The 41462-nt window shown below is 39.8% G+C and carries 30 protein-coding genes and 1 other RNA gene; 17 read left to right on the top strand and 14 right to left on the bottom strand.

The window, feature by feature from the left end:
- Positions 1-230: GIY-YIG nuclease family protein (locus LV83_RS21550; protein WP_111613041.1), on the top strand; the 230-nt coding region annotated here is incomplete at its 5' end.
- Positions 231-566: 336 nt separating this feature from the next.
- Here LV83_RS21550 and LV83_RS18440 read toward each other — a convergent pair.
- The 5 genes from LV83_RS18440 to LV83_RS18420 all read right to left on the bottom strand — a co-directional run bounded on the left by LV83_RS18440 (position 567) and on the right by LV83_RS18420 (position 9390).
- Positions 567-950, bottom strand: a complete 384-nt coding sequence (locus tag LV83_RS18440; RefSeq protein ID WP_111613040.1) for a response regulator — start codon at positions 948-950, stop codon at positions 567-569.
- Positions 943-1593: a response regulator gene (locus LV83_RS18435; protein WP_111613039.1), complete on the bottom strand. Its 651-nt coding sequence runs from the start codon at positions 1591-1593 to the stop codon at positions 943-945. Before LV83_RS18435 ends, LV83_RS18440 begins: the two co-directional genes overlap by 8 nt.
- Before the next feature lie 3 nt (positions 1594-1596).
- Positions 1597-2022: a response regulator gene (locus LV83_RS18430; protein ID WP_111613038.1), complete on the bottom strand. Its 426-nt coding sequence runs from the start codon at positions 2020-2022 to the stop codon at positions 1597-1599.
- Entirely contained in the window at positions 2019-8051 is a 6033-nt protein-coding gene (locus LV83_RS18425) for a PAS domain S-box protein (RefSeq protein ID WP_111613037.1), read from the bottom strand. The genes LV83_RS18430 and LV83_RS18425 overlap by 4 nt, the downstream gene beginning before the upstream one ends.
- Positions 8052-8652: 601 nt before the next feature.
- Complete coding sequence (locus LV83_RS18420) at positions 8653-9390, bottom strand: cupin domain-containing protein (protein ID WP_158530625.1); 738 nt, start codon at positions 9388-9390, stop codon at positions 8653-8655.
- 268 nt (positions 9391-9658) lie between these two features.
- Here LV83_RS18420 and LV83_RS18415 point away from each other — a divergent pair, with 268 nt between their 5' ends.
- Complete coding sequence (locus LV83_RS18415) at positions 9659-10237, top strand: YceI family protein (protein ID WP_111613035.1); 579 nt, start codon at positions 9659-9661, stop codon at positions 10235-10237.
- A gap of 99 nt (positions 10238-10336) precedes the next feature.
- Here the strand turns inward: LV83_RS18415 and LV83_RS18410 are convergent, their stop codons facing one another.
- On the bottom strand, positions 10337-13018 hold the full coding sequence (locus LV83_RS18410; RefSeq protein WP_111613034.1) for a TonB-dependent receptor: 2682 nt from the start codon (positions 13016-13018) through the stop codon (positions 10337-10339).
- 20 nt (positions 13019-13038) lie between these two features.
- Positions 13039-13869 carry a GLPGLI family protein gene (locus tag LV83_RS18405; RefSeq protein WP_111613033.1) on the bottom strand — a complete coding sequence of 277 codons (831 nt, stop codon included), beginning with the start codon at positions 13867-13869 and terminating at the stop codon, positions 13039-13041.
- A 114-nt stretch (positions 13870-13983) separates the two neighbouring features.
- On the opposite strand from LV83_RS18405, the gene LV83_RS18400 reads away from it, so the two are divergent.
- From LV83_RS18400 to LV83_RS18375, 6 genes are all read left to right on the top strand, one after another.
- Positions 13984-15504 (top strand): sensor histidine kinase, encoded by a 1521-nt coding sequence (locus LV83_RS18400; RefSeq protein WP_111613032.1) that lies wholly within the window; start codon positions 13984-13986, stop codon positions 15502-15504.
- The gene (locus LV83_RS18395) at positions 15501-16181 is read left to right on the top strand and encodes a response regulator transcription factor (RefSeq protein ID WP_111613031.1); all 681 of its coding nucleotides are present in this window, start codon (positions 15501-15503) and stop codon (positions 16179-16181) included. Before LV83_RS18400 ends, LV83_RS18395 begins: the two co-directional genes overlap by 4 nt.
- A 370-nt stretch (positions 16182-16551) precedes the next feature.
- On the top strand, positions 16552-18342 hold the full coding sequence (locus LV83_RS18390; RefSeq protein WP_111613030.1) for a serine hydrolase: 1791 nt from the start codon (positions 16552-16554) through the stop codon (positions 18340-18342).
- Positions 18343-18348: 6 nt separating this feature from the next.
- On the top strand, positions 18349-19293 hold the full coding sequence (locus LV83_RS18385) for an FAD-dependent oxidoreductase (RefSeq protein WP_111613029.1): 945 nt from the start codon (positions 18349-18351) through the stop codon (positions 19291-19293).
- 125 nt (positions 19294-19418) lie between these two features.
- Positions 19419-20948: a prolyl oligopeptidase family serine peptidase gene (locus LV83_RS18380; RefSeq protein WP_111613028.1), complete on the top strand. Its 1530-nt coding sequence runs from the start codon at positions 19419-19421 to the stop codon at positions 20946-20948.
- Between the two features lie 514 nt (positions 20949-21462).
- Positions 21463-22761 carry a M28 family peptidase gene (locus tag LV83_RS18375; RefSeq protein WP_111613027.1) on the top strand — a complete coding sequence of 433 codons (1299 nt, stop codon included), beginning with the start codon at positions 21463-21465 and terminating at the stop codon, positions 22759-22761.
- Positions 22762-22862: 101 nt separating this feature from the next.
- Here LV83_RS18375 and LV83_RS18370 read toward each other — a convergent pair whose 3' ends face one another.
- Complete coding sequence (locus LV83_RS18370; protein WP_111613026.1) at positions 22863-24206, bottom strand: Gfo/Idh/MocA family protein; 1344 nt, start codon at positions 24204-24206, stop codon at positions 22863-22865.
- Between the two features lie 332 nt (positions 24207-24538).
- Between LV83_RS18370 and LV83_RS21675 the strand changes: the two genes are divergently transcribed.
- The 4 genes from LV83_RS21675 to LV83_RS18350 all read left to right on the top strand — a co-directional run bounded on the left by LV83_RS21675 (position 24539) and on the right by LV83_RS18350 (position 29078).
- Positions 24539-24796, top strand: coding sequence for a hypothetical protein (locus tag LV83_RS21675; protein WP_245947096.1), 258 nt, complete (start codon positions 24539-24541; stop codon positions 24794-24796).
- A 106-nt stretch (positions 24797-24902) separates the two neighbouring features.
- Positions 24903-26075: a PQQ-dependent sugar dehydrogenase gene (locus LV83_RS18360; protein WP_111613025.1), complete on the top strand. Its 1173-nt coding sequence runs from the start codon at positions 24903-24905 to the stop codon at positions 26073-26075.
- 167 nt (positions 26076-26242) lie between these two features.
- The gene (locus LV83_RS18355) at positions 26243-27037 is read left to right on the top strand and encodes a transglutaminase domain-containing protein (RefSeq protein WP_111613045.1); all 795 of its coding nucleotides are present in this window, start codon (positions 26243-26245) and stop codon (positions 27035-27037) included.
- A gap of 505 nt (positions 27038-27542) precedes the next feature.
- On the top strand, positions 27543-29078 hold the full coding sequence (locus LV83_RS18350; RefSeq protein WP_111613024.1) for a TlpA family protein disulfide reductase: 1536 nt from the start codon (positions 27543-27545) through the stop codon (positions 29076-29078).
- Between the two features lie 346 nt (positions 29079-29424).
- On the opposite strand, the gene LV83_RS18340 is transcribed toward LV83_RS18350, so the two are convergent.
- Both LV83_RS18340 and LV83_RS18335 read right to left on the bottom strand, forming a co-directional pair.
- Positions 29425-29988 carry a DUF3109 family protein gene (locus tag LV83_RS18340; RefSeq protein ID WP_111613022.1) on the bottom strand — a complete coding sequence of 188 codons (564 nt, stop codon included), beginning with the start codon at positions 29986-29988 and terminating at the stop codon, positions 29425-29427.
- 45 nt (positions 29989-30033) lie between these two features.
- On the bottom strand, positions 30034-30507 hold the full coding sequence (locus LV83_RS18335; protein WP_111613021.1) for a DUF4442 domain-containing protein: 474 nt from the start codon (positions 30505-30507) through the stop codon (positions 30034-30036).
- Between the two features lie 719 nt (positions 30508-31226).
- On the opposite strand from LV83_RS18335, the gene rnpB reads away from it, so the two are divergent.
- Both rnpB and LV83_RS18325 read left to right on the top strand, forming a co-directional pair.
- Positions 31227-31625: RNase P RNA component class A (gene rnpB / locus LV83_RS18330), an RNA gene on the top strand.
- A 17-nt stretch (positions 31626-31642) separates the two neighbouring features.
- Entirely contained in the window at positions 31643-32800 is a 1158-nt protein-coding gene (locus LV83_RS18325) for a sigma-54-dependent transcriptional regulator (protein ID WP_111613020.1), read from the top strand.
- Between the two features lie 190 nt (positions 32801-32990).
- Here LV83_RS18325 and LV83_RS18320 read toward each other — a convergent pair whose 3' ends face one another.
- Entirely contained in the window at positions 32991-33986 is a 996-nt protein-coding gene (locus LV83_RS18320; RefSeq protein ID WP_111613019.1) for an acyl-CoA synthetase family protein, read from the bottom strand.
- Positions 33987-34053: 67 nt separating this feature from the next.
- Between LV83_RS18320 and LV83_RS18315 the strand changes: the two genes are divergently transcribed.
- Positions 34054-34725 (top strand): hypothetical protein, encoded by a 672-nt coding sequence (locus tag LV83_RS18315; RefSeq protein ID WP_111613018.1) that lies wholly within the window; start codon positions 34054-34056, stop codon positions 34723-34725.
- A 46-nt stretch (positions 34726-34771) separates the two neighbouring features.
- On the opposite strand, the gene LV83_RS18310 is transcribed toward LV83_RS18315, so the two are convergent.
- Positions 34772-37186, bottom strand: a complete 2415-nt coding sequence (locus tag LV83_RS18310; protein ID WP_111613017.1) for an alpha-ketoacid dehydrogenase subunit alpha/beta — start codon at positions 37184-37186, stop codon at positions 34772-34774.
- Between the two features lie 434 nt (positions 37187-37620).
- Between LV83_RS18310 and ald the strand changes: the two genes are divergently transcribed.
- Positions 37621-38739, top strand: a complete 1119-nt coding sequence (gene ald / locus LV83_RS18300; RefSeq protein WP_111613015.1) for an alanine dehydrogenase — start codon at positions 37621-37623, stop codon at positions 38737-38739.
- 778 nt (positions 38740-39517) lie between these two features.
- Here the strand turns inward: ald and LV83_RS18295 are convergent.
- Positions 39518-40141 carry a DUF6992 family protein gene (locus LV83_RS18295; protein WP_146613757.1) on the bottom strand — a complete coding sequence of 208 codons (624 nt, stop codon included), beginning with the start codon at positions 40139-40141 and terminating at the stop codon, positions 39518-39520.
- 332 nt (positions 40142-40473) lie between these two features.
- On the opposite strand from LV83_RS18295, the gene LV83_RS21325 reads away from it, so the two are divergent.
- Positions 40474-40794 carry a hypothetical protein gene (locus LV83_RS21325; RefSeq protein WP_146613756.1) on the top strand — a complete coding sequence of 107 codons (321 nt, stop codon included), beginning with the start codon at positions 40474-40476 and terminating at the stop codon, positions 40792-40794.
- Positions 40795-41227: 433 nt separating this feature from the next.
- Here the strand turns inward: LV83_RS21325 and LV83_RS21545 are convergent.
- Positions 41228-41462: hypothetical protein (locus LV83_RS21545; protein ID WP_211320503.1), on the bottom strand; the 235-nt coding region annotated here is incomplete at its 5' end.

The raw sequence follows: 41462 nt of genomic DNA, 5'->3' as shown, positions 1-41462 counted from the left end.
AAGATACTCTCGAATCCCGGATTCTTAAGCATAATCAACACTTACATGGAAACCATCGTTTTACTGCAAAAGCTTCTGACTGGGAACTATTTCTTCAACTAGGTGCTGAATCATTTGCTCATGCCCGCAGAATGGAATTGACAATTAAAAAAATGAAAAGCTCAAAGTATATTAAAGAACTTAAAGAAAACATTCGCGCTCGCGAAGTATTGCTCGATCAAACCAAATAAGCAACTGACTCTCCCGATTCATCGGGACAGTAGGTGCCTCCAGGTGGGCCCACAAGCCATTCGTTAATTCGGATGGCATTTGTTGTATTATTCACCTAAAATTTACCTTTGGGTCTCCAGACAAATTCTCACATAATAAAAACCTCACACCTATTTCCGCTTAAAAGTAGAGTAAGTTGACGACTCCGAACTGAGGTAACAAAGTGTGAAATGGTTGGGACACAAAAAAATCTTATCATCTGACTTTGTACTATTTAACCAATTCTTATACTTATCTCACTATACTTAAGATGTTCTACATTAACCAAATGAAGAATAGGAAGACTCCTTCAATTATTAATCCTGAAAAATAATGGATTGAATCACTTCTATACTCAATGGCTTATGGAAAAAATTCTTGATAAAGTCATAAGACTTTGATCTTATAATATCCTCTTCATCGGTTGATGAAGAAACCAAAAAAACTGACACGTTCTTATCAATAATATTATTACTCTTTAATTCTTCTAGCATACCCCATCCATCTAAAACAGGCATATTAATATCCAATAATATAATAATTTCATTTTCTATATCAACCAAAGATTTTATACATTCAATCCCTTTTAAACCATTTTCACAGTGATGTATATTAATAGCAGGATAAACTATATATGCCATTTTCTCAATAATAAACCTGTAAATAGGATCATCGTCTATAAGTATCAAATGCTTATTCATTATCTTTCTTATTTAGTATTTGAGTATCCTTTACTATAGATTTTATAATTTCATCGAGTTCATTTGCTGATGTCCTCATGTGTTTTAGCCATTCAGACAATTCATTCTTGTCTAATGTCTCACTCTCAATTAAATTCATAATACCAAGCATTCTTGAAAGTGGAGCTCTGACACCATGTGATTGCATCCAAGCAATATTCCTCAATTTTTGATTTTGGATTTCTATTTGTCTGACATGACTACTCCTACTAATTGCAAATTCAATACTCTTTTGCAAAAGGTTCGGGTCCAATTCATCCTTTATTAAGAAGTCATAAATCCCTAATTCCAAGCTTTTTCTTGCAAGAGCTATATCACCATAGCCAGTTAATATAATTATAGGAGTGATAAAAATAACTCCTAATATTTTATCGATCAATTCCAATCCACTTAGATCAGGTAAATGGAGATCTAAAAATATTAAATCAATTTGATGATTATTTTCTGCAAGGAATGCTATCGTAGAAGCAGCATCTTCGCAGTGATAAAGTTTAATATTTTTAAATCTATCTAAAAGATAGTCTTCGATCAAAATAAAATCACCCGGATTATCCTCTATTACAAGTATAGAAATATTATTTATGTTTCTCTCTGGTCTAAACATAACCTAGTTAGATAGCGTGCATAATTGCAACCAAAATTCCTCTATTTTCAAAATTGCCTTCAAAAAATCATCCATATTAATAGGCTTTTTAACATAACTGTTCGTATGATTTTCGTATGCTTTTGCAATATCCTTTTCATTAGAGGAAGTGGTCAAAATAATTATAGGTATCTTTTTTAGTACTGGATCAGATTTTACCGTTTGCAGTACTTCATGCCCGTTAAATATTGGGATATTAATATCCAACAATATTAAATCCGGTTTTTTAGCGTCCTTAAAATCTCCTTTCTTAAAGAGATAATCAAGTGCTTCTTGCCCATTCTTGGCTACATTAATTACTGTTTTTATCTTACTTTCTTCGAAAGCTTCCCGGGTGAGGAGAATGTCTCCTTCATTATCTTCAACTAAAAGGATGTTTGCCAACTTCATATTTCTATAGATTTTTTATTCTTGTTTTTAGCTATTGTAAAAAAGAAAGTTGTGCCTTGGCCAACTGTCGAATTAAGCCATATTTGTCCACCTAAAAACTCAACACTTCTTTTCACTACTGAAAGTCCAATTCCTGTTCCATCATGCTTATCTCGATTATGTAATCTCTGGAAAATAATAAAAATTTTATCAAAAAACTGCTCATCTATCCCAATGCCGTTATCAGAAACTGAAAACTCCCATTCATTTTCATTTTCCTTGACCTTAATTTCAATGACAGGAGCAATGCCTTCTCTTGAGTATTTAATGGCATTATCGAGCAGACCATGGAAGATTTGAACTAGTACAGCATTATACGAAAAAATTGATGGCATATCTTCAGCTAGTATAACTGCTGAACTTTCTTCAATCACTTTTCTCCTCAATTGTTTATAGCTAGCTATGACTTCATTCAAATTTACTTCTTCAAGATCTTCCGTAGGCTTACTAGCCCTAGAATATTCAAGCAGATCCAAAATGATGTTTTTCATGCGCCTAGCACCATCATTCGCAAAATAAATATATTGCAATGCTTTTTCATCCAGTTCATTTTCATACTTCCTTTTGAGCTGATCCATAAAACTGGATATCATCCGTAATGGCTCCTGTAAATCATGTGAAGTTACAAAAGCAAATTGCTCCAATTCTTCATTAGAGCGCTCCAGCTCTTTCGTATACTGCTTTAGTAACTCCTTGTTTTTAACCTCTTGTGTTATGTCTGATGAGATACCGATAATACCTTGTAGTTCATTATTTTCATTGTAAATAGGAGAATTGGTAATCAAGACTGGGAACTGGGTTCCATCCTTTTTCCGAACTTCAAATTCTCCCGTCCATGTTTGCCCTTTTTTCAGCATTTCCATGATTTGCTGGGCTTGTTCTCTATTCGTATCCGGAGTGGTTAGCTCCATGATATTCTTTCCTACTGCTTCTTCTGTTTTCCAACCATACATGGTTTCCGCCCCTTTATTCCAGTAAGTAACTTTCCCTTCAAGGTCGGTTGCAATAGTTCCCTGCTGAACCATACTCAATAAATTAGCCTTAAATCTATCCTCTTCTTCTGCCTTCCTGCGCTCGGTAATATCCATTATTACGGCTAAATACCTTTGGCTTTCTTCAACCGCTATGAGTTGAAGATGAACTTCTACTGGGTAAAGGCTTCCATCTTTTCTTCTGTGCGAAGTGAAAAATATTATTTTTTCTTTCTCTTTGTTTACTAATGGAAAAACAAGTTTCTCAAAAGTGACCTTTGTGTACTCAGGCTTTACATCGATAGGTGTTAATTCTTTTATTTCATCTTCTGTATAACCTAAATTATCCAGTGCTCCTTTATTGACATAAATAAATTTCTTCGTTTCTGAATCAAAAACATAAATCTCATTTAGGCTATTTTCCAGAGTTAACTGTAGACTATTTCGTTCTTTTTCCGCTTCTTTTCTTTCAGTTATATCCTGAAAGTATAAAGAAAGTCCACTTGGAGTTGGATAAATATTTTCCTGAAACCACTTATTTGACAGTTTATGGTAATACTCAAATCTTATAGATTCTTTAGTTTCTTTTACTTTCTTTAAATTTTCTTCCAATTCTGTACCCAATAATTCAGGAAACTTTTCAAAAATATTCTCACCTATAATTTCTAAGGAATCAACTTGTAATAGTTCCTCACTACTGGCATTCATATAACTGAAGCGAAAATCTTCATCTAAAGCATAAAAATTATCTGATATACTCCCCAAAATGGTGTTTTTTTCAATCAACGCAGAATAAGCAGATTCTTCGGCCTCTTTTCTGGAAGTAATATCAAAGCGAATTGCTAAATATTGAAAAGGCTTGTTTTTTGCATCCAAAAACGGTACGATGGTGGTATCCACCCAATAGTAAGATCCATCTTTAGCTTTATTTTTTATTTCTCCACGCCAGATATTACCTGATGCGATCGTTTTCCATAGGTTTTTGAAGAATTCTGCAGAATGATAGTTTGAATTAATAAGCCTATGAGTTTGACCTATGATCTCTTCACGCTTATATTTTGAGATTGTACAGAAATTTTCGTTTACATAAGTAATCACCCCCTTTTTATCCGTCACGGCGACTATGGAAGATTGATCCAAAGCAGACTTATAATCTTCCAGAGCTTTTAAACTAGTATCTAATTGTATTGCTGCAAGTTTTTGCTCAGTAATATCCTCACAAATAGCAACGGTTCTAATGGGCTTACCCTTCTCGTCTCTTATGAATGCAAGGTGAATTTTAACCCAAACAATACTTCCGTCTTTTTTTATGTATCGCTTTTCATTCTTATATTCTTCTTCACTCCGGGCGGCTTTACTGAATAATTCCCAATCTTTTTCGCGGTCCTCAGGATGGGTAAGCTCTAAAAAGTTCATTTGTAGCATTTCTTCCCTAGAGTACCCTGTTATGATTTCATAGTAGGAATTAACCAATATTACACGCCCATTGGATGGGTCAACTTGAGCAATTCCCAATGTAGCAATCTCAAAAATGGTTCTGAATTTGGCTTCACTTTGCTTTAACCCTATTTCAGCTTGCTTACGCTCGTTTATATCCTGAAAACTACCATAAACCCTCACACATGAACCATCAACAAATTCAGCTTTTGCAGTAGTGCGCACCCACAGCTCTTTATTATCGGAATTGACAATTATCGCTTCAACTTCATAGGACTTCCCAGTAGTAATACATTCCTCAAAGTTTGATAGTGCTAATTGGCGAAAATCCTCCCTGTAAAAATTAATAGCATCATCTACTGATGGAACAAAACTATCAGGGTCTGTTCCATATAACGCGTGAATTTCCTTTGACCAAAAGAGATTTTTGGTAACTAGATTCATCTCCCAGCTCCCTATTTTCGCAAGTGAACCAACTTCTCGATTTAATTCTCTTAGTTTCTTTTCTTCTGTAATGTTTTTGGCGGTGGTATAGATTAGCCCCTCCTCAAGATTGGTGTTACAAAACCAACTTAACCAAATGATTGCACCAGATTTGGTTATAAACCGTACTTCAAAATTAAAGGTGGTTTGACCCAATGTTAAGCGACCAAGTTCCTTGAAGGCAATTTCTATATCGGCTGGATGGATAAATTTCTCAAAAGTCTGATAGAGAATCTCTTCTTCAGTATACCCCAATAGCTCACAACCTGCTTTATTTATCGTTAAAAACCTTCCTTGAAAATCACCAATAGTTACAATATCTGGAATGGCATCAAACAAATGAGTCAAGTCATTTTCCAACATTTTCCGCTTCAGTTCTGCCCCTATATAGCCCTCTAAGCGCTCGAAGACACGAGTATAGCTTGTTAAGTGCTTGGAGATTTTCTTGACCCCAACAGTTAGCACACCTATCACTTCATTATTGGATATTAATGGAATCCCCATGACAGATACTAACCCGATTTTCCGTGCAGCTTTTCTTCTTAAAAAGTCGTCCTGATGATCTATGTCATTCCACAGAATTTGCGATTGATCAGACCATACTTTACCTACCAAGCTTTCTGACCTTTGAAATGCCGTAGTTTCTGATCCAACAGAATAGAAAGTTTCATCCTCTTTAGCCGACACATAGTGATTAATCAATCTCATGTGACTTTTCTCAAGATTCAGGGTCCATAATTCTACCCAATCGAACTTTCCAAATGTGCTAATCGTCTTGCAGAGCTTATGGGTTGACTTTAAGTAGTCATTCTCCGGGTTAAAATTCAGACTTACTTCTGTTAAAAAATCCTTTTCAAGTTCCTTGTTTCTTTGTTCGGTGACATCTCTTTGGACCGAAATAAAGTGGGTAATCTTTCCAGTTTGATCCACTAATGGACTTACGCCGAAATTTACCCAAAATTCATTTCCATCTTTTGTGTAGTTAACTACGGTAATTTCTGCAGCTTCACCCTGCTTTAGCTTTTCACCAAGTAGTTTTAATTTCTTCTTATCGGAATTAGGACCTTGAAGAAATCTTGGGTTTTTTCCCAACACCTCTTTTTCCGTATACCCCGTATTTCTACAAAAAGCGTCATTTACAAAGATTATTTTGGGACCCGGTTCTTCTAAAGGCTCCGCTTCAGTAATTAAAATAGACTCTGAAGTATTATAGATGACCTTTTCAAATAATTTAAGTTTATGCTCTTCCTCTTTCAGCTTGGTCACATCTCTTGAAACAGAAATTATTTGTTGTACCTGTTCGCTGTCTTTGTATACCGGTGACACGATCACATCCCACCATTTAGGCGTGCCTTTTACAGTAGGACTGTAGGCCGTAAACTGTGCTCTTTCACCCGCCAAAGCTTTTTCTATCGAGGATTTTACAAGTGTTTGGTTTTCACTTCCCCAGAGTGACATCCAATTTTTGTCCTTATAAGCTGAAAAATCATCTATTTCCATCTGGCAAAGCCCGTTGTAATTCATATACTGAAGTCGGCCTTCTGTGTCCATTAATTTTAAGCAATCAGGACTGCTTTCTATAAGAACACGGTTAAAAGCTTCACTTTCTTCGAGCCTCTTTCGATTGTTTACTTCTTTCGTGATGTCTCTAAAATTATCAACAATCCCTCCTACCGCTGTGTCATGAAGCAAATTTGTTATGACCGGTTCTACCCAGCGCCAAGAACCGTTTTTATGCCTTATGCGGGAAACATGTCCCTTCATAGGGACTCCAGGGTGTTCTAGAGAAAGTGCCAATGCATTTTCTGCTCCTGCTAAATCTTCAGGATGAATCAATTCTCTAAAATCAACCTCCATTGCTTCGGTTGGAGTATAGCCTAGTATATTTTTTACCGAACCCGACACATAGGTAGTCTTACCTTCTGCGGAGATAATGATGGTGCAATCCATGCTATTATCAACTAAGGACTTGAACCTTCTTTGACTTTGCTCAAATTTCTCCTTCTGTTCAATTTTATCTGTTACATCTCTTGAATTAATAACAATGCCATTAATTGCTGAGTTGTCTAGCATATTTATTAAAACTGATTCTACCCATCTCCATTCATTTTTATGGTTTTTAGCGCGATAGGGTTTCATTATTACTCTATCCTCTTTTATTGATTTTCTCAGTTCGGATTGAGTTTGTTTAAGGTCATCGGGATGAACAAAGTCAAATGCATTTTTACCAATAAATTCTTCAGGAGGAATACCAGCAATAGCAGTAATTGAAGGGCTCATGAACAAATAACGTCCTTCAGTATCTAGCACTGCCACCAAGTCAAATGCCCCAGTAACTAGTGCTTTGAAACGTTGTTCACTTTTAAGTAACTTTTTCTCTTGTTCCAGTTTCTCTTTGCCGTCCCTTGCTACGGAGTAAAAGAGTTTTGTACCCTCATCCCATCTGGATGACCAGATATTATATGCAATCCCGCCGTCTTTTTTTCTATACCTATTAGAGAATGACTTTATTTCTTCTCCGCTCTTTATGCTCGCATCCACAGAATCTGTAACATCTACATCTTCCTCAATTACCAACGATCTATAGTTTGTACCTAGTAATTCCTCAGGTGTGTAGCCCCAGTGCCTTGTTGCTGCTTCATTAACATAAATAAACTGCCCTTGCTCATTGAAAGTACAGAAAACATCCAAAGAAGAATTCAACATTTGTTCGGCTTCCAATCGCTTTTTTACTAAGCGTTTAATGTCTTTAGATTGGCAAGCGACGGAAACAATTTCACTATTTTCGCCGGTGATTGGCTTAAAGGTTATATGGGTATATTCGATTTTTTCTAGTTCAGGATTGAAAAAATGCTCTTCAACTTCAAAGTTTTCTCCATTAATCGCCCTTTTATAATAAGTCTTCCATTTCTGAATGGTTTCTTCATCTAAGCCTGGTATAAAGATGGATTCATTGAGTTTTTGCTCCGAACCGGTAACTTCTTTCACCTGATCAAAAAATGCTTGGTTGGCATAAATCAACTCATAATCTGGATTTATCATCCAAATTAGATCATTGGATTGCTGAAAGAAGAGTTCAAGTAAATGATTGTGATCCATTTTGTAAAAGTATCGTAATTGTATTGGAGAAACCCACCTTGAATCTATTCAAACATATTTCTAAAATATAGATTTTCTTCGTTTTCAATTCCAATTCCTGAGTTTTATTGCTTTAATGACTTCAATTCCAGAAATACAAACAGAAAGCTTTCTATTAACTGTACATCATCTGGTTTTGAAATAGTTTTTCAAGCTAAGAAAATAGTGAAAGATTGAATTTTGATTCGTAATTCCTTTGGACTAAAAGAGGAAAACTTCTTCAAAATACCTAATCTATCATCATGGGCTTCCTAGAATTTAATAGAAAAACATCAAAAAAAGCATGATATACAAATAGGCCTAATTTCACGAAAAAGATTAAAAACCTCATTCTATGCTGATTATTGCAAGAAATAGAACTTGCATATTTTCAGTCAGCGAATTAGAATCTATTTTTAAAACAAGAAATAATATGAACTGGAAAATGGTATGCACTTTTTACCAGCTTTTGAAAGTGAGTTTTATCCTTCCAAAGTGGATTCATAATTGATCCTCATTAAGGGAAAACCGACAATTTCATTTTTCTAAAATGCTAATCATGAAAGAGCGAACCATAAAATCTTCACTTCCACTTAAAAGCAAAGTAAGTTGTTGGTTCATCGTTGATATTTCGGATTCCATGAACCGATTGGGATTCCATAAAATAAAAATCTCCAGCTTTGGCGGTGTATTCCTGGCCATCTATCATTTGGGCCGTTTCACCTGAGATCATTAGGATAATTTCAGTTTCATCATGAGCGTGTGGTTCATGACTAGCTACTTTTCTGTCCAAAGTAGTCACGTGCATCTCCAATCGTTCGCACATAGCAGTTTCCCTATCGAAATAGGAACGAACCCCTCCTACGCTTGTGGACCTATAAGGCAAAGAATCAGCGTTGACCATCAGCGAATTACCTGAGGCAACTCCTCTAGACACATCCATTTTCTTCTTTGATCTGTATCGGATGATGTAATAGGTAAGCGGAGTAGTCCCAACATTCTCGAGTGAGTGCATTTGTAGTGGCATCAGAGAGACAACACCATTTGCTCCTAGTATGGAGCTTTCGCCGTCTATAGTCACCTTCATGGTTCCTTCCTTTACTATTATTATCTCCTCTATATCCTCGTTTGCATGCGCTGTACTTGGTTTAGCACCTACATTTTGAGTGGTGGCATGCATCTCTAGGTAATCCAAATGTGTGGAAACTCCTTCCAAAATAGGTCTGCTTACCCTATCATTGTTTGGAATAACCTTAAAATCATCCCACTTAAACACGCCGGACTCTATGGGTTTAAGTTGTGCAAAAGCTGATAATGTCATAAGGCAGAATAGAGTGATGAGTGTATATTTCATAGGAATATTTTCAAGTAGCCGTTTAGAAATATATGAAATTGGAATCAAAAACTGGAGTGAGCTCCTTTCTCAAGCTGGCTTTTAACTTTTTCCAATTTACCAAAAAACAGCTAATCCTACCTTTTGAATAAAATTGCCTAAAACAGTTCTATTATAGAACCCTAGCTCGTTTTACTGCGTCTTATCCCCTTGGTTTCAAATCCCCATAAATCATTAAAACTATTAAACTAGAACTATGAAAATCTTTACTTTACTCTTCACCTTAGCATTTACAGCATTCTCAATTGTACCAGAAGTCGCGAATGTTGACACTTCAGAAAGTACGATCACCTGGACTGCTAAAAAGGTCACTGGACAGCATCACGGCAAAGTTCCGATCTCTTCTGCAACGCTCGACTATCAAAATGGCAAAATCCTCGGTGGAACTTTCGAAATGGATATGACCAACTTGACTGTTGAAGATATTACTGATGCTGGATCCAACAAAAGATTAACTGACCACCTAAAATCAGATGATTTTTTCTCAGTAGAAAAGCATAATAAATCCAAGTTTGTGATCACAAAAGCAACAACAACCAACGGAAAAGACTACGAGCTTACTGGCAATCTGACCATCAAAAACATCACTAAACCAGTTACTTTCCCAGCAAGTGTGAGTGCAAAAGGTGGCATAATCATAGCAACGGGTAAATTAACTTTCGATCGTACCCACTACGACATCAAATACCGCTCAGGTTCATATTTCGAAAACCTTGCTGACAAGATGATCTACGATGATGTAGAACTAGATGTGAAATTGGTAGCAAGCGAATAATTACTAAACTACCACAACATAAAAGGCTGGGAAATCCCGGCCTTTTCAATTTTATCGCTAAGCAACATCGGTCACCAAGCACCTAACATCCAACTTCCACTAAATATCCCACTTCACAGTAAACAGTCCATACCTAGGTTGCACCAAGTAAGAATAAGTGCTGATCAGGTTCTCGGTAAAGCTATCACGGCGTATAGAGCGTGTATCAAGAATATTCCAAACTGTTAGTCTGAACTCCCAAGGACTTGACTTTCCCTGATAACTCAGAAAAGCATTGAAGAAATCAAAGTCACTAGTTGTACCAGATGCTTTATTCATGTACGAATTGTAGGTGTAATCCGCATTCAATTTCAAGCCCTTCCAGATATCCCAATCTACTTCGATTTTTGGAGAAAAGGTGTTAAAGGTATTCTTGGCATTGGTAGAATTGTAAAAGTTCTGATTCCAGGTATATCCCAAATCTACCTCCACAGTTTTCATAAACGTGCTAGTGTACTTGAAGAAATATGAATGTGCAAATTGACTATTTTGAATCAGGATTTGATCGACAAAACTGTTGGTGGAGTAGTTATTCCAGTTTCCTCCCCCAGAGATTTTGAAGGTTTGAAAACGCTTATCCGCTTGCAGACTTGCAGTTAACGACTCATTCACTGGATCAATATTTTGTATACTCATGATTCGATTGATCCCGGCAAAGTTGGTCGTATTTACCAAGTCATTATGTTTTCTCGTCCAACTCAGGTTTCCAAATAAATTAAGCGAGGAGAAGAAATCAAAGTGGTTATAATTAAGCGATTGGGTGTAAAACAAGCCATTGTCTAACTGTCTGTTTCCTTGGAAAATGGCATTGTAATCTGAGATCACCAATCCCTGCGCGAGTTTCTGTATATCCATGAAGTTCGCCTGACTACTAAATCGGTATGTCAATGATCGATTGGATTTTATGCTCCACTTGGCATACATGCCTGGTAGAAGCAGGAGTTTATCATTACTCAACTCATCTTCCATTTGCACATCATTCCATGCATATCGATGCAGAAAAAGAGAGGGACTGATGACCACTGATTTCCATTTGGTTTTGTAAGTCATCCCCAGATACAAATCCTGAAAGCCAAAACGGGAATCATTTTCAAACTCTTCCATATCAGCCTGCTCATCTGTATCCGCCTGCTCCACAAATCCTACTAACTCCTGTCTTGTGTCGGTATATCCCAAATTCCAGTTAATATGATTGGTCGGATTCAGGATATGATAGTAATTGAATGCTCCTTCCAGCGTACGGGTTTTGATATCCTGATTTTGGAGAAAACGGTAAGTTTCACGGTCCACAATTGGGAACATCCCATTGAAAGGTTTTTGATTGGTAGTCAAATCATAGAGGGGATTCGAGTAGTTTTTCTCCCAATTTGCCTCCACGGAAAAGACTCTTTTGTCAGAAGGAGCATGAAACCACTCCCCTTTTTGCTGAACTGTGTATGGCTGCCGGCTTTGGAAGCTATTTATTTGCTGTCGAATCTGCCCAAAATCTGAATCCTGAAAATTCTGAGTGGCGATGTCAGCCAACTTTCCAAAAACACTGTACTTCACATAGGTTTCTTCTTTAGGAGTAAACGTCAATGCATATTTCATCAAGCCAGACTTATTCTCAACTGTGTTTGCTGAAGTGAGTGTCTCCTGATTATTTTCATCTGTTCGCAAATAGGTTCGCTGAGAAGAAGACCCCAATTCATTTTTGGAAGCGGAACCGATCACAAAGCCTGAATGCCTCCATTTTTTATTCGGATTATAATTCAAATTCAATGCAGCCAATTCTGTCCTCAGATCAAGGGCATTATTTCGCTGTGCCATGGGAATTCCCAGGTCATCCGAGCTCACGCTAAGAGAGGAGCCTGACTTCCCAGCCAAACCAGCTAATCCTCCACTGAACCTAAAGTAATCCTGAAGGGTAAAAGCCAATTCCCCTACATTATTGGCGTCTGAGATCAGATTGAGATTCACTTTTGGTGAATAGTAAAAAGCATTCGCATGACCCAAATAGCGCTCTTGAGGTCCCGCTCCTGCAGTCAAGTCACCAAAAACCAAGTTCTTTTTCCCATCCTTCAATTGAATATTTAGCGCCAAAGTCTCGTCATTATCCAACCCACGAACTGGGGCTATTTCATTGAAATTCTTCAACACTTGGACTCGATCCACCGCATTTGCCGGAAGGTTTTTGGTAGCCAGTTTGGTATCTCCATCAAAGAAATTCTTTCCATCCACCATCACTTTGTCCACTTTTTTTCCCTGCACTTTTACCTCCCCATTATCATCCACTTCGAATCCCGGAAGCTTCTCCAGCACATCTTTGAGCTTCCGCTCCGTACCTGTAGTAAATGCATCTGTCTTATAAGTCAGCGTATCACCTTTCATTGTGATTGGCAGTTCAGTTACCACTTCCACCTGATCCAGCATGGTTTCATCCTGACTTAGAATAACCTTTATCTGCTCTTGATCAGACCATTCAGTGATCTTTAGCTCGAATTGCTTATACCCGACGAAAGACACGCGGAGCAAATATTCCGAACCAGGTGCGAGTCCAATTTTAAACCGACCCTCCCCATTAGTAATACCAAAGCCCCCGATTTTCTGAGTAGTCTGATTGATTGCTACGACATTCGCGTAAGCTATCGGCTGATTCAAACTGTCCAGGACTTGTCCGATCAGGTTTTTATTTTGAGAAAAAGATGGAAAGGCAATCAGAAGAAAAAAACCAATCGCAAAAAACCGCTTTGCTAATAACATGGATAGAATTTTATAAGCGATTAATTACCGATTTTGATCACCATCTCATTGCCGCTTCCTGGTTTGCCGGAATAGCGCTTCATCATTTCCTGCATTTTCTCTTCCGACAGCGCATCATAATCCTTACTGCTGATCATTTCTCCTTTTTTAGGAACCTCTATTTCCACCGCTTCATTTGGATTCAAAACAATGCGCTCGGCGATGTAGGTCATCCCTCTATTTTGCAATTCCAGTATCAACCCTGGTAATCCCCAAAAATCATCAGGACCATGGCTGACTGGAATCTGCATCGTAAACCAAGCGGTTACGTTGACGGTATCTTTAGTAATCTCCATCTCATCCTGACCCATGGAAAAAGTCTTACTATCCACAATCCTTGAGTAAGTAGCCTTTTGGCAGGTGTAATCACCGATCTGCTTGCTTTCTCCAGTCAATTCCCAGTCGTAAGTGTTCAGACTATCTTTGACCAAAAACCCTCTTCCCATCAAATCTTCCTCTTTGATATAGCTTTGCTCAGCCACATTCTTATAGAGTAATCTGTCCTGATTCCCGGTATTAATCACTATGCTGGCTCCACCTGAAGAAGCCGTAGCTGGACCAGATCCTAGACTTTCGACTTGCTTCCAGTTGGATTCTGTTTGGGAAAAAGAAAGGATGTATTCACGTTCCATTTGCTTTTTCAGTTGCTTCTGAAGGTCAGCAATGACATCGGGAGCCATTTTGGTGCTGTCCATTGAAATCTTGAAACTGGAGGAAGTTTTATAGTATGCTCTACCGGTAAGACCTTGAGCTTTGGCAGTAAAGATCGAGCCCATCAGGGCAAATGCGAGAAATAGAATTCGTATGTTCATAGCTGTAAATTTGTTGCTACAAACCAATACAAACTGCCTCTGCAACTTAGTTAAGCACTGTTAACGTGTGTTAACATTCGATTTTATAAATTTCCTAGCATCTACTTTAGCACAGTGAAAAAGCTACATTTCAAGCGAATAAGTATTTTGATTGCCCTCACGCTGCTGGTGAGTATAGGTGTGCAGATCTACCGTAATGTCACTCAATTCAAGCAAAATGAAACTCAACTCAGCGCTGATATCCAGCAAAGTTTGGACAATGCGCTCGAAGTGTACTTCGCTGATTTGGCTAAAACAGATGTGATCACGCTCACAGAGAATAAAAGCTCTACTATCAAACTTAGGACAACAGGAAATGCAGAGTTTGACAGCACGGAGAATGATTTTTTTAAGAGAATTGGGGAAAGCAAAGTCCTTTTTAAAGCACTGGAGAAAATGGAAGCTGGTGACACTTCGAGCTTAAGTTGGTTCGGGGAATTTGATACCACCAAAAATCTCAGGTTTCATACAAAGATTGATACGTTGAATACGATTGATCCCCATGAAATACAAAATATCAATATTTTCAGAGGCCTGAATGCTGCCGACAGCATCAGGAATCTTAAAATGCTCACCAACCAGATTATTATCTCGATAACTCGGGATTCACTTGATTTTGAGAAAATCAGCAGGCTGGTGAAGGATGAATTGGATCGGCGAGATATCAGTATAAATTATGGCCTGCTCCAATACGAAAAAGACACCATAGCTGGTTCTTTTAACTATCCGGAATTAACAGAAATGCCTTTTTCCACGGTTTCAAAATCCACTTTCTTACCTCGTGGCCAGAAGCTGGAAATGTATTTTGAGAACACTGCCCTCACAGTTCTGAAGCGCGGAATAGTTGATATTCTCATGTCTGTAATCTTTCTTTTGATTATCTCAGGAGCGTTTTATTACCTCTACCAAACCATCAAAAACCAAAAGGAAATAGCTGAAATCAAAGAAGACTTGATCGGAAATATCACCCACGAATTCAAAACTCCCATCGCAACAACGCTCTCAGCAATAGAAGGAATCGAGCAGTTCAACCCTGAAAACAATCCTGAAAAGACCAAAAAGTACTTGGGGATTTCCAAAGGCCAAATGCTCAAATTGAACTTGATGGTGGAGAAATTGCTGGAAACTGCCACCTTGGATTCCGATCAATTTATACTTCAAAAAGAGGAGGTCGATCCACTTCCAGTTCTCAGGTCTTTGGTTCAGAAGTTTCAAACTTTGGCACCGGAGAAAGAAATAGAGCTCGTAATGCCTTCTCATATAACCCCCATTCAGGTCGATCCTTTTCACTTCGAAAATGTACTTTCTAACTTATTGGATAATGCGCTCAAATACGGTGGTGATAAAGTAAGAATTACAGTTGATCAGGGAGACAGCACTAGAATCAGGATTTGGGATAATGGTGGAAATATAGGTTCAGATCAAAAAGAACGGGTTTTCGAGCAGTTTTATAGAATCCCAAAAGGAAATCTTCATGATGTTAAAGGCTTTGGAATTGGACTTTATTATGTGAAGAAAATCATTGAAAAACACGAGGGTAAAATCGAGCTGGAATCATCCGAAAGAAGCACCTCATTTATTACGATTTGGCCATGAGTAAAGTCAGAATTCTACTAGCAGAAGATGAGATGGCGCTGGGAATGATCATCCAAGAAAGTCTGGAAAGCCGGGATTTCAAGGTTACCCTTTGCGCTGATGGACAGCAAGCTTGGGAAAGTTATCAAAACTCAAAACCAGAGGTACTGATACTAGATGTGATGATGCCGAAAAAGGACGGATTCACTCTGGCCGAGCAAATCCGAAAGATAGATCCTTACACACCGATTATCTTTTTGACTTCAAAATCCCAAACTGAAGATGTCTTGAAAGGCTTTGGGTTGGGTGCCAATGACTATGTGCGTAAACCCTTCAGTATGGAGGAACTTATCGTACGGATCAAAGCTCAGCTTGATCGACAGCAATTGCGCAAAAATCAGTCGGATTGGTTAGGTCTTGGGAAATATGAGTTCCACCCAACCAAGCAACTTTTAAAGCTTGATAATGAAGAATGTCACCTAACCGCCCGAGAATCCCAACTCTTGAAAATCCTTCTGGAAAACGCCAATCAGATTACCGATAGAAGTTTGATTCTCACGCAGATTTGGGGTTCAGACGACTTTTTCAATGCCCGCAGTATGGATGTTTTTATCACTAAGCTTCGCAAAAAACTGCAGGATGATGATCAAATCCAGATCTTGAATGTGCGGGGATTTGGGTATAAGTTGGTGTGCTAGCATTCACCATGTTTGTATCACAGGCCATTTAACCTGAACTATTTCGGTCTGTGAGACTGAAACCGAGGCGAAGTTTAGGCATTTGAAGCTTATCATCTTTTAAAGCTTATTAAGATAATCCGCGAGAATTTACCCTTCCTAGTCATCGTTATACACCCGAAGAGAATCTTAACCCTACTAAGATTTTGTGTGGAGAGAAGTCGGAGGCAAAGGCTGCTTGGAATTTTAGGAAAAGGTCCCAAGTAGTCGCCTCTGCACCACGCGATTTTTAATACTTTAACCAATGCATTAAAAAACCCCATCATTACTTAGATTTTTACAGAAAAAATCTTGAGTTTGAGGTAATAAAACCACCTCATTTCAAGCAAACATGCGGACTCAAGTCATTACTCTACTTTTTCTTATCAGCAGTTCTCTGGCTTTTGCACAGACCAAGCTAGACACCAAAACTCTTGATACTAAGCTAAAAGCACTTCAAGAAGCTACACAAACAGTTGGCTTTTCAGTAGCTGTCGTCAAAGGCGATCAACTGATTTATTCCAAAGGTTTTGGATATCGAGATTTGGAAAACAAAATCCTAGCGGATGAAAACACGCTTTATGCAATTGGCTCCTCTTCCAAGGCCTTTACAGTTGCACTTTTAGGAATTATGGAGGAGGAAAAAGGCCTGAAGTTTACCGACAGCCCGAAGAAGTACCTGCCTGAACTGGAGTTCTACAATGACGAATTAAATAACCAAGTCACTATTTTGGATATGATCAGTCATAGAACTGGACTTCCACGTCACGATATTTCCTGGTATTTATTTCCAACAGCAGATAAGGACAGCCTCCTGGCACGGGTGAAATACCAAGAGCCATTCACAGGAATTCGCAAGCAATGGTATTACAACAACTTCATGTATTTGGCACAAGGCCTGATTACAGAAAAGCTGACTGGCAAAAGCTGGGAAGACAATATTAGAGAGCGCTTCTTTAAGCCACTTAACATGACTAACTCCAATGTGAGCATAAGCGAAATGGTATCTCAACCTAATATCTCCAAAGGCTACAGTTTGGAAGACTTCACTACAAACAAAGCTATGCCTTACTACGATATAGCTGCTATCAGCCCGGCAGGAAGTATCAATAGTAGTGTAAAAGAGATGTCCAATTGGTTGAAGATTTGGCTTAACAAAGGAAAACTAGGCGAAACTCAGGTCCTTCCTGAAGCTTATGTGGCGAAAGCTGTCAATCCCTTGATGCTCGTAGGAGGAGGAATTGCCGACAAACAATTTCCAGATCAGCACCTGAACAGTTACGGCTATGCTTGGTTCAATTCTTCTTACAAAGGTCACTATAGGCTAGAACACGGAGGAAACATAGATGGCTTTTCTGCCAATGTAGCATTTTTCCCAACTGACAGCTTAGGCATCGTAGTCCTGACTAATCAAAACGGTTCTGCCTTGCCTGGACTGGTTCGTGATGCACTTTCAGATGAACTATTGGGATTGGAAAAAACTGATTGGGTGAGCTACTACAAAGAGAAGATCGGGAAGATTAAAGAACAACAGGAAAAGGCAAAAGCAGAGAAAAAGTCCAACACCATTCCAAATACTACTCCATCGCACAGCCTAATCGAGTACACGGGTAAATACTACCATCCGGGTTATGGTACTTTCACTATTGAATACAAAAACGATTCACTTTGGGCTCAGTTCGTAAGAGAAAGAGTCTATCTAAACCATGTGCATTACGATATCTTTGATGCTTTTGCGGTAGTAGACAACAAAGTAGACACGACTTCTGGCGGAGGTTTAAATTTCAATTTCCGAACCAACGACCTCGGAGATATAGAAGCTGCAAGTCTGAAATTAGAGCCGACATTGGATCCGATATCTTTCAAGCGTACTCCGGCAGAAGCAAAAGTTACAGCGGAAACTCTTGAGTCTTATGTGGGAACATACACGTTGGGAGGAACTGACTTGAAAGTATTTATGAAGGAGGAAAAGTTGACCTTGTTTGTACCAGGACAGCCAGAATATACGATCACTCCCACCGGTGAAAATGAATTTATCGTCAAAGGTTTAGACGGATATAAAGTACGCTTTGAAGAAAAAGATGGAGTAACTACCATGCTGCTAATCCAACCCAATGGAACGTTTCCAGCCATCAAAAAATAACTTCCAATGAAATCAATCACTGTGGTTGGTTCTGGAATAGTGGGTTTAACTTCTGCTATTTCACTTCAGGAAGCAGGTTTTCATGTTCGACTTGTCGCCAAAGAACTATATGACAAAACTCTTTCCAGCAAAGTCGGAGCAATTTGGTTTCCTTTTGAAATCCAACCCAAAGAAAAGACAAACCATTGGGCGACGCTTGCATATGAGCGCTATGAAAGTGAAATCAAGGAAGGAAATGGCGTTTCTTTTATTCCCTTTATCACAGCGTACACCCCAGAAAGTAACATAGACTGGACAAAGCAACTTCCAGAAGGAAAAGTCAGAAAAGCAAAACCTGAGGAATTACCAAAAGGAATGCAAATGGCATTTATTTCTGAAGTTCCATTGGCAGAACCCCAACTCTATTTGCCACATCTTTTCGAGCGTTTCATAGACAATGGAGGTTCTTTTGAAAAATGGGAAATTACTTCGTTGGAAGAAATGGCTGGTTTGGATGCCTTGGTGATCAATTGCACGGGCTTGGGAGCAAAAGCTCTCTGCAATGACGATGATCTTCATCCCATGCGCGGGCAAATTCTTCGCTGTGAGAAAATGGATATTCCATCATTTGCCGATCCCACTAAAAGAGGCGCACTCAGCTATGTGATTAATAGATCTGAGGATTCTGTGATTGGGGGAACTGACTATGAGAATGATTGGAATGAAACCGAAGATCCAGCTGATACCACATTAATTCTCGAGCGGCTAAAGGAAGCTAGCAATGCAGAAAGTCCACAATTACTAGAAGTGATGGTTGGACTACGGCCAAGAAGAAGTGCTGTTCGATTTGAGTTTGATGGAGTCTTCTCCACAGTTTTTCATAACTATGGACACGGAGGGGCAGGTTTTACAGTGGCTTGGGGTTGTGCATTGGAGCTTGCAGATTTGCTTGTAAAAAGGCAAAAGCATTAGTTCCTCAATTATTAACCTTATATTTTTTGTATGTTCTTGTCTTTGCTTCAATCTATTTTGAACTGCCTATGGCTAGACATTCATTACCTGAGGCGAAGAAGCTTTGAATTGTATCACATGAAAACATGAACTCAAGAATAATCCTAATCTTATTAATTTTTAATGTCTCGTTCAGTTTCGGGCAGACCTCTCTTGATGAAATTGATCTGGAAAAGGGGAAGTTTACGGTGGGTTTTCGACACTATGTGACTGCTGACAGCACACGTACTTACCAGAGAATTTACGATTGGAACAATAACACCATCCCCAGACCAATTCCTGTAAGCATTTGGTATCCTTCAACAGATCATCCGAAGCAATCTGAAGCAAGGACTGTTTTAGATTACATGCAAGTTCTAAAGGAAGAAGAGGAATGGGAATACCTCCCAGATGAGCAAATTCTGAACTGGTTTTATTATCCAAATACAGTTGAAAATCAACGACATCTCCAAGAGGTAACAAGAGCTTTTGCTGGAATCAAACCTGCCAAAGGTAATTTCTCAGTTCTAGTCTATGCTCCAAGCTATCAGGCATCATCTATTGAAAATTTCGCTCTTTGCGAATATTTAGCAAGCCATGGCTATATCGTGATATCAAGTCCAAGTCGAGGGACGGAAAATAAATTTCTTGAAGGAGGAACGGGAAAAGACTTGGAAACTCAGGCAAGAGATATTGAATTTTTGATAGCAGAAGTAGCCAAAATACCCCAGGCAAACCTCAACCAACTTGCGACGATGGGCTTCAGCTTTGGAGGCTTGTCTAATGTACTTGCACAGATGCGAAATGAGCAAATCAAAGCAATTGTAAGTCTGGATGGAAGCATTAAATATCAATATGAAACCTTAAAGCAATCACCTTTTTTCAATCTTGAAAAAGTGGATGTTCCCTTTATCCATTTTGCGCAAAAAGACATTCCAAAGGAGGTTATTATTGCGGACAAAATAGACCCAAGCTTAGATCACAACTTTGAATTTTATGACAGTTTGAGCAATAGTCAGGCGTATAGCCTAAAATTCCACAACCTATCGCATTCCTATTTTAGCACTTTAGGTGTATTATTCCAACCTCGGGATGAGAGACAAGATAAAAGTGATCTTGAAATCATGGAATCTTATAAATTGGCTTCTGTTTACACCTTAAAATTTCTGGATGCATTTTTAAAAGATGATCAGGAAGCATTGAAATTCATAACTAACCAGCCTTCTGATAATGGCATAAAAGAAGACCTAATAAGCTACCGATCCAAGCAAGCAGATATTCAAGTTTTCTCATTCCTGGATTTCAATGAACTAGCATCATCCCAGAATTATCAAAATCTGATTTCCCTATACGAATCAACTTTGAAGGAACATCCTGACTTGAAATTGCCTGAAGGAAACTTGAACAATCTGGGATTACAGCTTTTGTACAAGCCAGAGACAGCCCAGAATGGAATAAATATTTTCCTATTAGCTACCCATTTATATCCAGAATCAGCAAACCTTTTTGACAGTTTGGGTGAAGCTTATCTGTTTGTTGGGGACAATGAAAAGGCAATGGAAAATTTTGAAAAATCTCTTGAATTATATCCTGAAAACCAAAATGCCATTGAGCGTTTAAAACAACTTCGGAATTGAAGCTACTTCCATTACTAAAACCATATCCAGGTCTTTCCAAAATAGAACTCACAAGCTAATTCTGTAACCACCAAATTATTAGAAAGCTGCTTTTCTCTAAGGAAAAAACGCATTTCAAGAAAAAACAAAGAGTATTTAATATGATTATTCGCTATTCTGCCAGTAAAGAAAATTATAAAAGCAAAATTTGGTATTCAGTATTCAAATCGCATAATATCATGGTTAGCTCCGTCCCGATAGCTATGCGGGAGAGCAAGACTATTCATGACCCTGTACGAAGTGCAGGGTAAACGAATCGATAGCATTTCTAGCCCTGCAAGGGCGAAACTATAAAGTGACACCCCTTCGGGGCTTGTTAACCAAGTATTTTCTTTACCCCCGGCTCTGCCGAGGGTTATGAATTGTCTCAATCCTTCGGATCTTGCTTGTCATAGAATATTTGGCTTTTGGCACGATTCCATATAACCATAATATTTGCCCAGTACTTTTAATCCAGAATCAATTAATTTCCGAAATGAAAAAAACATTCTTAGCCCTATCTATACTTTACACAGGACTATTTTCCTGCACTCCCAAAATCGGCTCCATCATTACAGTATCAGAAGTTGCACGGGTGGAAAGAACTCTCTCTGCAGATGATATGGAAGGGAGAGGCATTTATTCTCCTGGATTGGAGAAGGCTGCCAATTTCATCGCTTCCGAGTTTGGAGCAAGCGGCTTGGAGTATTTCGGAGATAATACTTCCTATATGCAAAGCTTCGCTATGCTACTGGCAACTCCTGCAGAAGTGAGTGGAACGCTTGACAAAGAAGCTTTGAGTCCTAGCAATTTGGTTGTAAATAGTACGTCTGAAACTATAGAAATCAATTCTCTGTCAGAAATAGATGTGGTCAAAGTACCAAAAGATGCCGATTTCAATCAGTTGGTATTTCCTGTCTTGAGAGGTGAAAAGAATGCATTGGTTCTGATAGATCCTTCGCATGCGGCCAACTACGCAAGATTAGGAAGAATTGCAGGCAGGGCAAAATTCCCGATTGCACATTCACAGGTTTTCGTGATGACAGAAACCCTAGACCCTAGCTCTGTTTCACTTAAAATCACTAATAAAATTACTGAGCAAGAGCTGAAGAATGTCGTTGGTGTCATTCCTGGCAAATCTCTAAAGGATGAATATGTAGTCTTTGGAGCTCATTACGATCACCTTGGAATAGGTAGACCGGATGCAAGCCAAGACAGCATTTACAACGGCGCAAATGACGATGCAGCCGGAACTACCGCTGTTATGATGCTGGGTAAGTATTTCAATAAGATAAAGGATAATGAGCGCACCTTGATTTTTGTAGCCTTCACGGCGGAAGAGTCTGGTGGATTTGGAAGTACTTACTTCAGCCAGCAACTGGATCCTGACAAGGTTGTCGCCATGTTCAACATCGAGATGATAGGTACCGAAAGTAAATGGGGAACAAATTCTGCTTACATCACAGGCTTTGAAAAGAGTTCTATGGGCGAGATACTTCAAAAGAATCTGGAAGGATCCAAATTCCATTTCGAACCAGATCCTTATCCAAAGCAAAACTTATTTTATAGATCTGACAACAGAACTTTGGCAGCATTGGGAGTGCCGGCACATACCATCTCTACTTCCAAAATGGACGAAGCGCCAAACAACGAACCTAATTACCACAAAGCAAGTGACGAGTTCGAAACGCTAGATATGGAGAATATGACCGAGGTAATTAAAGCCATCGCACTCAGCAGCCAAAGTATTATCAGCGGGAAAGACAGGCCGACTAGAGTAGAGAAATTGGATTAAAAATCGATATGAATTTCCTAAACAATTATAAAAAAACCCTGTCAAAATCACTTTTGACAGGGTTTTTTACTTGGTGCAATCTAGTTCTTGGACTCTTTAACCTACACTACTGAAGGCACTTCAAAACCAGGTCTATATTCTCTGGTAAGCATAGCGTCTGCTTCTGAATCGTTGACAAATTTCTCTGACTTAGGGTCAAAGTCAAGAACACGTCCCAATCTATAGGCGATATTGCCTAAATGAGCCAATCCAGAAGATAAATGTGCGGTTTCCACCGGTCCATTTAGGATAGATTTATCATGCTTACGAACTGCCTCTATAAAATTGGTAAAGTGACCATCTGTCCCTCCTGCACCTCTGTCCATTCCTGAAGCTGCTGCTCCCCCATCGTCACCGTATTGCCCTGGAGTGCGGTCATTTCCCAAGTAGGTTTTATACTTATCGTAGCCATCGACCACCAGATACCCTTTGTCCCCATAGAAGATATTCCCAACAGTAGCTCCATCCTCTGCATTGGTGTACCAAGGACGAACTTCGAACTGTATGATTTTATCCTCATCAGGATAGTTATAGATAGAAGTTAAAACTTCAGGAGTTTCCTTACTGTCCTTCCAAAGGTATTTGCCTCCCATGGAAGTAATTTTGGTTGGGAAACCTACATCCAGTCCCCACATACAAAGATCAGTTTCATGGATACCTTGGTTTCCGACATCACCATTTCCATAATCAAAATGCCAATGCCAATTGTAATGTACCAGATCACGGGTAAAAGGAACCTTTGGAGCAGGGCCGGTCCACAAGTCATAGTCCAATCCATCTGGCACCGGAGAAGTCCCCTTGACACCTATATCACCACGCATTCTAAACACAAGACCTCGAGCCATATAAACTCTACCTATGTATCCGTCTCGCATCAATTGAATAGCTTCCTGCACTGCAGGTGAGCTCCTCAACTGAACTCCATGCTGCACGATCCGGTCATACTTTTCAGCGGCCTCGATCATCTTACGACCTTCAGAGATATTATGCGATCCTGGCTTTTCTACATAGACATCCTTGCCTGCTTGGCAAGCCCAAATAGTAGCCAATGCATGCCAGTGATTAGGAGTGGCCAAACTCACTACATCGATGTCTTTATTATCAAATACCTTTCTCAGGTCTTGCTCAATGGCTACATCTTTGCCGTATTTCTCCTTAAAAGCTTTCTGCGCAGGGGTCAGGAGGTTCATGTCTGGATCACAAAGTGTAGTGATCTCAACGTCTTTCTGAGCCATAAAGCCCTGGATATGACTTTTACCTCTACCATTAATCCCCAAGACAGCTGCATTTATTCGGTCATTGGCGCCAAACGCTGAGGAAGGGATAAATGTGGGTAGTACCATTGCTGCCGTCCCCGCTAGTGCGGATTTTTTGATGAAGGTTCTTCTAGACGATTCTTTACTCATGGTTAGATTTATTTTGGGTTGTTATTAAATTCAATTTATTGAAAAAATAGTATTTCTATGTATAAACTTATATGTATGGATGTTTTCAGGCAACAATCAATGCACTAATTAACTAATCTCCAAAATATCTTTTGTTTAGCTTGTAAGCAAATCTAAAAGAATGATTTTAATAGCCACGATTTTTTAGGGTCGGAAAAGCTTTCCTAAAAAACCATGGATTTCCTCCAATACAGAATCCCACCTATAAAAAAGGAATATGATTTACGCGAAAAACAGCTTATCCTTCCTCTAAGCGCAAACTATAATCTCCAGCTAAACATGAACCTCATTGGTTGAAAAATCTATTTTATAAGGGGCGGCATAGAAATATGCCCAGATGGGCTTCCTGCTATTCCTCCAAGGATTTCTACAATTGGAAAAATGAAGGAGTGGTGTTGGACCTCTACATGGGAGACCGCTGGAATGGGCAGGGGAAACTGGAATCTGAATACGTTTTTCTTCCGATTACGATAACAGAGGAAGGCGAAATGGAAATACACTGGTACAATGAGTGGGATCTGAGCATGTTTACTCCTGAGAAAAAGCAATAGCCTAGGCAGTCAGGAAAAATCCCTTTTTCATTTTACAAGTCATTCAAAATCACCTATTTTGTAGGTATAGTATTAAGCAACCATTAAACAGTAGACCAATATCAATATGAAGACATTTTTGAATACCTTTTTAATATTAGTTCTCACTTATTCAACTGCTTGCTCCCAAGAGAGACCATCGACTGGGCCAAGCCCTGATGCAAAACTGACAGTGCAAGAAGCCTTTCCTTCTTTAACTTTTACCCGACCTGTAGATTTCCAGCATGCTGGTGATGATTCTGACCGGGTATTTGTAGTAGAACAACGAGGAGTTATTTCTGTATTTCAAAATAACCCAGGGACAACGCAAAAGTCTGAGTTTCTAGCAATCGAAAGTAAAGTGGATGATTCTGGAAATGAAGAGGGTTTATTGGGTTTGGCATTTCATCCAGACTATCAAAGTAATGGGTATTTCTACGTGAATTATACTGCAGAAAACCCTAATAGAACTGTCATCTCCCGCTTTTCAGTTTCCTCTTCCGATCCAACTAAAGCAGATCCGGGAAGTGAACTAGTCTTGTTAGAATATGCTCAACCTTACTCAAACCACAATGGAGGTCAAGTCTCCTTTGGGCCTGATGGTTACTTATATATAGCTGCAGGTGATGGAGGAAGTGGCGGTGATCCACAGGGAAATGGACAAAACAAAAGCACTTTACTCGGAAGTATTCTCAGAATTGACGTAGATCAGCCGTCTTCAGCAGGCAATTACTCCATACCAACAGACAATCCTTTTGCAAATAATACGGAAGGCTTTCGGGAAGAAATTTATGCTTATGGCTTGCGTAATCCTTGGAGATTTAGCTTTGATACAGCCAATGGACAGCTATGGGTAGGCGATGTAGGACAAAATAAGTACGAAGAAATTGATATAGTAGAGAATGGCGGGAATTACGGCTGGAATACCATGGAAGGTGTTCACTGCTTCAAACCTGCCGATTGTGATATGACTGGACTAAAATTGCCCGTTTGGGAATATGATCATTCCAAAGGTGACATTTCTGTCACAGGGGGTTTTGTGTATCATGGTTCTGCTATTGAAGAATTGGAAGGCTTGTATATCTATGCTGATTACGTTTCTGGCAGGATCTGGAGTTTGGACGTCAGTGATCCAAGCAACCCAATAAACAATGAATTACTGAATGCTGATTTCCCTATCTCATCTTTTGGTATTGACAAAAACCAAGAACTGTATATCTGTGGTTTTGATGATAAAATCTACAAACTAGGGTACGAGTAAGAACTGAGTAAATTCAGAATATTCCCAACACTAACAGCCCAAGAAATAACCATAGATTAAGTTAGGCTTTACTTTTTATCATAATGAAAGTTTAGCTTATCCTTTTGCCTGAACCAATAGAAAATGGTTCAGGAAGACAATATATTCTGGTTATTAATAATTTATCTATGCACTTACGCAGCAGCTGTAATCTAAAATTTGAGATTTCTGAACCTACGCCTTTCATATTGATGCTCAGACCTAGAAGCGGAAGCCAACAATGGGTAGAAAAGGAGGAGTTTAAAATCACCCCCAGCATTCCTGTTTTTGAATTCACTGACGGCTATGGCAACCTCTGTCAGCGATTGATTGCACCTATTGGGATGTTCTCTATAGACACTTCTTCGGAGGTGATTACCTCAGATTATATAGATCAGGGCTTTGATGAGCCTTTTGTGGAAATCCAAAATTTACCTGATGCAGTTTTAAGCTATTTGCTTCCTAGCAGATACTGCGAGTCGGATTTCTTCAATGAAATGAGCATGGAAATCACCCAGGGTCAATATTTGGGCTATAATCAGGTTGCAGCCATTACCGACTGGCTTTGGGACAACATCAGCTATATTCCAGGAAGCAACAACCAGCCCATATCTGCCATTCAGGTTAATACAAGAAAGTTTGGCGTATGCACTGATTTGGCACATTTGGGTATTGCCATGTGCAGAAGCTTGAGCATTCCTGCCCGAATAGTAGTTGGATATTTGCATGAGTTAAAGCCCATGGATATGCATGCTTGGTTTGAAGCTTACATTGGAAACCGTTGGTACACCTTTGATGCTACTCAGGTTGGCAACAGAGGAGGATATGTAGTTCTAGGCTTCGGTCGGGATGCTGCCGATGTCGCCATTTTCAATCAATTTGGCACTCCTGTTTATCCCATTGAGCAGCGTGTGACTGTTGAGTTGATCGAATCTAGTTTTTAATTAAAGTCTGCTCAGGAATAAAGTCGGTATACTTTTTAATCAAGAGAATCCTAATCCCACTCTGATAACAAAAGGGAATCAGTCTACCCCAAGCAAGTATTACTTTTATTTGATTATCCGCATCCGATAGCTATCGGATGATGCCAGTCCCTTTGATTCTATGCTTGGTTGGCTGGAAGACCCCTGCCCGAACTGCAGGCGGGGATGACCGAAGACCGAAGTGGCCTCAGTTCTTAAGTTTAACATTACCTACATTGCTTTTGCTTCCTTACTGGTAGAAAAGCGGATATACATATACTTTTATAAACTATTAGGTCCAGCCAACTTTTTTGGTGTTATGATTTTGCTGGTAATTTCTGTATAATTCAAGGAGTTACAAATGAACTAAGAATCCTAAAAAATCATAAAATATTTTTTTTCTCCGAATACAAATATTTTATGATTAAGAATTTATTTTAACTGCTTTTTTATTAACCACACGTGTAATCACTTTAATCTAAAAAATATGCTACCTGATTTTTATAAGACACTCGCTTTTATTGCATTCCTATTAATTAGTGTTTCATGTTATTCACAGAATTCCGAAGTGCTGCCTAATGAAAAGAAGGGAATCTATAACACTACAATTGTAGTAAATCTCAAAAAGGATGTTGACAGAAAGTATTTATCCTCTCTTGGCCTGCGTAACCCGTTAGCTTTTGATCCGCTTTATCTCCCACCTCCTCCATTTACTTTAGATACTTCAGCGAATCTTAAAACCGTAATAAAAACCAATATCGAAAAGCCGACTTATTTGACTTTGGGGCATTATATATTTCATATTGAGCCTGGCGACAGCCTAAACATGGACTTTGAGGTCTTATCGCAACCAAAGGAGAGTTTTAAGAACATCATCACTATTAATCATGGAAATGTCTTTTTTATATGGAAGGGACCATCTGGTCTTTTGTTCGATAAATATTTAAACAGTATTACCAATTCTCTCAAAGATCTGAAAACGGCGGACCAAATAGCTGAACTCACCTCTAGAGAAAGCCTCAGGAGCATGGCTGACAGTTGTACGGCACTGATTTACAAAGATCACCCTAACCTGAAACGTGACAGTTCCACTTTTGAAACGGTAAAAAAATATGGTGCTAAAGAACTTCTCGGAAGACTAGCGTACAGGCTTGCACATCTTTATATCAACACCAAAGACGGATCAATAAGAAGTGCCATTGAAACTAGTCAGATGAATATGCTTGAATATGCTAGTTTACAAGAAGAGGATTATGATGACCCCGTGACTTTGGGCTACTACGGATCTGTCTTTTACTTTTTCAAGGAAATGGGTCTCGACGCACAAGCTATTCTTGAAAGGTTCTATAGCAGTAATGATACCGTTAAGCAGTATGTACAGCTCAATCTTTTTAATGACGGAATGTTAAGTGAAGAACAAGAACTAGCGCTAGTTGACCAACTAACCTATCCTGCTTTTAAGGAATATGCACTTCAGCTGGATCAGGACCCCAATCGGGGAATTGAAAAATCGGGCTATGTAAACAATGAAATTAGAGGCGCCCGCTTGTTTGATGTGAATGACAAAGAGCTTGCTTTTGATGAGCTGTTTAAGACCACAGCCCAGCCCTATCTATTATTTGATTTTTCAGGATCCTGGTGCAAGCCCTGCCTGGAAGAAATGGCTGTATATGAAGAAACAAAACATTTAGACAATTCTAAAAAAGTACGGCCTATTTGGCTGTTTTTCGAAAACGATAAAACAAAATGGCTCAATGTTGTAGAGAAATACAACTTAAAAAAGGAAAACTGCTTTTTGGTGGTGGGTGAATCCGGCAACATATTACGAAAGCAGTTCACTTTGTTGTTTGACTGGGAAGGGGAATTTCCTCACTATTTCCTTTTTGCCAAAGAGGGGGAAATAATAGAAAAGAGAGCAAGACCCCTATCCATGTTTGAGGAAAACGATGTGTCTAATTTGCCGCCAAGGGAAAAAAACAAGAACTCCGGACCTCCAATACCGCCACCAATAAAAACACCCTAATTATTCTTAATGTCTAGGTGCCCGATACAGTATTTTGAGGACTCTGTGATCAAGCTTATCCAGGTGATCAATTTCAATTTGAATTGAATCACCAGGTAAAAGGTAAACGCGCTTATCCATAATTTCTATGGTGTCAAGTTGCCCAGAATCAAAATATTGAAATTCATAGACAGTTCGAAACCCAATTACTTTCGGCCCATTTACTGCCCTAAGGTCTAATATTACTCCCTCAAATTTTTTATAGTCATTGAAACAGGATCCTAGTAGCATCGAAAAAAGCAGTAGAATAACGTGTGATTTTGAAAATTTCAAATCTCAAATCTTTAACCTCTAATTTCAAATCAACTCATCCTTCAATCTCTTCTACCAATTCCGCATACCAAGCTTCTCCATACTTCCGTATAAGCGCGTCTTTGAGGAATTTATAGATTGGCACTTTCAGACTAGCTCCCAACTGACATGCTGGATCGCAGATATGCCAGCGATCATAATTCAGGGCATCAAACTGATCGTATTTGGTAATACGAATTGGGTACATGTGGCAGCTGATAGGTTTCTTCCAAGTGATCTTGCCATCTAGGTAAGCTTGCTCTATGCCACATTTTAGAATTCCACGATCATCAGTTAAGGCGTAAGCACATTCTCGATTATCTCCAATGGTAGGAGTACCTTTGTCCCCATCCTTATCAAATACCCAAGTACCTTGCTTTTCAATTGCCTGACGACCTTCTTCTGTGATGTAATCTTTGACAATTGGGTATATATCTTCGATGATCTTGGTTTCCTCATCTTCCAATGGTGCGCCTGCATCCCCTTCCACACAGCAAGCACCTTTGCAAGCCTCAAGGTCACAGACGAAAAAATTCTCCTTTATATCATCCGAAAGAACGGTATCCCCTACTATTATCATGGTCTTCTTTATTTGCCCTCAAAGTTACGCAATCGAACGATAGGCTTACGGCTTAGCCAGGTCTTTTCTTCTCACATAAACACCTTTCTGCAGCTTGGCGATGATGTTACTCTCGGTATCTTTTACTTCACAAGGAAACTCAAATACGCCTTTTCCGTCACGGTCTACAGTCATTTTGATGGCCGCTACCTGTTCAGGAGAGAGTTTGAATTCCGCATAAACAGTCCCTTTACCAGGTTTTACAAACTCTATACTTGCTGTTTTATCCCAAACGATGTATTCATCACCAAGCTGAATGATTAGAATAAACATAAAGAATGGATCGCACATGGAATAAAGAGAACCTCCAAAAGCGGTACCGATTAGGTTCCTGTTGTACCAGGTGAGTTTGAGACGAGTACGGAAACTGGAAAAATCATCTGCATGGTCAATCACTTTAATCCCCGAAAATAAATAGGGTGGATACCAATTGACTAATCGAATCAATCTTCTGAACTTTTTATTTTTGTTTTTATCCATAAGAAAAAGATGATTCTACCCTGAATTTAATGGAAAAGCAAGTTGGGTTTTTAACTAATTTCTCTAGTAGAGAGTATAGGTTCTGATTATCATTACTGCTTTTTTCTTTCGGAAACTTAACATTTCTAACACATTCCCCCTTTCTCTATAGGTTTTTCTTTGTCACTTTTTGGCGGCCAAAAAGTAACCAAAAAGCCCTGAGCCTCGGCTTTTTCTTTCATGTGCTTGTAATTTGTTTTTCACTTGCCACATGGAATCTCGCATGTTTAGCAATCATCTTAGGGTGTGAAGATTTCGTAATGCTCAATTTCCGCTGTGAGGTGTAGTGCTACTTTATGCTGAGCAAACAGCGGAATTTTGTACTGCATTTCACACCTAAAAATGACTCCCTCCCACAACCTGGCCCAAGTCTAAAAATGCCTCTGGGCATTTTCTTTACGACTTGTCCTCTCGTACCTCGGGAGCTAAGTCATTTTCTTCACGGTGTTCAATTCAGTACAAAACCGAAAATCCCGAAAGGCTCACCCATCCGGATGCTAGCCTCCGGAAACCATCTTCACCAGTTAATCGATTATCAATTCCTCTAAATTCGTGGTAGTACCAAAAAGATAAGTGAAAAGAGACAGAAATAGAACTACTTACACAATCCCGTTCCTCAAGGTTTATTTCCAACCAAACATTTTCCAAAACCGATAGCCAGAAAATGCCGTACTTTGGAACGTGCAAGTCGTCTTGTCGTCCCGATAGCTATCGGGAAGGAAAGTCCGGGCAACATAGAGCGCCATACTTCCTAACGGGAAGGGGGCTGACTGGTGACGGTCAGTTTACAGCTAGTGCAACAGAGAATATACCGTCCCGATAGCTATCGGGATAAGGGTGAAAAGGTGGGGTAAGAGCCCACCGCTTCGATGGTGACATCGGGGGCATGGCAAACCTTATGGGTTGAAAGATCAAATAGGTTCCGCGCCGGATTCAGTTCCGGGAAAAGTTGCTCGCTTTTATGCGGAATGGGTAGATCGATGGACCCCGATTGCGAAGTCGGGGCTAGATAAATGGCAAGAAACTGACTCTGAAAATAGAGGAGGAAACAGAACCCGGCTTATAGACTTGCACTTTTTTATTTTATATTGAAACTATGTCGAAAATACTGATCATTGATGACGAGAAAGTCATCCGCGCCACACTCCGCGAAATTCTAGAGTACGAAAAATACACAGTGACAGAAGCCCAAGATGGAGAAGAGGGGTTGGCAAAGTTGCAGGAAGACGATTACGATCTTGTTCTCTGTGATGTGAAAATGCCAAAAATGGACGGCATAGAAGTACTGGAAAAGGCCAAAGGGCTTGATAAATCACCTCAGTTCATCATGATCTCAGCACATGGGAGCATAGAAACTGCCGTAGAAGCAACTAAGAAGGGGGCTTTCGACTTTATCCCTAAACCTCCGGATCTAAACCGTCTTTTGCTCACAGTTCGTAATGCTTTGGACAAAAAGAATTTAGTCACTGAGACCAAGGTGCTTAAGAAGAAGCTATCCAAGAAATTGGATATGGTGGGAGAATCTGCCGCTATTCATAAGGTAAAAGACACGATTGAAAAAGTCGCTCCTACTGACGCTAGAGTGCTGATCACAGGACCGAACGGCACCGGTAAGGAACTTGTCGCTCATTGGGTACATGCAAAAAGCAATAGATCTACACAACCTTTTGTGGCAGTAAACTGTGCCGCTATTCCTTCAGAACTAATTGAAAGCGAGCTTTTTGGACATGAGAAAGGCGCTTTTACTTCGGCTCATAAGCAGCGTCAAGGGAAGTTTGAACAGGCTCAGGGTGGCACCTTGTTTTTGGATGAAATCGGAGATATGTCTCTTTCAGCCCAATCAAAAGTTCTACGTGCACTTCAAGAGAACTTGATCAATCGTGTAGGTTCAGACAAAGACATCAAAGTGGATGTACGCGTGCTTGCAGCTACGAATAAGGATTTGAAGAAAGAGATTGAGGAGAATAAGTTTAGAGAGGATTTATATCACAGGTTAAGTGTGATTCTTATTCAGGTTCCAGCGCTAAAAGATAGAAAGGACGATATCCCTTTATTAGTAAATAAGTTTTTGGATGATATCTCTCAGGAAAACGGGGATGCACCAAAAAGTATCAGTAAAGCCGCATTGGCAAAACTGCAGGAATATCCTTGGACTGGTAATATCCGGGAGCTGCGAAATGTAGTAGAGAGACTGGTGATACTAGGCGAACCTGAAATTAGCCTGGAAGACATAAAAAAATACGCTGATTATTAGATCAGCGTGTTTTTTTAGCTATTGGCGTCCTGAGTAGTCGTCGCCTTGGCGTAAGCTGGGCAAGGCTTACTGGAAGCACAAGCTCCCAATGCTAATATCCCAATCAATAATGCTGCAGTGGCTAATTTTTTCATCTGTCTGTTTTTGTTTGTCAAAGGTCAAATATGTTCAATTATTAGTTAGATAGCAATTACTGCACCAATAGATTACAGCCCCTAATTTCGCTGTTGTCAAATCTCCCCAGCACTTCCAGCATTCCATTTTCATCAAATCTCCCCAAATCCTGAGTTTCAATAAATGCACAGGAATGAAAATTCGCCAGATCAATCACATTGATTCCTCCTTGGGAGCGCTGCGAGAGTGAAAGTGGATCGTTTACATCCCTAAGCATAACGCGCATAGAATCAGGAAGCGTATACTTCCCCGCAGCTTTTGAATAAGCCTGAGACATGAGTTCAGTCATTCCGTACTCTGAATGAATACTTTCCACCCCGAAAAAAGGTTTCAAAATATTATGCACTTCCTCCCTGATCATCTCCTTTCTCCTGCCTTTCATCCCTCCTGTTTCCATCACTAGTAGGTTGGAGGGTGAATTGAATTTCTTCCCTGACTCTGCCAAATCCAATAAGGCAAAAGTCACTCCTAAAAGCAGGATCTTTTTAGGATCTCCTGCCAGCAACTCCATTTTGTCGAGCAACTCATCCTGATTATAGAGGTAAAAACCTGAATGATCAGAATTGCTTTCCTTAATAAAATGATCAGCCATACTCACTAGGCTACTCCCCTTCCTTTCCAGATAAGCGGGCAAAAGTGCCAGAACATGAAAATCTTTCAGTGATCCAAATTCATTTTCAAAAATGCGCTGTGCATGATACAGATACCATTTCTCAGACCAAATGTAATGTTTGCTGGTAATCATCCCTGTAGTTCCGCTGCTGGAGAAAAACTCCGGAAAATCGCTTGTCTCTCCCGATATGACCTGATGATCCTTGAAAAAACGGATGGGTAAAAATGGAATTTGATCCATGGATTGCACCTTTTCCGTACTTAAGTTGCGAGCGGCTATATATTTCCTGTAAATTGGATTAGCCTGAGACTGGAAATGAAAAAGTTCCAGGGAAAGATTTTCGAATTCGACAGAACTCAAATTACTTAACCTGTTTGAAAAACTTTTAAAGTCCTGCATCGTTTTATATTTTGCATCAATCAACCAAAGTATTGGTTTAATTTGCTGGTAAATTTACTTTCGCCTTATGCGTTTAAAAAGCTATTTAGGAATATTCTTTTTGTTACTACTCGCGAATGCCTGTATTAACCCACCGGATAATTTCCCTTCGGTACCCAAAATCACCTTTGAATCACTTGAATACGTTCCTACTAACGGGGCTGACTCCCTAATCATTGGGATTGATTTTCAGGACGCAGAGGGAGATTTAGGCTTATCATCCACTGATGATGATCCGCCATTCCAAGATGTGGACTTCCAAAGAGATACAAACGGAGACCTGATCACTTACGGAACTAGACCTGCAGAAGCTCCTACCTACAACCCTATCGATTGGTTAATAGATCCAATAGTAAATAACCAAGTTGTTAAAGACACGATTTGGGTAAAGCAGAACCCTAATCAGTTTAATATTTTTGTCAAATTCTATATCAAAAGAAATGGGCAATTCACAGAGTTTAGGTGGCAGGACCCTCCGTACTTCACTACTTTCAATGGGCGTTTCCCAAGAATTCTTACGTCTGATGTAGGGCAAGCAGTTGAAGGGAATATTAGCTATGGAATGCTATCCTCCGGTTGGGAACCTATTTTCAGAAGGGATACTATACAAATTGCTGTTGAAATTCAGGATAGAGCGCTTAACAGGAGTAATGAAGTTTTAAGCCCTGAAGTCACACTCTCACAAATCACAAGACAATAAAAAAAGCCCTTTCGAAGGGCTTTTTTTATTGATTATTATCAGCTATTTAGATTGCAGGGTACTTCTTCGGATTCACTTCACTCATCATAGCATACACCTTCTCGACCACATCTTCTACGCTAGGCTTAGAGAAATAATCTCCATCCGATGAGTAAGCTGGTCTATGAGCCTTTGCAGTGAGCGTCTGTGGTTCGGAGTCCAGGAATTTAAATACTTCCTGACCTTCCATTACTTGCTGTAGCATAAATGCAGAACCAGCTCCAGGAACATCCTCATCAGCAAATATCACACGGTTGGTTTTCTTTATTGATTCCCCAATGATACCGTGCACGTCAAAAGGCAACAGCGTCTGCACATCAAGAACTTCTATTTCTATGCCCATTTCCGCCAAGTCATCAGCAGCTTCCAATACTATTCTACACATAGAACCATAAGTGACGATGGTAACTTCAGTTCCCTCTCTCAGTATTTCTGGCTTGCCTAAGGCAACAGTGTATTCCCCCAAATTATCAGGCATTTTCTCTTTCAGTCTGTAACCGTTCAGACATTCAATGACAATGGCAGGTTCATCAGACTTAAGGAGTGCATTATACATTCCAGCAGCCTGAGTCATATCTCTAGGAACACAAACTACCATTCCTCTCAAGGAGGACAATATCATACCCATAGGAGAACCAGAATGCCAAACGCCTTCTAATCTATGTCCTCGGGTACGCACGATCATAGGCACCTTCTGACCTCCTTTGGTACGGTAGTTTAGACAGGCAACATCATCTGCAAGCATTTGAAGTCCATAGAGCAGGTAATCCAAGTATTGGATTTCGGCCAAGGGTCTTAAACCACGTAAAGCAGTTCCAATTCCCTGACCAATTATGGTACATTCTCTTATTCCTGTATCAGCTACGCGCAGCTCTCCATGCTTTGCCTGTAAGCCAGCAAAGGCTTGGTTTACATCTCCGATTTTACCCACATCCTCACCGAATGTAAAGAAACGAGGGTCTTTTTCAAGTGTTAGGTCAAAGTAAGATTGTAGAATTTCCCTGCCATCTACTAAAGAAGACTTGTCGTTGAACTTGGCCGGTACTTCCTCCACATTCAAAACACTCCATTTTGACTGGCTATAAAGATGTGAATTGTATCTATCGAAATTTAAATCAGTTTGTTTTGAGAACCAGTTTTTCAGATCCGCCTTAACTGCAGGGCTATCCAATCTCAGGGTCAACAGTGCCTTTCGGGCAGCCATTACCACATCCTTTCTAATGGGATTTATAGTTTTGGAAAGTTCCTCTGCTAGTTGATTGAGAATTACTTTTCTTGTGCTATGCTGAGCAGTTTCCCTCAGAAGAGTCACCACTTCATTTAATTCTTTTTTGATTTCACTGGAAAAATTAGACCAGGCAGCCTCTTTTTCTTGCTTAACCTGAGCTTTGGCGCTAGCCTCAATTTTATCCAAGGCATCAGCATTGGCAATTCGATTACTCAGGATATATTCTCTGAATTTGGAGATACAATCCCAATCCTTTTCCCACTGAAGTCTCTTCTTGTCTTTGTATCGCTCATGTGACCCAGAGGTAGAATGACCTTGAGGTTGAGTCATTTCCTTCACATGAATCAGTACCGGAACGTGGGAGGTTCTTGCCAGTTCTCCTGCTTCCACATAAGCATTCAGTAAGGCCTCGTAATCCCAGCCATTCACTTTAATAATCTCAATTCCTTTCTGGGAATCTGTTCTGGCAAAACCTTCCAAAACCTCAGAAATACTGCCTTTAGTTGTATGAAACTCATTTGGAACAGAGATTCCATAGCCATCATCCCAAATGGAAATCACCATTGGGACCTGCATCACGCCCGCAGCATTGATAGACTCGAAAAACATCCCTTCAGAAGTAGAGGCATTTCCTATGGTGCCCCAGGCAACTTCGTTTCCGTTAACCGAAAACTTAGTCATTTCTTTCAGGCCTTTGTTTTCTCTATAGAGTTTGGATGCGTAAGCCAAGCCAAGAAGCTTAGGCATTTGAGCAGCTGTGGGTGAAATATCTGCTGCAGAATTATACATTTTGGTCAGGTCCTTCCAAGTTCCATCATCATTAATAGATCTTGTTGCGAAGTGACCATTCATCAATCTCCCAGCACTGGCAGGTTCTTCCTCCACATTGGTGTGGGCGTATAACTGAGAAAAATATTGTTGAACTGTCAATTCACCTATGGCCAGCATAAACGTCTGGTCTCGGTAGTAGCCTGAGCGAAAATCTCCAATTTGGAAGGCTCTGGCCATAGCTATTTGTGCTAATTCCTTACCATCTCCAAAAATTCCGAACTTCGCTTTTCCCATAAAAACCTCTTTCCTACCCATCAATGAAGCATGCCTACTAACCATGGCAATTCTAAAGTCTTCAAGTATGGCTTCTTTAGAAAGATTCGGAGAATTCAGGTTTTTTGGAACTGATTGAACTTCTGACATAGAGGTTAATTTACTAAAGTTATTTGGGTTTTACTTAGCTGATTTTTTGAATCATTCAAAAATAGCCAAATCCGCCTTCTATGCAAATTTCAACAATATAATTTATCAATCAAAAATTTTGAGCAGAGTCAGTAATAAGAATCAAAACCGAATTAAATTTTGAAAAACAAATAATCACCATTAATAGTAGCAGGGAAATCAAAAACCCTGAAGGCTATAAACCAAGCATTTAGCCAAATAAGCAGTTCAAAATTTAAAATGCTTAATTTTCCTTTTTTAAAATTTATTAAATGCTTTTGATAATAATCGGAAGATAATTTCGAAATCAATTTATTTTCGAAAGCATACCAAATACTATTCTTTGTTGTGCAAATTGGTAGCTTTTGACTTACTATATTTGTTGTCAAGTTTATTTAAATCCAAAATTTGAAGTCATGATTATAGGTGTTCCTAAGGAAATCAAAAACAACGAAAACCGGGTAGCTCTTACTCCTGCCGGTGCAAAAGAATTGGTAAAAAGAGGTCATTCTGTTTACGTTCAGCACACCGCTGGTGAAGGCAGTGGCTTCCTAGATGAAATGTATGTAGAAGCTGGGGCTACTATTCTTCCTACTATTGAGGCGACCTACGAGATCGCTGAGATGATTATGAAGGTAAAAGAGCCTATAGAAGCGGAATACAAACTGATCAAAGAAGATCAATTGCTGTTCACCTATTTTCACTTTGCTTCATATGAGCCTTTGACTAAGGCGATGGTAGCAAGCAAATCAGTTTGTCTTGCCTATGAAACGGTAGAGAAGCCTGACAGAAGTCTTCCACTTTTGGTTCCTATGTCTGAGGTAGCTGGTAGAATGGCTGTGCAAAAAGGTGCGAATTACCTTGAAAAACCACTTGGAGGAAGAGGAATTCTTCTTGGTGGAGTACCGGGTGTACTACCTGCTAAAGTATTGATTCTTGGCGGTGGTATTGTAGGTACACAAGCTGCTTGGATGGCGGCTGGACTAGGTGCAGACGTGACGATTATGGATCTCAACTTGCAGCGTTTGCGCTATTTGGCAGATGTAATGCCTGCCAACGTAAACACCATGATGTCCAATGAATTCAACATTAGAAAATTGATTCAGAATCATGATTTGATTATTGGTGCTGTATTGATTCCGGGTGCAAAAGCTCCTCACTTGATCACTCGTGATATGTTGAAGGATATGCTTCCAGGAACTGTACTAGTGGATGTGGCAGTAGATCAGGGTGGATGTATAGAAACATGTAAGCCTACTACGCATCAGGACCCAACTTTCGTGATCGACGATGTGGTTCATTATTGCGTAGCAAATATGCCAGGTGCCGTGCCTTACACTTCTACTTTGGCGTTGACCAATGCTACTCTTCCTTACGCCATGCAATTGGCTGATAAGGGCTGGAAAAAGGCAGCACAGGACAATCCTGATCTAGTTCCAGGCTTGAATATTATCAATGGTGATATTGTGTATCAGGCAGTAGCAGAGGCATTTGATATGGATTATACTCCAGTGATAAAGTATTTGGCTGACTAAGAGAAGCTGAATTCAAATTATAGGAATCCCTCCGGTGAAAGCTGGAGGGATTTTTTTTTTGGAACAAGGTTTTACCACAAAGTTCACAGAGGATAACGTGGAGGGCGCAGTTTTACCACAATGGCTACAGAGGATAACGTAGAGACCGCAGTTTTACCACAATGGACACAGAGGATAACGCGGAGGGCGCAGCTTAGATGTGAATCCAATCCGTGGAAATTGAAAATCTCCGATAGAATTCCTGTCTCGTGGGGATTAATTATGGATAATTCTTTTGCTTAAGTATGATGGAATAAATATTGATCGTGCCGTTGGCACTCTGGGATAATGTTTCTAATTAATCAACCCAGCATTGCATGCTGGGCTGTTATAGGTCTTGCCGTTGGCAAGAGGATGAAGCTTAGGTATATTTTTGATATCGAATAATCCAGCTTCTGGAGAAGCAGGATAGCAGGAAAAGTTTTTACCACAAAGTTCACAGAGGATAACGCGGAGGGCGCAGCTTAGAGGAACAAATGCCGATCGTGCCGTTGGCACTCATTTGTAAAATCACCTCTTTAATCAACTTTAATTAACCCAGCATTGCATGCTGGGCTGTTATAGGTCTTGCCGTTGGCAAGAGGATTGGAAATTAAAAGCAACAGTAAAATTTTAACAAATGAGTTGTATATCCAGCTTCTGGAGAAGTAGGATAGCGAGAGGATAAAGCTTAAGTAACCTTTTGACATCAAATGATCCAGCTTCTGGAGAAGCAGGATAGCAGGGAAAAACTAAGAGTTTACCTTCTAGAAGCTAGTGGGATGGTCAAACTGAATTCTGTTGGACCTAAACTGATCTGATTGACAATCTGCGGCAGTTCCTTAGCGTGGGTATGATGAAAGGTGTACATCACTGCATCAAATGTGAGCAGGAATGCTCCTTGGAGTATGATGGACTTTCCAAATCCTATAAACTTGTCCTTGTTTAGTCTTAATCCCCTTTCTTTTAGGTACATCCCCCCTGCTATATAGGCAATATCGAGAGCAGCATTGAAAAGCAATATTTTCTCCATATTCTGCTGAGCATCCATAGTTGCCCAAAAGTCAGTTCCGGGAGTATCCTTAGTTGCCTGCCAGTACCCAAATCCTGCGATGACTAAATTCACCGAATTCCAATACAGATTCATTTGGTGAAAAGCCTTTGTTTGTCCAGTCGTCTGTCCTGCGGCTATTCCTCCCCAAATCATATTTCCTACTGCCCATCCTCCAAGAATCATCATTCCCTTTTCATTATAGGAAATTCTGGTTTGGTTGAAATCCTGAAGCTCTGCAAAACTTTGGGCAAATGTATCCAAGGGTAGAAAGACCGCTGTTAGCAGAATTATAAGAAGTGCAAGTGAATAGGAAGGTGATTTATTGAGCATAGCTGAGGGTTGTCTGTTGTCGGTTGTCGGTTGTCTGTTGTCGGTTGTCGGTTGTCCGATGACGGGTGACCGATGTTGGATGTCGGATGACGGGTGACCGATGACGGGTGACCGATGTCGGTTGGCTGTTTTCGGTTTTCGGTTTTCGGTTGAGTAGGGTAACTGTTTATAACCTTGAGATGTTATTAATGATGAATGAAGAATATCGAATATCAAATAATGAAGTTGGAGGCATATAGCGGATGACAGTTGGCAGTTGCCCTGTGATAGGTCGGGAGCTTAACCTTCCAGTCAATCCTGCGTAAATTTAGTAAAGCAAAATTATCGAAATCATGAAACTTATTTTTCCTACCGAACCGATTATCAGCGCAGACATTCCTCATGATTATCCCATCCCTCCCATAGGAGAGGAATTTTATATCCGCTTTGAAACTTACGTGAGCGATCCTGAAGAATGGAAAAAAGTAAAGGAACTTTTGGATGGAAATGGGCTAACTGTAGAGAGGGTGGAAAATGGAAAAATATATCTCTACGAGGGTCAAAAAGTAAATCTACAGGGAACCATAGAAAGCGATGAGTATATGCCTTCCATCGTTCAATATTGGGAAAAGCATCCAGAGACTAGACCTGATTTTCCTAAGAGTAGTACGTAAGGTTGGGAGTTGGCGGTTGTCGGTTGTCGGTTGTCGGTTGGCGGTAGTCGGTTGGCGGTTGGCGGTTGTCGGTTGTCGGTTGTCGGGTGTTGGAGGTCGGGAAGTTGGAGGTTGGATGTCCGGTGACCGATGTCCGATGTTTGGAAGACCGAAGACGGGGACGCGGTGCCAGCAAGAAGGAAATTAAGAATTTAAAATGAAGGAATTGAGAATTTAAAATTGGAGGTTCGGAAGCAGGGAAGCAGGGAAGCAGGGAAGTTGGAGGTTGGTCGTGAGCCCGATCCCTACAAGGGAAGAATGGTATTTTTTAATTGATCTATGGAATAAAGCATGCTGAAGGCATGCAATATAATAGCCTAGGGTTTCAACCCTAGGTTTTAAGAATATATTCGTACCCCAGCGCTGGCCCACGATAGTCATTCGGAGACGGGGATCAGTTGCCAGCAAGATGGAAACGTAACGTTTTGAGATTTGGATCTTGGTAAGTTCGAATGATGAATATCGAATGTTGAATAATGAAGTTAGGGAAGCCGGGAGACTGCATTGAGGTGGATCCAAGTCGGGGAAGTTGGACCAGATTGGACAGCATATTTCCCCTTTCTTTTTGAAGGCAAAAAGAAACAAAAACCTTTGTCAAAATAATGCTTCTCCGCGCCAGGCCGGACGCT

The sequence above is a fragment of the Algoriphagus yeomjeoni genome (genome assembly GCF_003259505.1).
GTDB classification, from domain to species: Bacteria; Bacteroidota; Bacteroidia; order Cytophagales; family Cyclobacteriaceae; genus Algoriphagus; species Algoriphagus yeomjeoni.
The sequence above is the reverse complement of the archived record's forward strand: the minus strand, read 5'-3'. Positions and strand labels throughout refer to the sequence as shown.

What these genes read in the sequence shown, in the direction of transcription:
- LV83_RS18440 (WP_111613040.1), bottom strand. Translation starts at nt 950, where the DNA reads ATGAATAAGCATTTGATACTTATAGACGATGATCCTATTTACAGGTTT.
- LV83_RS18435 (WP_111613039.1), bottom strand. Translation starts at nt 1,593, where the DNA reads ATGTTTAGACCAGAGAGAAACATAAATAATATTTCTATACTTGTAATA.
- LV83_RS18430 (WP_111613038.1), bottom strand. Translation starts at nt 2,022, where the DNA reads ATGAAGTTGGCAAACATCCTTTTAGTTGAAGATAATGAAGGAGACATT.
- LV83_RS18425 (WP_111613037.1), bottom strand. Translation starts at nt 8,051, where the DNA reads ATGGATCACAATCATTTACTTGAACTCTTCTTTCAGCAATCCAATGAT.
- LV83_RS18420 (WP_158530625.1), bottom strand. Translation starts at nt 9,390, where the DNA reads ATGACATTATCAGCTTTTGCACAACTTAAACCCATAGAGTCCGGCGTG.
- LV83_RS18415 (WP_111613035.1), top strand. Translation starts at nt 9,659, where the DNA reads ATGAAAATCTTTACTTTACTCTTCACCTTAGCATTTACAGCATTCTCA.
- LV83_RS18410 (WP_111613034.1), bottom strand. Translation starts at nt 13,018, where the DNA reads ATGTTATTAGCAAAGCGGTTTTTTGCGATTGGTTTTTTTCTTCTGATT.
- LV83_RS18405 (WP_111613033.1), bottom strand. Translation starts at nt 13,869, where the DNA reads ATGAACATACGAATTCTATTTCTCGCATTTGCCCTGATGGGCTCGATC.
- LV83_RS18395 (WP_111613031.1), top strand. Translation starts at nt 15,501, where the DNA reads ATGAGTAAAGTCAGAATTCTACTAGCAGAAGATGAGATGGCGCTGGGA.
- LV83_RS18390 (WP_111613030.1), top strand. Translation starts at nt 16,552, where the DNA reads ATGCGGACTCAAGTCATTACTCTACTTTTTCTTATCAGCAGTTCTCTG.
- LV83_RS18385 (WP_111613029.1), top strand. Translation starts at nt 18,349, where the DNA reads ATGAAATCAATCACTGTGGTTGGTTCTGGAATAGTGGGTTTAACTTCT.
- LV83_RS18380 (WP_111613028.1), top strand. Translation starts at nt 19,419, where the DNA reads ATGAACTCAAGAATAATCCTAATCTTATTAATTTTTAATGTCTCGTTC.
- LV83_RS18375 (WP_111613027.1), top strand. Translation starts at nt 21,463, where the DNA reads ATGAAAAAAACATTCTTAGCCCTATCTATACTTTACACAGGACTATTT.
- LV83_RS18370 (WP_111613026.1), bottom strand. Translation starts at nt 24,206, where the DNA reads ATGAGTAAAGAATCGTCTAGAAGAACCTTCATCAAAAAATCCGCACTA.
- LV83_RS18360 (WP_111613025.1), top strand. Translation starts at nt 24,903, where the DNA reads ATGAAGACATTTTTGAATACCTTTTTAATATTAGTTCTCACTTATTCA.
- LV83_RS18355 (WP_111613045.1), top strand. Translation starts at nt 26,243, where the DNA reads ATGCACTTACGCAGCAGCTGTAATCTAAAATTTGAGATTTCTGAACCT.
- LV83_RS18350 (WP_111613024.1), top strand. Translation starts at nt 27,543, where the DNA reads ATGCTACCTGATTTTTATAAGACACTCGCTTTTATTGCATTCCTATTA.
- LV83_RS18340 (WP_111613022.1), bottom strand. Translation starts at nt 29,988, where the DNA reads ATGATAATAGTAGGGGATACCGTTCTTTCGGATGATATAAAGGAGAAT.
- LV83_RS18335 (WP_111613021.1), bottom strand. Translation starts at nt 30,507, where the DNA reads ATGGATAAAAACAAAAATAAAAAGTTCAGAAGATTGATTCGATTAGTC.
- LV83_RS18325 (WP_111613020.1), top strand. Translation starts at nt 31,643, where the DNA reads ATGTCGAAAATACTGATCATTGATGACGAGAAAGTCATCCGCGCCACA.
- LV83_RS18320 (WP_111613019.1), bottom strand. Translation starts at nt 33,986, where the DNA reads ATGCAGGACTTTAAAAGTTTTTCAAACAGGTTAAGTAATTTGAGTTCT.
- LV83_RS18315 (WP_111613018.1), top strand. Translation starts at nt 34,054, where the DNA reads ATGCGTTTAAAAAGCTATTTAGGAATATTCTTTTTGTTACTACTCGCG.
- LV83_RS18310 (WP_111613017.1), bottom strand. Translation starts at nt 37,186, where the DNA reads ATGTCAGAAGTTCAATCAGTTCCAAAAAACCTGAATTCTCCGAATCTT.
- ald (WP_111613015.1), top strand. Translation starts at nt 37,621, where the DNA reads ATGATTATAGGTGTTCCTAAGGAAATCAAAAACAACGAAAACCGGGTA.
- LV83_RS18295 (WP_146613757.1), bottom strand. Translation starts at nt 40,141, where the DNA reads ATGCTCAATAAATCACCTTCCTATTCACTTGCACTTCTTATAATTCTG.
- LV83_RS21325 (WP_146613756.1), top strand. Translation starts at nt 40,474, where the DNA reads ATGAAACTTATTTTTCCTACCGAACCGATTATCAGCGCAGACATTCCT.